Genomic DNA, 41,300 nt, shown 5'->3' with positions numbered 1-41,300 from the left:
GGCGGCCCCCCCGCCCGCGGCCCCGCCCCCCCCCACCCCCCCCCGCCCCCCCGCCCGGGGCCCCCCCCCCCCCCGCCGGGGGGGGGGGCCCGCCCGGTCCGTGTGGACGAAGCTCTCGTGCCGGTGCTCCGTGGAGGACGGTGTGCGGCTTCGGTGGTCCGTGGGTCAGGCCGTCTCGTCACCGAGCGGCTGCGGGTTCGGGCTGATCCGCCTGGGCTTGGGCCGCCCCGGGGGGTGCAGGAACACCGCGACGCAACCGGCGAACAGGGAGATCGAACCCGCCAGGACGAACGCGCCCGCGTAGTCCCAGGTCGCCACCACGACGGCACCCATGCCGGATCCGAGCAGACCGGAGACGAGCTTCGAGGAGTACACCAGGCCGTAGTTCGTGGCGTTGTTGTTCTCACCGAAGTAGTCGGCGGTCATCGCGGCGAACATCGGGAAGATGGCACCGCCGCCGAACCCGGAGATCGACGAGAACAGCAGGAACAGCGGCAGGTTCCCGATGTTCCCGGAGAACAGGATGCCGTACTGGGACAGCCCGAGGATGATGCAGACGAAGATCAGGCACTGCTTGCGGCCGTACCGGTCGGAGAGCCAGCCGATGACACCGCGGCCGGTGCCGTTGACGATCGCCTTCAGGGACATGGCGGTCGCCACGATGCCGCCCGCGAAGCCCGCGTCGTCACCGAAGGGCACCTGGAAGGCGATACCGAAGATGTTCACCCCCGATGTGCACAGCAGGCAGAACCACATCAGGCCCACCCGCCCGGTCCGCCACGCCTCCATGGGGGTGTACTGGTGCACGGCCGGCGGGTTCTTCTCCATCGCGCGCCGGGTGCGCGCGTCGGTCGGCTTCTTCAGCGGATCGATGTCGGCCGGCCACCAGTTCTTCGGCGGGTCCTTGAAGAAGTAGCCGGACACCGCCACCACACCGGCCAGGAACACACCCACCGCGACCAGCACCCAGCGGAAGTTGGTGAGGTCCATGTAGCCGGTGAAGAGGAAGACGAACGGCACCGAACCGTAGGCGAAACCGCCGTTCACGAAGCCGGTCTTGCCGCCCTTGCGCTCCGGATACCACTTGGCGACCATGTTCACGCAGGTCGCGTACACCATGCCGGCACCTATACCGCTGAACATGCCGAAGCCGAGGTACGCGACGATCACATGCGGCGCGAAGGCCAGTGAGACATAGCCCAGCAGGGTCCCCACCGCGCCGCACATCATCGCCCAGCGGGCCGGCAGTTTCCCGCTCTCCCGCAGCTTGCCCGCCGGGAAGGCCACCGCCGCCTGGAAGAACACCCACACGCCCAGCATCCAGAAGATGTGCGCGCTGCTCCATGAATGGGCCGTGTGCAGGGTGTCCTCGGCGGAAGCGAACGCGTACTCCGCCGAGCTGATGCCCATCATGCCGATCCACGGCAGGATGACCATCCACTTGCGCTTGCGGCCCATGATGTCGATGTCGGTCTCACCGAGGCGGTAGACGCGTCCGTTCGCGTCGGCCACCTCCCGGTAGGGAACCGGCTTACGCAGATCGGTCGTTGTCATGTCGTGTCGCACCCCTTGCGTCGAAAGTTCTGGCCAGCGCCCCCTGTCCAATGCCTTTCGTGCGCGTTCGGGTCCCGGGGCCGGCCGACGCGCACCGTCGGCCGGCCCCCCGGTCCGCTCACCTCATGAACCGCCCCCCCAGCAACCCCGCCGCCCGCGCCCAGCGGTACTTCGCGCCGAGGACCGCCACCGGCCGCTCGGTCGTGTACGGGTATGCCACGACGCCCCGCTCGAAGAGGTACTGGCACGCCTCCTCGACCTCCACATCGCCCGCGAGTGACGCCACCACCGGCTTCTCGATGCCGCGTTCACGGAACTCGGCCACCACGCGCGCGGTGAGCTCGGCGAACACCATGGGAGGCGTGACGATGGTGTGCCAGTAGCCGAGGACGAGCGCGTGGACGCGCGGGTCCTCCAGGCCCAGCCGGATCGTCGCCTCGTACGTCGACGGCGGCTCGCCCCCGGTGATGTCCACCGGGTTGCCGGCCGCCCCGAAGGGCGGAATGAACGCGCGGAACGCCGCGTCCAGATCCGGCGGGATCTCCATCAGCGACAGCCCGTTGTCCGTCACCGCGTCCGACAGCAGTACCCCGCTGCCGCCCGCCCCCGTGATGATCACGACGTTGTCGCCCTTCGGGGCGGGCAGCACCGGCAACGCGCGCGCGTACTCGAGCATGTCGCTGAGACCCGGCGCGCGGATCACCCCGGCCTGCCGCAGGATGTCGTCGTACACGGCGTCGTCGCCCGCCAGCGCGCCGGTGTGCGAACCCGCGGCCTTCGCGCCCGCCGCCGTACGCCCCGCCTTCAGCACCACGACCGGCTTCTTCGGCACCGTCTCGCGCGCGGCCCGCACGAACGCCCGCCCGTCCTTGAGATCCTCCAGGTGCATGGCGATGCAGTCGGTGCGCGGGTCCTGCCCGAACCAGGTCAGCAGGTCGTCCTCGTCCAGGTCCGACTTGTTGCCCAGCCCGACGATCGCCGACACACCCGTCCGCGTGGTGCGTGCGAACCCCAGGATGGCCATCCCGATACCGCCCGACTGCGACGTCAGCGCGACCCCGCCCTTGACGTCGTACGGCGTGCAGAACGTGGCGCACAGGTCGTGCCACGTCGAGTAGTAGCCGTAGATGTTGGGTCCGAGGAGCCGGACGCCGTGCCGCTCGGCGATCGCCACGATCTCGTCCTGGAGCTCCTGCTCCCCGGTCTCCGCGAACCCGGAGGGGATGAGGACGGCGTTCGGGATCCCCTTGCGTCCCACCTCCTCCAGCGCCGCGGCCACGAACCTGGCGGGAATCGCGAAGACCGCGACATCCACCTCACCGGGGACGTCCGCGACACTCTTGTACGCCTTGCGGCCCAGAATGTCGTCGGACCTGGGGTTCACCGGATGGATCTCCCCGGCGAAGCCGCCGTCCACCAGGTTGCGCATCACCGAGTTACCGATCTTGCCCGGCTCGGCGGAGGCGCCGATCACGGCGACCGAACGCGGCTGCATCAGCCGCCGCATGGAGACGAGGATCTCCTCACGCGAGTATTGGCGGCGCTCCTTGGGCATCTCGGTCGCCAGGATCACCCGGATGTCGGCGGCGACCGCCCCGCCCGGTGTGGCGATCACCGGGTTGAGGTCCACCTCGGCGATCTCCGGGAAGTCCGCGACGAGTTGCGACACCCGGCGGATCTGCTCCGCGACCGCCCACCGGTCCACACCCGGCCGGCCCCGCACCCCGCGAAGGACCTCCGCCGCCCGGATCGAGTCCAGCATCGACAGCGCCTCGTCGGGGTCCACCGGCGCGAGCCGGAAGGTGATGTCCTTGAGCACCTCGACGAGCACCCCGCCGAGCCCGAACGCCACCACCTTCCCGAACGTCGGGTCCGTGACCGCCCCGACGATGACCTCCTGCCCCTGCGGCAGCAGCTCCTGCACCTGCACGCCGTCGATCCGGGCGGCCGGGTCGTACGTGCGCGCGTTCTCCACGATCCGGCAGAACGCCGCCCGCACATCGGCCGCCCCCTCCACCCCGACGATCACACCGCCGGCGTCGGTCTTGTGCAGGATGTCCGGTGAGACGATCTTCATCACGACGGGCCCGCCGAACCGCGCCGCGTATGCCACGGCCTCGTCGACGTCCGTCGCCAGCTCCTCACCCGGTACGGCGATCCCGTACGCGTCCGCCAGCACCTTGCCCTCGGGGGCGGTGAGCGCGGTGCGCCCCTCGGCGCGCACCGCGTCGAGCAGCGCGCGCACCCGGAGCGTGCGGTCCTCGGCCATCACGTCAGATCACCCCGTTCGACTTGAGCAGGCGCAGTTCCTCGTCACCGAGGCCGAGTTCGCCGACGAACACCTCTTCGTTGTGCTCGCCGAGCAGCGGGGAGGCGACCACGTCGACGGGGGAGTCGGAGAGCTTCAGCGGGCTGCCGACGGTGACGAACTCACCGCGCTCGGGGTGCGGGACGGTGACGACCATCCCGTTCGCCGCCAGCGAGGCGTCCTCGATGATCTCCTTGGTGGACAGGATCGGCCCGCACGGAATGTTGTGCGCGTTCAGCCGCTCCAGCACCTCCCACTTGGGCAGCGTCGAGGACCACTCCTCGATCAGCTGGAACAGCTTGCCGAGCTTGGGCAGCCGGGCCTGCGGCGTCGCCCAGTCGGGGTCCTCGGCCAGCTCCGGCCGGCCGATCAGCTCACTGAGCGGCTTCCAGCCGACGGGCTGCACGATCACGTACACGTAGTCGTTCGGACCGCCCGGCGCGCACTTGACCGCCCAGCCGGGCTGCCCGCCGCCGGACGCGTTCCCGGACCGGGGAACCTCGTCGCCGAAGTCCTCGTTGGGATATTCGGCGAGCGGACCGTGGGCCAGGCGCTGCTGGTCGCGCAGCTTCACCCGGCAGAGGTTGAGCACCGCGTGCTGCATGGCCACGTTCACCCGCTGCCCGCGCCCGGTGGACTCCCGCTGGAACAGTGCGGCGAGGATGCCCGCCACCACGTGGATGCCCGTGCCCGAGTCCCCGATCTGGGCGCCCGTCGCCAGCGGCGGTCCGTCCTCGAAACCGGTGGTCGACATCGACCCGCCCATGGCCTGCGCGACGACCTCGTACGCCTTGAAGGCGGTGTACGGACCGTCGCCGAACCCCTTGATGGAGGCATAGACGATCCGTGGATTGATCTCCTTGATGCGGTCCCAGGTGAAGCCCATCCGGTCGACGGCGCCCGGCCCGAAGTTCTCGACCATGACGTCCGAGCGCCGGATCAGCTCGGTGAGGATCTCCTTGCCGCGCTCGGTTTTGGTGTTGAGGGTGATGCTCCGCTTGTTGCAGTTGAGCATCGTGAAGTAGAGGGAGTCGACGTCGGGGAGGTCGCGCAGCTGTTTGCGCGTGATGTCCCCGGTCGGGGCCTCCAGTTTGACGACGTCCGCGCCGAGCCAGGCGAGCAGCTGGGTCGCGGAGGGTCCGGACTGGACATGCGTCATGTCCAGGACGCGGACCCCGTCGAGGGCCTTGGCGGGGAGTGCGCCCGTGGCGGCGGACGTGCCGGCGGACGTGGCGGTGGGCGTGCTCGTGGCGGTCTCGGTGGTCACCGGGGTCACCTCACTTGTACATCGTCTGGTTCATGGTTCCGGGGGCGTACGCGTCCGGGTCGACCCAGACGTTGATCAGGGACGGTTTGCCCGACTCGCGGGCCCGGCGCAGCGCGGGGCCGATGTCGGCCGGGTCGCGGACCTCCTCGCCGTGACCGCCCAGCATTTGCGCGAACTTGTCGTACGGGACGTCGCCGAGGGTGTTGCCGACCCGCTCCCGTTCCTTGCCGTACTTGGCGGCCTGGCCGTAACGGATCTGGTTCATCGAGGAGTTGTTGCCGACGATGCCGACGAACGGCAGGTCGTAGCGGACGAGGGTCTCGAAGTCCCAGCCGGTCAGTGAGAAGGCGCCGTCGCCGAAGAGGGCGACGACCTCCTTGTCGGGCCGCGCCTGCTTGGCCGCGAGCACGAAGGGGACCCCGACGCCGAGCGTGCCGAGCGGGCCCGGGTCCATCCAGTGGCCGGGCGACTTGGGCTGCACGACCTGACCGGAGAAGGTGACGATGTCGCCGCCGTCGCCGATGTAGATCGAGTCCTCGGTGAGGAAGTCGTTGATCTCGCCGACCAGCCGGTACGGGTGAATGGGCGACGCGTCCGACTTCAACTGCGGCAGCCGCTTCTCCAGGGCGACCTGCTCGGCGGCACGCAGTTCGTCCAGCCACTCCTTGCGCCGCGAGGCACCACCGTTGACCCGGCCGGAGGCCGCCTCGGTCACCGACTTCAGCACCAGTCCCGCGTCGCCGACGATGCCGAGGTCGATGTCGCGGTTCTTGCCGACGGTGCGGTAGTCGAGGTCGATCTGCACGACCGTCGCGGTGGGGGAGAGCCGCTTGCCGTAGCCCATGCGGAAGTCGAAGGGCGTGCCGACGATCACGATGACGTCGGCGTTGGTGAAGGCGTACCGGCGCGACAGCTGGAAGTGGTGCGGGTCCCCGGGCGGCAGGGTGCCGCGTCCCGCGCCGTTCATGTACGCGGGGATGTTGAGGGTGCGGACGAGTTCGATGGCCGCCTCGGTGCCCCGGGTGGTCCACACCTGGCTGCCGAGCAGGATCGCCGGCTTCTCGGCGTGCACCAGCAGATCGGCGAGTTTCTCGACGGCCTCGGGGTCGCCGGGCGAGCGCGTCGAGGCGCGGTAGGCGCCCTGCCGCGGCACGCGCGCCGTGGACGCCGGGACCTTGGCGTCCAGGACGTCGCGCGGGATCTCCAGGAAGGAGGGGCCGGGAGCGCCGTGGTAGCACTCGCGGAAGGCCATCGACACCATGTCCGCGGCCCGCGCCGTGTGCGGCACGGTCGCCGCGAACTTGGTGATGGGACTCATCATGTCGACGTGCGGCAGGTCCTGCAGTGACCCCATCTTGTGCTGGGTCAGAGCCCCCTGACCACCTATCAGCAGCATGGGGGACTCGGCCCGGAAGGCGTTGGCCACCCCGGTGACGGCGTCGGTGGTGCCCGGGCCCGCGGTGACGACCGCGCAGCCCGGCTTGCCGGTGATGCGCGCGTAGCCGTCGGCCGCGTGCGCGGCGACCTGTTCGTGACGTACGTCGACGACCTCGATGCCCTCGTCGACGCAGCCGTCGTAGATGTCGATGATGTGGCCGCCGCACAGCGTGTAGATGCGGTCGACGCCCTCGGCCTTGAGGGCCTTGGCGACGAGATGACCGCCGGAGACCAGGTCCTGTGTGTCGTCGGGCATGGCGAAGTCCTGTCCCTTCCTAGGGGGTGGGAACGCTCTCGTGTACTGCTCTCGTGCACCGCTCTCGCAGTACATTGCATACAGTCGACGAATACTGTATGAAGCTTGTTATCCCTCATCCCATGGGAGGTGTCCAGGGGGTGCGCGGCACTTTTCCACCGCCGGACCCCGGGCCGTCTCCCTCCCCTAGGTGCGCTTCCCCGCGGCCTTCCGGCAACTTCGCAGACAGGAGCCGAGATGGACCTGTACGAACATCAGGCACGTGAACTCTTCGAGGAACGCGGCATCGTGGTGCCGGCGGCCGAGGTCACCGACTCGCCCAAACAGGCCCGTGAGATCGCCCGTCGGCTCGGCGGTCGTGCCGTCGTCAAGGCGCAGGTCAAGACCGGCGGGCGCGGCAAGGCGGGCGGTGTGAAGCTCGCCGCCGACCCCGCCGCCGCCGAGCTGACGGCACGTCAGATGCTCGGTATGGACATCAAGGGCCACACCGTCGGCAAGGTCATGCTCGCCCGCCCCGTCGACATCCAGGACGAGTTCTACGTCTCCTACGTCCTCGACCGTGCGGCGGGCCGCTTCCTCGCGATCGCCTCCGCCGAGGGCGGCATGGACATCGAGGAGGTCGCCGCCACCCGCCCCGAGGCCGTCGCCCGCATCCCCGTCGACCCCGCCGAGGGCGTCACCTCGGCGACCGCGGCCCGTATCGCCGACGCGGCCGGTCTGCCGCCGCAGTCCGTCGACGTCCTGGTCCGGCTGTGGGAGGTCCTCGTCCGCGAGGACGCCCTGCTGGTCGAGGTCAACCCGCTCGTCCGCACCGGCGACGGACGGATCATGGCCCTCGACGGCAAGGTCACCCTCGACGACAACGCGCGCTTCCGGCAGGCACGTCGGGGTACCGAGGACACCGGTCACGAGGACCCGCTGGAGGCGGCCGCGGCGGCGAAGGGCCTCAACTACGTCAAGCTGGACGGCGAGGTCGGCATCATCGGCAACGGCGCCGGCCTGGTCATGTCGACCCTCGACGTCGTCGCCGGCTGCGGGGCCCGGCCCGCCAACTTCCTCGACATCGGCGGCGGGGCGTCGGCGCAGGTCATGGCGGACGGCCTCTCCGTCATCCTCTCCGACCCGGCCGTGAAGTCCGTCTTCGTCAACGTCTTCGGCGGCATCACCGCCTGCGACGCGGTGGCCGACGGCATCGTCCAGGCCCTCACCACCGTCCGGCTGACCAGACCACTCGTCGTCCGCCTCGACGGCAACAACGCGGCCCAAGGCCGCGCCATTCTCGACGCGCACGCGCACGCGCACCCGCTCCTCGAGCAGGTCACCACCATGGACGGCGCCGCGCACCGCGCGGCCGAACTCGCCACCACAGCCTGAGGAGAGCAGACATGGCGATCCACCTCACCAAGGAGAGCAAGGTCCTCGTCCAGGGCATGACCGGCGGCGAGGGCATGAAGCACACCCGGCGCATGCTCGCGGCCGGCACCGACGTCGTCGGCGGGGTCAACCCGCGCAAGGCCGGCCGGACCGTCGACTTCGACGACCGGGCCGTCCCCGTCTTCGGATCGGTCGCCGACGGTATACAGGCGACCGGAGCCGACGTCACGGTCGTCTTCGTACCGCCGGCCTTCGCCAGGTCGGCCGTCGTCGAAGCGGCCGACGCCGGAATCGGCCTGGCCGTCGTCATCACCGAGGGCATCCCCGTCCACGACTCCGTCGCCTTCACCACCCACGCACGACACAAGGGCACCCGGGTCATCGGCCCCAACTGCCCCGGCTTGATCACCCCCGGACAGTCCAACGCCGGCATCATCCCGGCCGACATCACCAAGCCGGGCCCCGTCGGACTGGTCTCCAAGTCCGGCACCCTCACCTACCAGCTCATGTACGAGCTGCGGGACATCGGCTTCTCGACCTGCGTCGGCATCGGCGGCGACCCCGTCGTCGGCACCACCCACATCGACTGCCTCGCCGCCTTCCAGGACGACCCCGACACCGACCTCGTCGTCCTGATCGGCGAGATCGGCGGCGACGCCGAGGAACGCGCGGCGGCCTACATCCGCGAGCACGTCACCAAGCCGGTCGTCGCCTACATCGCGGGCTTCACCGCACCCGAGGGCCGTACCATGGGACACGCAGGCGCGATCGTCTCCGGCTCCTCGGGCACGGCACGGGCCAAGAAGGAAGCCCTCGAAGCCGTCGGTGTCCGGGTGGGCGACACCCCCACGGAGACGGCTCGGCACGTGCTCGCCGTCCTGGAAGCGGGGCGGTGACCCCGGCCGTCCCTTCGACCGCCACCACCCCAGCCAAGGGCGGGCCCAAGGGCCCCTTCTCTCGACTGTGCACCGAGAGCGGAGTGAACCGTATGGCATCCACCCCGACCACCTTCACCACCCTCACCCTCAAAGCCGGCACCTCCTGGACCGACGCCTGGCAGCGTTGCCTCGCCGTCGCCCCCGAGGCTTTCCGGGACGACCGGGTTCTCAACCTCTGGAACGCCGCCTGGCAGGCCGACGGCCGGGCGCTGCCCGCCGCCAGCCCCGTCGACGGCGGCCCCGTCGCGGGCCCGCCGCGCCTGGACCTGGTCACCGCCCGGCACGCCGTACGCGCCGCGCTCGACCAGCACCGCGCCTGGCGGCACATCCCGCTGCCGGAACGCCGGGCCCGCGTCAGCGCCACCCTCGACGCCCTCACCGAGCACCGCGAGCTGCTCGCCCTCCTCCTCGTCTGGGAGATCGGCAAACCCTGGCGGCTCGCCCAGGCGGACGTCGACCGGGCCATCGACGGCGTGCGCTGGTACGTCGACGGCATCGACGAGATGCTCGCCGGCCGGACCCCGCTGGACGGACCCGTCTCCAACATCGCGAGCTGGAACTACCCGATGAGCGTGCTCGTCCACGCCCTGCTGGTCCAGGCACTGGCGGGCAACGCGGTCATCGCCAAGACCCCGACCGACGGCGGTGTCGCCTGCCTGACCCTGGCCTCGGCGCTCGCCGCCCGCGAGGGAATCCCGGTGACCCTCGTCAGCGGCGGTGGGGGCGAGCTGTCGGAGGCGCTGCTGCGGGCGCCCGAGATCGGCTGCGTCTCCTTCGTCGGCGGCCGCGACACCGGCTCCGCCGTGGCCACGGCCGTCGCCGACCTCGGCAAGCGGCACATCCTCGAACAGGAGGGACTCAACACCTGGGGCATCTGGAACCACTCGGACTGGGACACGTTCGCGGCGGTCGTGCCCAAGCTCTTCGACTACGGCAAGCAGCGCTGCACGGCATACCCGCGCTTCGTCGTCCAGCGGCACCTGTTCGACGACTTCCTGGCCGCGTACCTGCCCGCGGTGCGCACCCTCAGGGTCGGCCACCCGCTCGCCGTGGAGCACCCCGACGACCCCTTCCCGCGCCTGGACTTCGGACCGGTGATCAACGCGGCCAAGGCGAAGGAACTGCACGACCAGGTCGCCGAGGCCGTCGAGCGCGGCGCCGTGCCCCTGCACCGGGGCCGGGCGGAGGACGCCCGCTTCCTGCCCGGCCAGGACACCTCGGCGTACGTCCAGCCCGTCACGCTGCTCGCGCCGCCCCGCTCGTCCCCGCTGCACCACGCGGAGCCGTTCGGACCGGTCGACACGATCGTCCTCGTCGACACGGAGGCGGAGTTGCTGGCCGCCATGAACGCCTCCAACGGCGCCCTGGTGGCCACCCTGTCCACGGACGACCGGGCCACCTACGACCGGCTCGCCCCGCAGATCCGAGCCTTCAAAGTCGGCCACGGCACACCGCGCTCCCGAGGCGACCGCGACGAGCTGTTCGGCGGGTTCGGCGCGTCCTGGCGCGGCGCGTTCGTCGGCGGCGGGCTTCTGGTGCGGGCCGTGACACAGGGCCCGGCGGGGGAGCGGCTGCCGGGCAACTTCCCGGAGTACCAACTGATGCCGTGACGGGGAGCTGGGCCCCCGACAGCCGTTGCGCCACCCGGTCCCGGCCCTCCGTCCAGGGACACGGAAACGCAGGTGAAAGGCACTGCGAAACCTTGATATGGTTGTCCACGTCGCCGCAAGGGATCACTCCTGACAAGGCGGCAGACACCTGGTCCGGGTGGCGGAATGGCAGACGCGCTAGCTTGAGGTGCTAGTGCCCTTTATCGGGCGTGGGGGTTCAAGTCCCCCCTCGGACACTCGCGGTATTTCACGTAAATGCCCTGGTTGGCTTTACGGAACTCCCAGTTCGGATTCGTCCGGGCCGGGAGTTCTCTTTGTGTTCGGGATCTGGTTCGGCGAGGGCGGCCGACGAGCCCCGACGGCCGCCTTCTGCCTGTTGAACCCACTGGTGTTCGTGGGACGGTCGGTTTCCCCCGGGCCGCTGGTACCCGGTCATGCGTATGCGAAGGCATGGCGGGGCCGGCTTGGGGGGCGAAGGTACTGGTGAGGTGAGCTCGGGGGTGTGTCAGCCGGGTGGGGTGCCGTCGATGAGTGCGGTGAGGCTGGTTTCGCGGCGCCGGGCGCGTTTACGCGGTTCGGGTAGGGCTTGTTCCGTCGTTGGTCCGCCGTCGCGGCCGCAGAACTTGTCCAGCATGTGCAGGGGGTGGCGCGGGGGTGGCCGACGCCCTCGATCCGCGGTGGATGCGACTGGCGGGGGCACCCGGACAGGTATCCCCGCCAGTGAACAGGTGTTCAGGTGATCAGGTCTGGCACTGTTTCGTGGATGCCGGGGACCAGCTGCTCCAGGCACTGCCGTTGGCCTGAGCGCGCACTCTGATCTCGACCTTGCTGGAGTCGCAGTAGTAGGTAATGGCTCCCACTTCGACAGGGCCAACGGTCTGGCCTGCCCCGACAGTGGTACGGCTGTTGCCCATCTTCTTCCAGTCACCGCCCGCGAAACGCGCGTACGCCTCGTACGAGACGTTCAGGGCGCGTGTTCCTGTGTTGCGCAGCTTGACGTACGACGTCACCTCCCGGAAGGGGACTCTCTCAACCCATTCCTTCTGGGCGCTGATGCAGCCGTTGACGGCAATACGGCCGGTCGACGTGCCCCCGCCGCAGGCGATTGACGCGGCGTGAGCGGTGGTCGGGATTGTCAGCATGGTGAGTAGGGCTGCGCCCAGGATCGTTCCAGTACGCCTCAAATGCATGTCTCATTCCCTTCGTTGAGTCGATTTCTCCCGAAAGGCACCTTCGCTCACCTCGGGGCACGGTGTGCACGTTCATCAAATTTTTCACCCAGATACGCACAGTCATCCTATATAGGGGAAGAGTTGACCCATGAGAGGAATATCGACTGAAGCGTTTGTGTGCGGGGCCCCAACCCGCCCAAGGAGAGCGGGCGCAGCGCCGTTCCCGGTCTCAGTGGTCGCCTCGACCGAAGCCGCATCGCCGCGGCGGGAAAGGGCGGAGCCGACCTGACACCGTTCGCGGCCGAACACTTCCCGTTCATGAACCCGGACTTCGCCGACATGACCACACCGGCCCTCGTGGTGGCCGGGGACAAGGACGACTCGCCGCTGGCTGTCCGGGGAACGGAATGGCTTGCCGACCCGTACCTCCTGAGCCCGGGTGACAAGAGCCTGTTCACTCTGTTCGGGGCGGAACACTCGCTCGGCGGGATCGCCGGCTACGAGGTCCAGGAGACGACGGACGAGAACCCCGAGCGCGTCGCCCTGATCCAGCGGGTCACATGGGCCTGCCTTCGCCACGCACTCGGCATCGAGGATGCCGGCCGGACGGCATCCCGGAAGGCTTTGTCGGAGAGCGCCACCCCCATGGGGCGGATCGGATCCAAGTGAAGCTCCGATCCAAGTGAAGCTCCGAGAAGAGGACCACATCCGAGGCGGTCGCAGCCCTTGGTGAGGCGTCAGCCGTCCAACCACGGCGTCCCGGACGTGGGTGCGCGAACTCGGTGGTCCTCGTAAGGGCCCTCGGAAACACCGCCGTGGGCAGCGGCTCCGTGAGGGAGTCCACGCCTTCGGTGTTCACGGGGCCGTGGAGGCGAGGGAGGTTGCCCTCATGGTCGTGAGCGCCTGTGCGGTGACGCACCACAACACCGCGGCCCCCTTCATCCCGGGTGAGGGGGAAGGGGGCCGCGGTGAGGCGCCGGATCGTTCAGATCACGGGTCACGTGGCTGCGGGGGACCCGTCCCGGTCGGCGGTGGCGTCGACGCCGGCGGGGGTCTCGCCCTCGTCGAGGGCGATGTCCTTGGTCTCCTTGCCGATGAGCAGCGCGACCAGGGTCAGCAGCGCCATCGAGGAGAGGTAGACGCCGACCATCCACGGCGAGCCGTCACCGGCCTCCCACAGCGCCACCGCTATGAACGGGGCGACGGCCGCGCCGAGGATCGAGCTGACGTTGTACGAGATGCCGGAGCCGGTGTAACGCACGCTCGTCGGGAACAGCTCCGGCAGGAGCGCGCCCATCGGGCCGAAGGTCATGCCCATCAGGGTGAAGCCGAGCACCAGCCATAGCACCACGCCGAGCGTGCCCATACCGATCAGCGGCACCCACACCAGCCCGAAGACCGTGATCGCGACGGTGACCCAGATCAGGGTGGAGCGGCGGCCGTACTTGTCGGCGAGCGGGCCGGAGATCAGGGTGAACGCGGCGAAGAACAGCACCCCGAAGATCATCATCAGGACGAAGGTGGTGTAGCTGTACCCCAGTCCCGGCACGGCGGCGTCCTTGGCGGTACGGCCGTAACTGAGCGAGAACGTGGTCATCAGGTAGAAGAGCACGTACGTCGCCAGCATGAAGAAGGTGCCGAGGATCAGTTCCTTCCAGTGACTGCGGAAGACGGTGGCCATCGGCAGCTTCCGCACCAGCCCGGCCTCACGGGTCTTGGCGAAGACCGGCGCCTCGACCAGGCGCATCCGCACCCACAGGCCGATCACGACCATCACGGCCGAGAACAGGAACGGAATGCGCCAGCCCCAGCTCAGGAAGGCCTCGGAGGGCTGCGAGGGATCGGCGCCCGCGCTGGACGGCAGCAGCGCGCCGATGAGAAGGAAGAGGCCGTTGCCGATGATGAAGCCGAGCGGGGCGCCCAGCTGCGGGAACGTGCCGTAGAGGGCGCGCTTGTTCTTCGGGGCGTTCTCCGTGGCGACCAGCGCGGCGCCGCTCCACTCGCCGCCCAGCGCGAAGCCCTGCGCGAGCCGCATCAGCACCAGCAGTGCGGTGGCGATCCAGCCGGCCTGCTCGTAGGTGGGCAGCACGCCGATGAGGAAGGTGGCGATGCCCATGGTGAGAAGCGACGCCACCAGCGTGCCCTTGCGGCCGAGCCGGTCGCCGAGGTGCCCGAAGACGACGGCGCCGATCGGGCGCGCGACCATCGCGGCACCGAACACGGCGAACGACGACAGCAGCGCCGTGGTCGGGTCGCTGTTCGGGAAGAAGAGCGAGGGGAAGACCAGGACCGCGGCGGTCGCGTAGATGTAGAAGTCGTAGAACTCGATCGTCGTGCCGATGAGGCTCGCGACGAGGACGCGGGACCGCGAGTTGGCGGGGGCCTGGGCCGGACTGGTGGCTGATGCGGACATTTCTCGGTCTTTCGCACGAGGGCGGAGAACAGGCGCCGGCGGTACGCGCCGGCGACCCGTGCGGCATCAGGCCTCTCCGAGGGGAGCCGTGTGTACCGTACAGGCACATCGAGGCTCTCAGACATCTCACTTGTCAGTCGCCACGTACCAGAATGTGGGACGGAGTGGGGCGGGTGCCGGGCGCCCCGAGCGCGTGCCGGCGGGTGACGGAAAGCGGTCCCTCCCTTCATTGGACGGCGAACGGCGAACGGCCTGCGGCACGGGCTCGGGAGGAGTCCCGAGGCCCGTGCCGCAGGCCGTCGTCATGCCGCCGTACCGGAGTACCGCCGGAGTACCGCCGGAGTACCGCCGGAGTACCGCCGGAGTGCCGCCGGATCGCGGCGGTGCCGGAGGCGCCGGAAGGACCGGATCAGTCGCCGGTCTCGGCCTCCACCGGCTTCGGGATCATGAAGGACGTCACGAAGGCGGCGGCCAGGATGACGACTCCGGCGATCATGCCGGCGGTGTAGTCGGAGGGCGACGTGGGATCGTCGGGCAGGGCCGCCGTCTTGACCGCGTACAGCAGCGCGAAGCTGAGACCGGCACCGAGGTTGAACGCCCCCGCGTTCAGGCCGGGCAGGAATCCCGGGTTCTCCTTGGGGGACAGGACGATGCCGAGCCCGTTGAGCACGATGTTCGCCACGCCCGCGTAGGCGACACCGACCAGGACCGAGGCCAGCAGCAGCATGACGCGGGACTGGGAGTCGATCGTCAGGATCATCAGGGTGACCGCTGCCACGGCTCCGATCAGCCCGAACCGCAGGATGCGGCCGTACCCGAAGGTGGCGGCGAGCCGGCCGGCGAGGGGCCCCATGGCCAGGCCGGCCAGGGCGTACGGCGTGAGGGTCCACCACGCGGACTGTTCGGCGCTCATGCCGAGTCCGGCGTTCCCGTCCTGGGCGAGGGCCGGGATCAGCCCGTTCATGACGGCGAACACGCCCGTCATGGTGAGCAGGGTGGTCAGCAGGGTCGCCCAGGTCGAGCGCTGCTTCAGGTGCCGGGTGGCGACCAGCGGATGCCCGCTGCGGTTCTCGGTCCGCCAGAACAGACCGAAGACGACCGCTGCGACGACGACGAGGGCCGCGACGAGGAGCCAGTCGGCGTCGGCGAGCTTGCCGGCCTCGTTCAGCGCGACGAGCAGCGAGCCGACCGACACGACGAGGAGTGCGACGCCGGGCCAGTCCATCCGGGTCGCGGCGGGCGCCTTGGTCTCGGGAGTCAGGGTGGAGACCAGGACGCAGGCGAGGACCGCCACGACGGCCATCGTCCAGAAGACCGACCGGAAGCCGTAGTTGTCGGCCAGGAAGCCTCCGGCGAGGGCGTCGACACCGGCGATGCCGCCGTTGACGGCGGTGATCACACCGAGCAGGGTGCCGTACCTCTTCGGTTCGGTCACCTCCTGCCGCAGCATGATCAGGCAGAGGGGAACGACCGGGCCGGACACGCCCTGGATGATGCGGCCGACGAACAGCACCGGCACGCTCGGCGCCAGTGCGGCGACGACGCAGCCGACGGCCATCAGGGCCAGCATCCCGGCCAGGACCTTGCGCCGGCCGATGACGTCGCCCAGCCTCGGCAGGAAGAGCGAGAACAGTGCCGCCGAGGTGAAGAACGCGGTCTGGGTGAGCCCGATCTCGGCCGAGCTGGCCCCGAAGCTCTCCTCGATGTTCTTCAGCGCGGGGCTGAGCATGCTGGCGTTGAGCTGGAAGGCGAAGCAGGCCGAGAGGAGTGCGACGAGCAGCACACCCACGCGGGTGGTACGGCGGCCCGGCGTCTCGCTGGGCCGGCTCGTGGTGGCGGGTGCGCTCATGCCTCGACGTCACCGATCCGCTCGAGGGCGTCCACCACGAGGTCCCAGAACCGCTCGCGGTCGAGCTCGACCGCGACCTGGGTGTGGCAGTCGGCCGGCGCCGGGGCCCGGAAGTCCGTCACGGTCATGCCCAGGGTCAGGCCGCCGGTGAGTTCGACGTCCACGGGAGCCTTGCGCACCGTCATGACGCTCGGGTCGATCACGTACGCGACCGCGCACGGGTCGTGCACGGGCGGGTGCTCGAAGCCCTGCGCCTCCTTGTAGGTGGCGCCGAAGAAGTCCAGCAGTTCGCCGACGAACTCGGCGGGCTTGGTGCCGACCGCCGCGATCCTCTTGGCGACCTCGGGCGTCGCCAGCGCCTGGTGGGTCAGGTCGAGACCGACCATCGTGACCGGCCAGCTCTCGTTGAAGACGATGTGGGCGGCCTCGGGGTCGATGATGATGTTGAACTCGGCGACCGCGCTCCAGTTGCCCTCGTGGTAGCCGCCGCCCATCAGGACGACCTCGCGGACCCGCTCGACGATGCGGGGCTCCTTGCGCGCGGCGAGGGCGATGTTCGTCAGCCCGGCCGTCGGGACGATGGTGATCTCGCCGGGCTCGTGCGACATCACCGTGTCGATGATGAGGTCGACGGCGTGCCGGCGGTCCAGCTCGAGGGTCGGCTCGGGCAGCACGGGTCCGTCCAGACCGGTCTCGCCGTGGATGTCCGGTGCCGTCTCGATGGCCCGCACCAGGGGCCGCGGGCAGCCGGCGGCGAAGGGCACGCCGGTGATCCCGGCGATGCGCGCCACGGACAGGGCGTTGCGGGTCACCTTCTCCAGCGTCTGGTTCCCGACCACGGTCGTGACGGCGACCAGGTCGATGTCGGGGTTGCCGTGCGCCAGCAACAGTGCGATGGCGTCGTCGTGCCCGGGGTCGCAGTCGAGGATGATTTTCCTGGTCATCGGAAGAGCCCCTTCGCTCTAGCGGGTCTGTGAGGAGGTGGATCTCCACAGCGGCGGCCGCGGGCGGGCCACTACGGAGGGTGCGTCGGCTCACGTGTCCGGCGCCGGAGGTGGCAGCGGTCTCCGCCGCGCTGCCGGGGCATCGACACGTACGGAATCGCTGTCGCCGGCCACAGAAGCCGGCATCGCTGCCCGCGTCCCTGGCCATAGCGTGGGAAAACGTTCTCCAGAAATTTCACCCAAGCGTTCGCTGTTGTCAATGTCGGACATCACATACTTCGATGTGCGCGAGCCGGAATTCGGTGATTTCCCGGTGGTAACGTTTGCCGAAATTGTTTCCGGGAGGCCGCTTCCAGCCCGGTGGAGCCCAGCCGAGCCCAGCGCAGCCGAACCGAACGAAGGGGGCCGCATCGTGACCGACGTCACCCTGAGAGAGGTGGCCCGCGCATCGGGCTGTTCCGTCGCCACGGTGTCCCGGGTCCTGGCCGGCACCCGTCCGGTCGGGGCCGAGACGGCCCGCAGGGTACGGGAGGCGGCCGAGGAACTCGGCTACCGGCCCAACCAGGTCGCCCGCGCCCTGCGCAGCCGCTCCACCGGCACCGTCGGTCTCGTCCTGCCGCAGATCACCAATCCCTTCTTCCCCTCCCTCGTGCGGGAGGTGGAGCACGCCCTGCACGCCGAGGGACGTGCCGTGCTGCTGGCCGACTGCGACGACGACCCGGAGGTCGAGGCCGCCCGGATCACCGACCTCCTGGACCGGCAGGTCGACGCCCTGCTGATCATCGCCGTCGACGAGAAGCAGAGCCGGGACGCGGTGGCGAAGGCCGCGGCCCACGTGCCGCTGGTGCTGCTGGACCGCGGCTGCGGCCCCGGCATCGCCGACTCGGTCGCGACCGACAACGCCACCGGTATGGCGCTGGTCCTGGACCACCTGGTCGCCACCGGCCGCCGCCGGGTCTGCTTCGTGGGGGCCGCCGGAACCGGCTCGGCGGCGGTCGAGCGGCTCGCGGCGTACGAAGCCGAGGCCGGCGCCCTGCTCCCGCACGGCTCCGGACGGGTCGAACTCGGCGACTTCTCGCTGGAGTGGGGGCGGGCCGCGGTGGACCGGATCCTGCCGTCCCGTCCGGACGCCATCGTCTGCGCCAACGACCTCGTCGCGCTCGGCGCGCTGCAACGCCTGCGACAACTCGGCGTGGACGTCCCGGGCGACATCGCCGTCACCGGCTTCGACGACATCCCCATGGCGGACCTCGCCGACCCGGCCCTGACCACCGTCCGCCAACCCGTGCGCGCACTGGCCGCCGAAGCCGTGCACCTGCTCGGCCATCGGCTGACCGGACGGAACGACGGGCCGCGACGGTCGGTCCGTCTCGCCCCCGAACTCGTCGTACGCGCCTCCAGCGCACCCCGCGCGTCCTCCACCGAGGACACCGGCAGTACCCGCACTCCAGAGGTGGAACAGTGATCGCAGTCGTCGGAAGCCTCAACCTGGATCTCGTCGCACCGGTTCCCCAGCACCCCGTGCCGGGCGAGACGGTCCTCGGCGGTGACATCGCCCAGCACCCCGGCGGCAAGGGCGCCAACCAGGCCGTCGCCGCCGCCCGGCTCGGCGGGAACGTCGCCTTCATCGGCCGGGTCGGCGAGGACGACGCTGCCGACGTGATGCTCGACGCCGTCCGGAACGAGGGCGTGGACGCCACGCACATCACCCGCACCCAGGGCGTGGCGACCGGCCGCGCCCTGATCGCCGTCGACCCGGCGGGCGAGAACACCATCATCGTCAGCCCCGGTGCCAACGCCCGCGTGGGCGCCGCCGACTGCGAGACCGCTTCGGACCTGCTGCGCAAGGCGACCGTGACCGTTCTCCAGCAGGAGGTACCGGACGAGGCCAACCACGCCGCCGCGCGACTGTCCGGCGGCATCGTGCTCCACAACCCGGCCCCCGCCGTCGCCGGCGCCGTCCCCCCGCCCCACGTCGACGTGCTGGTCCCCAATCGCACGGAACTGGCGGCCCTCACCGGCACGCCCGTGCCGGAGACGATCGACGAGGTCGTCGCCGCCGCCCGCAAGCTGACCGGGGCCGGCGCGGCGATCGTCACGCTCGGCGGCGACGGGGTCCTCCTCCTCGAAGGCACCGCGCACCTGCACATCCCGGCGTTCCGTGTCCGGCCCGTGGACACCACCGCCGCCGGTGACTCCTTCTGCGGCGCGCTCGCCGTCGCCCTCGCCGAGGGCCGCACCCTCGAACAGGCGGCCCGCTGGGCCTGCGCCGCCGCCGCGATCAGCACCACACGAGCGGGCGCCCAGCCCTCGCTCGCCCGCCGCGACGAGGTGGAGGCCTTCCTCGCCGGGAACGGCTGAAGCGCCGTTCCGGCGGAAGGCACCGGGTCCTGCCACGGCTGAGGGGGCGGGGCGCGCGGCGGCGAGCCGGCGGACCGTCGAAGTCGCGGCCCCCAGCCACACCGCCGGTCCCGGCCCACGCCGAAGATCTCAACTTGAGAAAGAATCCGGCCAAGATCGTCTTGATGTGCCCTACACCTGTTGAATGGCGGTCTCCTGAAGCCGTATGTGCGGCTGTCATGCCCCCTCACCGGGAGATCTGATGGTCCTCCGCTCGCTCTTCCGCAACGCACGGTCTGCCGACACCAAGCCGACACCGTCACCAGCTCCGCAGACCGGCGCAGGCGCCCGGACGTTCATTGCCGACCCCTCCCTGGCCCAGATCTCCGGGGAATGGCTGTTCGACCAGGCGCACAGCACCATCGGGTTCGCCGCCCGGCACGCCATGGTCACCCGGGTCCGAGGGAGCTTCACCGGCTTCGACGGCTGGCTTCTCCTGGACGGTGAACGACCGGAATGCTCCGGAGCCGGGGTGGTCGTTCGGGCGGCCACCGTCGACACCCGCGTCGCGCAGCGCGACCGTCACCTCTGCAGCACCGACTTCCTCGACGTCGAGCGCTACCCGACCATCGACTTCCGCAGCACCTACACCGAGCAGATCGGTGCGGACCGCTTCCGGATGACGGGCGCCCTCACCGTCAAGGGCCGCACGCATCCGATCACCATTGACCTCCTCTACACGGGCTTGGTGGTCGACGCCTTCGGCGTCGAGCGGATCGGCTTCGACGGCACAGCCCTCGTCAACCGCACCCAGTGGGACCTCACCTGGAACGCGATGCTGGAGACCGGTGGCCTGATGGTCAGCGAGGAGATCGAGCTCGAGTTCGACATCTCGGCGATCCGCGTGCCCTGACCGCGCCCGGCGGATCACAGCACGCCGACCAGCGCCGGGACACCGCCCCGGGCGCCGGGTGCGGGTCAGCCTCCTCGGCTGACCGTCACCGGTCCCGTGGTCCTCCACCAGGTTGCCGATGAGCGAGAGCAGGGCATCAGCGCGGTGCCGGTCCTCGCGCTGGGCGCGCAGGGCCCGGTGGATCTCCAGGAGCCGGGCCAGGGCGGCCGGCTCGCGGTCCTGCACCTCTTCGAGCAGCGGATCAGTGATCAGGTCCAGGCAGGCACTGAGCAGCCAGCGGGTTGTCGGGGACTGCGGGGCGGGGCGGGATCGGGGGAGGCACAGGTGGTCGTCAGATGGCGCGCGGGATCGGTGAGGCTCCAGCCGACGACGGTGCCGTGATGGGCGAGGGGCGCCACGCCGGGGGTGATGCCGATGCGGACCTCCAGCGATTCGTCGAGGACGTCGAGGTCGCGCAGACAGGTCAGAGGCCCGATACCCGATAAACGGCTGTACGACTCTTGAACCGACAAGAGCTGCACACCGGGCCGTCTGCCCAAGTCGCCCTCATTCCTTTACCTGTTCAGCGGCTCCACGCGTGCGGTGACGCCGAGGTCACGGCGCATCTCATCCCGTAGACCGGTCAGCCGGTTCCAGAGGCTGTCCACCTGTCGGCTCAATTCTTCGACGCTCTCCTCCGGCCTCGGCTGCCCCGCGTCCAGACGCTTGACCAGCCCGTAGATCTTCCGCAGCGAACCGTTGGCAGCCCCCAGGACGGGCAGTACGGCATCGGACACGATCATGTGGGACTCCGCGTGCTGGACGACGTAGGTGCCCCAACGCTCCTCCAGTTCCGCTCTCCTCACCTCGTCCAGGGTGCCGACCCGGCGCAGATCATGCATGCACCCCGCCAGGGCATCCCGGGCTGCTCGCGCTGTAGCGTTCAACCGCGTGTATGCGGCGCGCCGTTCCTCGAGCAATCGGCTGTCCCACTGACGGACCTGGTCCTCCCGGCGATGCCGTTCGATCCGCTGATGTTCACGGACCCAACCACGTTCTGTACCGCGCTGCGTAAGGAACACCGACGCCAGGGAAACCCCGCCCCCGATCACTGCAGCCGCAAGCGCCACCAACGCCGCACTCATCACTCATCCCCCTTGCTCACCGCTCTCACGACATTCTGCCGGGTATTTCCCACCACCACACCGGGATTGCTGCCATCCGGCAGACGTCCGACCGCACTGGCGGCACCAAGCGGTGGGGCCTTCGCCGGCATGAGGAAGGGACATCAGAAGGTTTCTGCCGACCGGGTACTTCCCGCTTTGTACAGCGCGGGGAGTAGCCGGCCCGGGTGAACGTCCCATCATGGGACTGTCGGCCGATGGAAGGCCCACCCGGGAGTCCGGGCGCGCCGCGTGGCGTACTGATGGCGGGCCGGGCCGGGCCGGGCCGGCGAACGGCGCCTGCGTCTACTCGACGGACCCGGAGACGAGGGGCAAGCTGCGGGAACTGGCGGGAGGGGTGGAACGGGAACTCACCACGGCTTGACACCGGCCTCGGCCACGGCAATGGAGAAGCGCACAGCGCGCAGAGCCGAGCGGCCCGGGCAGGACAGCAGCGACGTCGTGGACAGTCAGTGGCCCGTTCAAGCAGCCTGAGCCACTGACACGAAGCCCGGCTGCCTCTTCACCCCACGCACTCGGCCCAAACCGTCTTGCCGGCGGGCGGATACGGTTCCGTGCCCCAGCGGTCGGCGAGGGCGATGACGATGAGCAGGCCGCGGCCCGACTCGCTGTGCGGCGGCATGGCGAGGTCCGTCGTGGGGGAGGGGAGCCGGTCCCCGCGGGTGTCCGTGACCGCGATGCGGAGGATGCCGGCGGCCGGGTCGTGGGTGAGGGTGAGGCGGAAGTCTCGTCCCTGGACGCGGCCGTGCAGTACCGCGTTGCTGGCGAGTTCCGCGACGATCTGTTCGGCACGATCGGTGACACCGGGTGACGTCTGCCAGGCGCGCAACTGCTCGTAGGTGAGAAGCCGGGCGAGACGGGTACCCCGACGCGTGGACGACAACTGCTGTGCGAAGGTCTGTACAGCTGTGGGGAGCTGGGTCGTTGCTGCGTTCATGGGAGCACGGTGATGGGCATGAGGCGCCGGGTGCCAGCAGCTCGCCTCCGTACGGGGAGTCACCGTACGGAGGCGCCTGGTGGAGAGTGCGGTGGCCGGTAGAACTACCGAGCCACCGCGATCTTCGGTGGCGCAGGACGGCGTCAGACTCGGCCGCAGCGGTCCCGAAGCTCGGAGATGACGGCTTTCTCGCGCGCGTTGACGTCACCGTCCACGGCGGCCACCCGCTCGGCCGCGTCGAGGATGTCGCTCAGATTCCCCGGCTCGGCGTCTATGCGCCGCCACACCTCGGCGGGGTCGATGTCGACAACCTGAGCGAGCTGTTCGTCGACCACCTGATGCTGCTCCCGGACCACCCTCACCAGGTGCCGCATCAACAGCGTCTCATCGTCGGCCATCTTGTGGTTCGCCCTGATGACGAGCCATGCGACCCACAGCATCAACTGCGGGTGCCGGCTGCTCTTGCTCAGATTCTCGGCGAGTTCGATCACCCGCGCCTCGTTACGGAAGACGGCCTGCGCGTGCCGGCCCGCGAGAAGTGTCGTATAGCGGTTCAACACCACCGCGAGGGGAACGCCGACCACGGGGATACCGATCTTGATGACGTTGCGCTGCAGGAGGAACTTCCCGACGAAGGGTAGTCCCTTCGCGGCGCTCAGTACCGCTTTGGAATAGAAGCGCTTGATCATCGGCCGGACCATGACCGGGACCGCCTCAGCGTGTAGCCAGGTTGCCTGGTTCGGCCAACCCCGCTGACGTCTCAGTAACCGGCACATCTGTCAATGGATGTCCCGTGAGCTGCAAACCTTAGCGCGTCATCATGCGATTGGTGCCGTTGTGTGGACCTCCGTGACCGTGTCCGTGTGCCCGTCCAGCCGGGTCTGCAGGTGACTCGCGGCCAGCGCCGTCATCAGTCCCCGCCGTGCGGCCGGTGTCGGCGCGCACTCACCGAGCGCGGCCAGGGAGAGCAGCAGAGCCCGCTCCGGCTCGGTTTCCGCACTCGCGAGCATCTGCCGGCCGATGCTGTCGGAGACACGGCCGAGGAAGGCCAGGTCCCGGCGCTGCGAGGCGTCGACGAGCGCACGGGCGGGCGCCGACGCCTGCCCGGCCTCCTCCAACGCGGCCAGCCACCGCTGGGCGACGGTGAGGCGCTCACCAGTGAGTAGGTAGTCCGCGCTGCGCCCGGACCGTTCCCAGTCGGCGGCCCACCGCTCCAGCTCGGCCCGCTCCCGCAGCCGTTCCGCCCGTGCTTCCGCCTCCTGGCGCAGGGGCGCCCACTGCCGGAACAGCGCCTCGTGCGTCACCTCCGCGTACGCGTCCCGGTGGCCGTTCGTGTTTCCAGCGGTTCCTTCCGCGGCGTAGGAACGGATCAGGCGCGCCTCGATGAACGCGTCCACCACGTACTGCTCCTGATCGGTCAGCTCGGACAACCGCACCGGGCGGCGGGCGAGATCCCGTTCCTCGACGGTGACGAACTTCAGCAGCACCCGCAGCGCGAACTCGATGCCGCCCGGAGTGCCGAGGGCGGCCACCGTGTTGTCCGCCTGCAGGGCCAGCGCCCCCACCACGCCACCGAGTTGCCGATACATCTCCTCGGTGACCGTGCCACCAGGGCCGCAGGCGAAGTACAGCTCCTGGAGGAGGTAGGCGAGCAGGGGCAGCGCGTCGTCCGTACCGGTGTCGTCCACGATGACTTCGACGAGGCTGGGCTCGAACGAGATGCCCACCAGCGCACCCGGCCGCTCCACCACCTGGACGAGCTGCGCACGGCTCAACGTGCCGATGGCGACCGGATGTTGCAGGAACGGTGCGTGGCCGGTCCCGAGCAGCCGTCCCAGCAGGTCCACTCTGCACGTAGCCAGGACCCGGACGGAGGGCTCCTGTCGCAGACACGCGTGCAGCGCTTCCAGGAACTGGGCCTGTTCCCGCTCGCCCGCGAGGGTGACAAGCTCCTCGAACTGGTCGATGACGAGCAGCACCCGCCGGAACTGCCCGCTGCGCAACCGCGACACTTCGGCCGCCAGGCTCTCCGGCCCCTGCCGCAACCGCCGCAGCACCGTGTCGGCCGATTCCCCGCCGCCACCGGCCGCCGCGAGGGACGCGGCCAGGGCATGGAGCGGGTTCGAACCCGGCGAGAACGTCGGCACGATCGTCCACCGGCGTCGGCGCAGCCGGGGCATCACCCCGGCCCGGACGAGCGACGACTTGCCGCTGCCGGACGCTCCCGTCAGCATCAGGAACCGGTCGGCGGGGCGGGGCGCGGAGGCGTGCAGCCGGCGCGTCAGCTCGGCGGCCTGCGCCTCCCGGCCGAAGTAGACGGCCGTCTCGTCCTCGCCGAACGCGTCCAGCCCCGGGTACGGAATCCGGTCACGAGGCCACTCCGACGGCGCGGGCGCCGGGTTCTCCAGCCGGTACACGACGACCTGGCCGACCACCATTGCCACGATGAGCAGCCCGATGGCGGGCACGGCAGCCTGCCGGATGGCCTCCAGGAGCCAGGGCGCCTCGTCGGTGCTCGTGGCGTAGTTGGTGGCGATACCGAGAAGACAGGCCACCAGCGCCAGCAGAACCTGGAGTACGACCTGGAGACGATTCCTCATGAGGAGCAGGCCTCCCGCCGACCGGTTCGGTACCCGCGCAGCACTGTGACGTCCCCGTTCTGTCCATCGCCCGGTGCCCCTACTCGCAGCGGGACCAACACCCTGCCGGACGGGTGGCTGCGCGAGGAACTGTGAACATCATCTGTGGACGACAGGGGCAGCTTCAAGAACGCCTGCTGGATCCGGCCACGATCTGTCCGTTGCGGCCGCCAGGACGGAACGGGAGCGTGGGCGGCCGCTGTGGCTTTGCCACGGATCAGGAACCCGGAGCGTCGGACGACGGCTGCTGCGGGGCCGGCGGGGAGTAGGAGATCACCTTCGGCCGCTTCTTCGCGCTGCGCTGACGGACGCGTGTGGCCCGGGCACGGGGCGTCTCCTCGCTCGTTTCGAAACCCAGCACGACGCTGTACCCCTCGCGGGCACGCTGCAGCCCGAAGTCCCGCAACTGTTCGATGCTGGTTCCCACGGTTCCGACTCGGCCGAGTTTCACCAGCTCCGCGAACTCCGCGCCGACGAGGTAGCCGGCCGCCCTCTCGTAGCTGAAAATGCGCCCACCCTTCGGTCCGAGGGTGCAGTCGTCCTCCAGGAGAACGCGGGCGTAGGAGAGGGGGATGTACATGCCGTGGGCCAGCTCTGTGCTGGAAGCCGCCCCGTTCCGCCAGTGTGCGAACTTCAGGAAACACGCATCCTGGGAAAGCCGCCACTCGTGGGAGCGGACGGGTTCTGAACTCAGCCGTGAAACCTGCTCCAAGCGGTCCATCTGGTCCAGGAGTTGCTTGTTCACCCGGTACTCCTTGCTCCGGGAATGCAGGCGCTTGTACTGGACGAGGACGAAACTGTGGGTGGGGTGGTGGTAGTAGATCATGTCCGTGCCCAACCGGCGCTCGACCGGGGTGGCATTCACGTTGACGACCTCGAGACGGCGTCCCGTGGAGTCCTCCAGCACGTGGATGTCGCACCGCACGTCATTGCGTTGTCGCCAGTCGTCGAAGAGGGAACCCTCGCCGCCCAGCCCGACTCGTACGTCGTGGTCGATCAGGCTGTTCTCCACAGGGTCCGGGATGAGCCCCGCGAGGTACGGTTCGTCCCGTGAGGCGGGGCGTCCCCAGGCCGACAGTGCGGAGTTCGGGAAGTCGGTCACCCGAGTGAGGGACTGGGCCGCGTCCTTCTGTTCCTGCCACGCGCGGTCCGCCGCGTCCTCGACGTTGAAGACGAGCGGGTCGAGATGGGCGAGCAGCCAGTCGATGTACCGGGCCAATTCGGGATGACGTCTCAGGAGTGCTTCCTGCAGAGCTTGCCAGGTCGTCATACCGCAGTGGCCCGCGCTTTCGGAGAGGGCCCGCTCCATGTGAGCCCGGTGTGTTGAGGGCAGGGAGGCGAGGATTCCGTCGGGACCGTCCAGAGGCACCGGCTTCGGACATCTGCGCATGGGCTGGATGGTGATGCTTCTGTCGACCGGCCCCACGGTGTTGAACTGCTGGACCGACCCCATCCAGGTGATGAAGCGGCCATGTTCGGCGAACCCATTGCGGCGCTTTTTCGCGGGACGCGCGCGGTTGTCGCAGACCAGGAGCGCTAACCGGGTACCGGTGTCGGATGTGTCGAGTCCTGTGGGCAGTCCTTTAGTGAAACGCTCCGAGACGAGCCAGTCGTCTTCGTTGTCGTCCAGCTGGTCCGGGCTGAGGGTCACTATGTATGTCATGGTCGGACCCTACCGACGCCGCCAGCGCTGGACGCGAAAGGTCACCTCTTCCGTACGCTGAGTCAGCGTACGGATGCGTTCGGTGGACAGTACGAATTCAAGTCGGCCACTCTGGATTCCCTTGATCGCGGGGACTTGGCGCGGGTGCACGCATCTGGAGGTGGCCTCATGACGACGACTGATCATGCCGGACCGGCGGTGCCGGGCGGGGAGTGTGAGCGGGAACCGGACCCGTCGGACAGTCTGCGGACGTTCGGGGCCGTCGTCCAGGCGTTGCGTGAGCACGCGGGGCTGAGCCGGGCGCAGTTCGGGGAGATCGTGCGGTTCTCCAAGCACACTGTGGAGTCGGTGGAGTTGGGGCGGCGGATGCCGGACCTGTCGTTCGTGGAGCGCGCGGAGGAGGCCCTGGGCGACACGGGGGCGCTGCGAAACTCGGCACGGTTCCTGACGCGGGGGGAGGCGGGGCTGGCGGCTTGGTTCCGGCAGTGGGCGAGGCTGGAGCGGCGGGCGGTGAGCTTGTGGACGTACGAGTGCCGGCTGGTGCCTGGGCTGTTGCAGTCAGTTGGGTACATGCGGGCCTTGTGCGACAACGACATCCCGCCCATGTCGGACGAGGACTTGGAAGCCACGGTGCAGGCGCGTTTGGAACGGCAGCACCTTCTGGTGGAGTACCCCAATACGACCTTCGACTTCATCGTTGAGGAGTCGATGTTCGTGCGACGTCTCGGGGGTGCCGAGGTGACCAGCGACCTGATTGACCACGTCCTGCGGACGGTTGCGCCGAGGAACGTAACTCTGCAGATCATGCCTGCGGACGCCGAGTTCCATGCGTGCATGGCGGGGTCGATCCAACTGCTGGAAACGCCCGATGGCACTTGGCGCGGATACTCGGAAGGCCAGGAGAACGGTCGGCTGATCACTGACTCGAAACAGGTCAGCCGACTGCATGCGCGCTATGCAAGACTGCGTTCGCAGGCCCTCTCCCCGAACGACTCCGTGGGCCTGCTGAAACGGATTCGAGGAGCGCTATGAGCACGTCCGAACTCCGCTGGTTCAAGTCCAGCTACAGCAGCGCACAGGGTGACAGTTGTGTGGAGGTCGCCGCCAGCGAGCAGGCCATCCATGTACGGGACTCCAAGGACCTCACGCGTCCGTGCTTCGCCGTGGGCCGGGACGGCTGGGCCCAGTTCGTGACGTTCGCGGCCGAGGTCTGACCGTACGAGTGCAGGCGGCGGTGCCGTTGCGTCCGTTGCCGGGCGTAGGGTGTCCGCTCCAACACGTTTTGTGCAACGGGAGGGGGACCCGTGAAGCTCACCTATTTCTGCTTCGAGGGCACGCCGCAGGAGTTTGACGCGTCCGAGGTGGTCCGCGAGCTTGTCCAGCAGTGGCCCGGCACGGTCGACACCGCGCGCCGGGTGCCTCGGGTGGTCGCCGACCCCGACAGCGATGACGACGTCGACTTCGGATGGCTCATCGACGGCGACGTGCCGGGAGTCGCTGCGGAGGGCCAGGAGACGGTGAAGGAGCAGCTCGCCTTGAATCCGGCTGCTCAGCAGTTCATCGACTTCATGGCGGAAGCCGGGGCTTGGGAGAGCGTCGGAGTCCACGGCATCAAGCGTAAGACGTGGCAGGAGGGTGATCCGCTCGACTACACGGGCTATCTCAGGCTTCGCCGCAAGGGCAGCCAGTACGGTGGCTTCGCCTATGTCTTCGCGTCGACGGGCGTGGTCAACTTTCGTCTGCAGCACAGTGACGAGATCGCGGAGCTGGCACCGGACGCCTATCCGCTCACCAAGGGAAATTATCGCTACAGGGTGAACATTCAGATTCGTGACGAAGTGACCCTGAAGCAGGCGCTCGCCTTGGCGGAACTGGCTTACGACGCCACGTGACGGGCGGTTTGCCCGACTGTGTCACCAGCCGGGCGGCTCTTATCGCCTGTGTCGGTGTGATGCAGAACTCGCCGTTGCTCTCGCGCGGGCCGAAGAAGAGGCAGCCCGAGCTGCCGGAGAACCACGAGACGCTCTTCCCGGTAACCGGCACGGCGGGCGGCGACGACACGCTCGTCACTCCCACCCTGGTCTCCCCGGACGAGACTCTGGTCAACGGGATCCTCGCCTCGGAGACCTACCAGGCCCAACTCCCAACTCGGGCTCCTGGCCCACAAGGCGCCACAGGAACAGATCAGGAAGGCGCTCGCGACACTCGTCGACGCGGGCGCCCTCCCGGTCGCCGCCCTCGCCCAGCGCGTAGGGCTGCCGCCGACGCGGGGCGACGGTTTCGCGGCCGTCCTGCGGCAGCTCCTCAACCACGACGGAGTCCAGGTCCTGGAAACCCTCCTGGACGGCCGCACACTCCGGCTCCATGTAGCTCTGCTGCGTGACCAGTTCGACCTGCGACAGTCGCCGTCGGACGGACGCCTTGCCAATGTGGGCCGCGGGGCGTCCGTCCGACGGTATGGGTCGAGGTCGCGTGCCGGCGACGAGCAGGATGACTCCGGGGAATCGGCGCAAGTCGCGAGTGTCTTCGGTGACTCCTCCTGGTGTCGGGGCCTGGAGCGGTAGCCGTTAACATCTCCATATGTCGGTAACTGTCGCGCAGTGCCTCCCGCACGGCGTCCGGCGGCGCGGGACGTGTCTCTGTGAGGGGGCGGCGTACCGGCCTCCGGGGCTCACAGCTCGACACGTCCAAAGAACTCGTCGAAAGGGCTGGAGAACCGTTGTCCGATCTGCTGGCCATGGACCGGCGCACCGCCAGAGCCGCCGCTGGTGAGAGCATCTCCCTGTCCGACGAACAGGCGAAGGTGCTGCTGGGAGAACTGGGACCACAGGAAGACGTCCTGGCCATCTACCGCAACGGTTGGGGTTGTGTCGTGCTCGCGAGGGACGGCCTCATCCTTCTGCGGAACATCCTGAAGCCCATAGCGATCCGCGTCCCCGCGCCCCTGCGGATCCTCCGCCGCACCTACGGCATGTCCGACTCCGTCGATGTCCTCGTCCTCGGGCATCCGTACAAGCTGTGGGGCTCGAAACTCGACCCGAGGGGCGAGCTCCTCATGGCCATGGGCGAAATCCTGCCCCTCGGCTCCCCCTTGCGCCCCGGCCGCGGAATGCGGCTCTCCACCTGGATAAGCCGACACCCTGTGTTCATGATCGCAGCCGTGTTCGGAGCCCTCTTCGCCGTTCTGGGCCCGGGCTCCAGCGAGAAGGAGACCGTGGCCCAGAAGCCTGAAACCGCTCTGGCTGTTCCCGACTTCAAGGGGACCTCTCTCGCCACAGCGGCTGCGTCGGTCGGCCGGCATCCGTGGCAGGCGATGTCGGCAGCCGATGCCTCCTCTGACCAACGGCCTGTGAAGACCACTACAACCGGCTGGCAGGTCTGCTTCCAGAGCCCGTCCCATGATGAGACGGTCCGTCCATCAGCCAGGACGCTGACCCTGTACGCAGTTCCGGAGCAGGAGGAGTGTCCGACCCGGCTGCACGGCCCCCGCCGGATCGTCATGCCGGACCTCGTCGGCGAGCAGGTCGACGATGCTTCCCGCGCTCTCGGCGACCTCGGCCTCGAGCACGTGATCTACTTCCATGCCCACACCGGCAAGCGTCTGTACGACGGGCTGCAGGACCTGACCGACTGGCAGGTGTGCCGGCAACAGCCGGAGCCCGACACCGAGGTCTCGACCGGGACACAGATCGACCTGTGGCTGATCGGCCCCAGCGACCCCTGCACCGAACCCAGCCCGAAGCCGAAGCCGAAGCCGAAGCCCAATCCCGAGCCCGAGCCGCGACCCCAGCCTTCGTACGGCACCAGCTCGGGCGGCGGCACCACAGGCGGCAGCAACAGTGGCGGCTCGTCCGGCGGCGGTTCCTCCAGCGGGGGTTCCTCCGGCACCTCGGGCGGTAGCACCGGCGGCACCGGGAGCCGGCCCGGCGTCCAGTTCGGTCAGTACTGTTCCCCCGTCGGTGCCTTCGCGACGACCACCGACGGGCGGCCCGCGAAGTGCTTCATGGGCAAGGACGGCAACGCCCGGTGGGGATACAACTCCGGGTGACCGCGGAACAACTCCCGGCCCCGTACTGCGGCACTGCGAGAGAGGGGAAAATGCTCTCGTGAGCACCACCGGATCCAAGCGCCCCGCCCGGGTGAGCGCCGCCCGCCGCCGTACCGCCATCGACGTCCGCCCATACCGTTCGTGCCGTGCCGATCGCGATGCGGAACTCGGCGAGCGGCTCGCCGTTGACCAGGGCGCCCCGCTCCAGGAGGCGGGCGGCCGTCGCCGCGTCGATGCCGGGGAGGGCGTTGCGGGCCGTGCCGCCCGGATGGGCGGGGGAGGCGCAGGCGGTGGCCTCGTCCCGGCAGTACGCGCCATCTCGCAGAAGGACAGGCAGCCGGGCGTGTAAGCAACGTCCAACGCGCCCCGACCGATGCGTCCAGCCCGTCCTCGCCGCGAGTGGTGTCGAGGGTCGCTGACGGGGCAGGCCGAGCGCCAGGTCGGCGGCACCGCGCAGCCGGTCATGAGTGAGGGCCGCTCAGATGTAGTATGGGCGGGCGTACCCGTCCGACGCCGCCGGCGAACGCCCCGCCGGGGATGCCTTGTTGGTACCGCCTTGAAGGAACTGAACCGTTCCGGGTTCGGTAGAGAGCTGGGCCGGCCCCGAGTCGCGTGGAGTCGTGAGCCGTCAATTCTGCCGCACAGCGCTCGACGGCGTCCCCCGGTGAGGCCCGAACCTGCTGACACGTCCTCCCGCCGGAACCGGCGGAAGGGGCGTGGCCGTGATGGCGTGGCAGTGGCGGTCAGTCCAGGTCGGCCTGCCACAGGTCGGGGCCGAAGACCTCGTACTGGATGTCGCGCGGGGCGACCCCCTGCTCGATCAGCCGGCTTCGTACGGCCTGCATGAAGGGCAGCGGCCCGCACAGGTAGTAGAGGGCGTCGTCGGGGACGTCGACGGCGGTCAGGTCCATCTGTCCCTCGAAGACGCCGGCCACCGGTTCGAGGCTGTGCGCGTCCTTCTCGTACCAGAGGTACATCCGCGCGTCCCGCAGCGCCAGTACGTCGTTGACCACTTGCCGCCGCAGCGGGAGGGACGCCTCGTCGAGGTCGGCGTGGAGAACGGTGAGCGACAGTCCGGAGTCGGCCGCGACCAGGTGCGACAGCATGCCCGCCATGGGGGAGATCCCGATGCCCGCGCTGGCGAACACCACCGGCCGTCCCGAGTCGTCGAGCACCACGTCGCCGTACGGCAGCGACAGCGTCAGGAGGTCGCCCACCTCGACGGAGTCGTGCAGCAGCGCCGACATCTCGCCGTCGGGGTCGCCGTCCTCGCCGCGCACCCGCTTCACCGAGAACTGGCGGTGCTCGCCGTCGTCGGCGCGGGTCAGGCTGTACTGGCGCGGCTGGAGCTTCCCGTCGGGCATCCGCATCCGGACGGTGACGTACTGGCCCGGCAGTGAGGTCTTCACCAGGCGGTCGTCGTTCCGCTTGACCACGAAGGTGACCACCTCGTCGGTCTCCTTGATCTTCCGTTCCACCCGCCAGTCCCGCCAGACCGTCTCCGGCCGGACCCCGCGGGCGCTGTAGAGGCCGCGCTCCTGGTTGATCAGGGCGTTGGCCATCAGCCAGTACACCTCGTCCCAGGCCGCGGCCACCTCCTCCGTGACCGCATCGCCCAGGACGTCGCCGATCGCCCACATCAGGTGGTCGTGGACGATCTGGTACTGGTCCGGGCGGATACCGAGCGAGGCGTGCTTGTGGGCGATCCGGCTCAGCAGCTGCTCCGGCACCCGCTCCGGTGTCTCCGCCAGAGTCGTCGCGAACGCCGCCACCGAGCCGGCCAGGGCCCGCTGCTGATGGCCGTGCGCCTGGTTGCCGCGGTTGAAGACGCCGTCGAGGAGTTCGGGATGCGCGGAGAACATGTGCCGGTAGAAACGCTGGGCGATCTCACCGATGTGGTCGGCGACCACAGGGAGCGTGGCGGTGATGACGGGACGGGACGTGTCGGAGAGCATGCGGTTTCCCTCCGGGGGGCGGGGACTCCTGGCCCGCTCCAGGTACCCGTCACCTCCGGAGCGACACAGCCTGTGGACTCGGCTGGAACGGGTTGCCGTGAGTCTGCCCGTGATGACGATGTGATCGCGCGAGCCTCAGAGGCCGGCGAGGGCAGTGACGACGAGCAGGCCGCGGCCCCGCCCCTGTCGCGGGGCCGCCGCTGCCCGTGCAGGTGGGGCTCGAGGCACAGAACGGAAGTGTCGGGACCTGAGGGGGCACTCCAGACTGTCTTGGGCCCGACCCCGTACACGGCGCGGAGCGGAGCGGTGGGAGCCTTGCTTCAGTCAGTCCCTGAGTCCATCGCAGATCTCCACCCCCTTTGATCTACAGACCCATGACGACCACGCGGTCCCCGCACAGTTTGCGCAGGTCGTCCTCGTCGGAGGTGAAGACGGTGACCGGCCCCGGCTGGCGCAGGGCGACGGCGGCCAGGGCCGCGTCGATGGCGTACTTGTGACCGTGCAGACCGGCCTCCTTGAGCAGGCCGATCGCCTCCTGGGCGATGTCCTCGGTCACCGGCTCGACGTGGACCCGGGAGAGCGCCCAGTGCCACGCCGGGAGATAGGTTCGCACGTCGTACGCCTCGATCAAGGTCATCGACGTGGTCATCACGCGGACGCCGGCGAGCTGGGCCGCCTTGAGGCGGCCTTTCATGGCGGTGGCCCCACGCACGGTCTGGGACAGGCCCTCGGAGTCGAGTAGATGGACGGCGTTCTTCATGCGACGTCCCGCTCCTGATGGGCCTTGGCCTGTCCGGTCTCCTGCTGCTCGGTGACACGCTCCGCGCGGACCCGCTCCGCATGGGCGTGCTCGATCTGCCGGCGTTCGGCCTCGGCGGTGGCCAGTTCCTCCTCGGTGACGGGGCCGTATTCCGTCTCCAACCAGTCAACGAGCTCGCCGAGCCGTTCCTGCTCCCGTCGGCGCTCTATGGCCTGCGTGACATAGCGGCTGAACCCGCCGTGACCCACCTCGGCCCGGACGGCCTCGGCCAGCTCCTCGGGAAGCGTGACGGTGTACTTCTTGGTTGCCATACCGTCGACCATACTGCTCCAGTTCCTGGTGGGAGACCCGAGCGACGACGACCTCACCCCATCGAGTACGTCGGTGGACATGATCAGCCGTTCAGGAAACGCACTCGGCCCAGACGGTCTTGCCGCTGGGCGGATACGGCTCCGTGCCCCAGCGGTCGGCGAGGGCGATGACGATGAGCAGGCCACGGCCCGACTCGTCATGCAGCGGCGTGGCGGTGTCCGTCGCGGGGGAGGGGAGCCGGCCCCCGCGGGCGTCCGTGACCGCGACGCGGAGGACGCCGGCGACCGGGTCGTGGGTGAGGGCGAGACGGAAGTCGCGGCCCTGGACCCGGCCGTGCACCACTACCTCGACGCGTTCGGCCTGGTCTACGGCGCCTTCGACTTCGGGCTCGACGCCGCCGGACGGTGGCACTGGTACGAGTGCAATCCGAACGGCCAGTTCGCATGGTTCCCCGATCCCGTCACCGACCGGATCACCGCAGCCCTCGCCGACCAGCTCCAGCACCCCGACAGGGACCGCCGATGACCAGCAGCACCTTCCTCCGGGTGATCGCGACGTGCGTCGTACGCACCATCCCCCCGTTGTGGCTGTGGCAGCTCCGCGAGGGCGGCAGCATCGTCACGACGCTCAGCGGCTGGATGCTGGGATCCGGCCTGATCCGGCTCGTCCTCGATGACAAAGGAACCGCGCACGGCCGGTTCGTGACCGACCAGGCGTCGTACATGCTCGCCCGGCCGCACGAGCGGCCGCCTCGCCCCACGTTCTACGCCCATCCGGGCAGCACGCGAGACTCATGGGTGAGCCCGGACCTGCTGGACGACTTGACCGGGCTCTTCGTCGCGCAGCTCGGGGCGCCGTCAGCCGAGTTGGTTCGTACGGGGGGAAGCCTCGCCCTGGTCGACGCGGCAACCGGCTCGCAGGCATGGACCGAGCCCGACGGCATTGGCTGGACGGTCCACCAGGACGGGCCCTTGCGCTTGTGGGACCAGCTCGAGGACGCGCTCGACGCGTGGCAGAAGGCGGGCTCGCCCGACCGGACCGCGTTCGGCATGACCGTCACCGAGTGGGACCAGACCGTCTGGTGGGGAGACCCGGCCGGGCCTTGCCGGCGGCTGCCGACCTGAGAACTGTCGCAGGCGGCGCTCACGTCACGGAAATACGTGCGGCGGGTGCGCTGCATGATGTTGCCACCGATGGTGGCCATGTTCCGCAGCTGCGGGGAGGCACTCGGCTCCAGTGCCCGCGAGATGTGACCTCAGGCGATCGGTAGGCGATGCAGAACTACGTGCCCGACGCCGTGTCGGTGCTGGTCGTGCTGCTGCCGTCGGGTGCCTGGGAGCGGTGGGCGGCTGAGCCGTCGCCGCTGGGCAGGTGCTCGACTGCGGCGAGGAAGTCGAGGAAGTCGCGGAAGGCCCGGTCGGTGCGGGTGGTGTCGGCGGTGGCGTCGAGGTCCATGAGGAGACCACGGATGACGGCGAGGACGAGCGTCGCCAGCTCCGGCCGGCCGATGCTGCGCAGGCCGTCCTCGAGCGGCCCGAGCCAGTCGGTCGTGGCGGTGCGCCGAAAGTCGGGCCACAACTGTTGCGCTGCGCTCTCGCGCAGCTGACCGAACATCTGCAGGTACGGCCGCCCGTCCGAGCCGGTGATCGAGGTCCAGGCGCGATCCAGGGTGGCGGTGTAGGGCTCATCGGGTCGCACCCGCAGGAGGTCGCCGAATGTGTCGAGCTGGCGTTGGCGCGCGTGCCCGAGAACGGCCCGCAACAGGGCGTCGCGGGTGCCGAAGTGATAGATCAGCATGCGTGCCGAGGTACCGGTGGCGGTGGCCAGCGGCTCGAGCCGGTCCGGGAGGCCGTGCGCGAGGGCGTAATCGGCGCAGGCGTCGAGCAGCCTGTCCTTGATGTGCGGCTGCGGTCGTCTGCCCATGTCGACATCTTTTCCCGTAACGGCGGCTACGTCTACCGTTGGCCGAAAGGCAGTCAAGGCAGACGTGGAGGTAGCGATGAGGGTCGTGTTCGTGCATGGGGCGTGCGTGCGGGACGGGTCGTGGTGGTGGCACCGCACCGCCGAGCTGCTGCAGGAGCGAGGGGTGCCGAGCGTGGCCCCGGCGCTGCCGAGCTGCGGCGAGGCGGGCCTGCCCGGAGGCGCCGGCGGTCCGGGGCTGTCCGAGGACGTCGCGGCGGTGCGGCAGGTGCTGCTGGACGGCGACGAGCCGACCGTTGTGGTCGCCCACAGCTACGGCGGCATCGTCACCGCGGAAGCCGCCGCGGGCGTCGGGTCGGTACGCCACCTGGTGATGGTCTCCAGCTACCTGCCCGAGGTCGGGCAGAGCCTGTCGGAGTTCGGGGACGGCAGCCCCGCCCCGTTCCTCGACGTCGACCCCGACGCCGGCACCTTCGGGGTTCGCCCCGAGCTGCTCGTGGACACGTTCCTGCAGGACTGCGACCCCGAGGTCCAGGCGCAGGCGGCGGATCACCTCGCCCGGCAGAGCGTGCAGGTGACCGGGCAGCCGGTCGGGGCGGCCGCATGGCAGCAGGTGCCCTCGACGTACCTCGTCTGCGCCCAGGACCGGGGCACCCCGCCGCGGCTGCAGCGCGAGTTCGCCCGCCGGGCCGGCAGCGTCGTCGAGCTCGACGCCGGCCACCACCCGTTCCTGTCCCAGCCCGTCACGGTCCGGGACCTGCTGCTGAGCCTGTGACGGCAGTCGCGGAGAGGGCGAAGTGGTCATGGTCGTACGGCAGGAACACGGGCCGGTCCGAGTCGGCCCGGCCGATGACCGCGGTCTGCACCTTGCGGGTGTCGTCCGCCGTGTGCGGAATGAGGGCCCCGTGTGCGGTCGGGGCGAGCAGCGCCCGGCCGGGGCTGCGGGCCGGCCGGGCGCTCGGGTGCGTACGGGGGGTCAGGAGTGCCAGCGGTCGCGGCCGTCCGAGCCGGGGCCGCAGACCATCGGGGTTCCCTTCTTGGTGACACCGGTCGCTCCGGGCGGGGAGCAGTACGAGCCCGGGTGGACGACGCCGGCACTGCCGCTGCCGCCGGTGGAGCCGCCGGACGACGAGGAGTTGTCGTCGGCCGAGCCGCCGACCCCGGTGGTGCTGTTGTCGTCACTGTCACTGTCACTGTTGTTGTAGTCGGGGTCGTTGGCGGGAATCTTGTACGTCGTGTCCTTCGCCGACGGACAGTCCTGTACGGGGTCGGCGTCGGTCCACTTGCCGAGGTCGAGGCGGACCGTGGTCGAGGAGGTGACCTTGGTGTCCTCGTCAGGGGCCTGGAAGCACACCCGCCACTCATCGCCTTCCTCGGCGGCCTCTTCGGCCGTGGGCGCGTCGATGTCGAGGTAGACGTCGTCGAGCGTGACGCGGTCGAGGTCGATGCCGGCCTGGGCCAGCTCCTCGACGGCTGTGGTGTAGGTGTCGCCGACGAGGTCCGGCATCGCCGGCCACGGGAGCGGGCCGCCGTCCTTCTCGGGGCAGGGCTCGCCGGTCTTGACGGCGGCGAAATCGATGGACTTCGCCGTGGTGTCGGCCTTCTGGAAGCACACCGTCCATCCGGACCGCATGATGATCGCGCGGTCCTCATCGGCGGCGTCGTGACGACCAGGGGTGAGTCCTGCCGCACGTGCCCGCTTCTCGGCCTCGTCCAGTGGCTTGCCGGTGTAGTCGGCGACCTCAGGAGTGTTGGACGCGTCCGGGGACGGCGTGCCTCCGGCGTTCGCGACGTCCGCGGGCTTCGCGTCCTGCTCCCTGGCCTCGGACTTGCCGGTCCCACTGTTGTCGAGCTGCCCGCTCACGCCTGCGCTGATCAGCAGCAGGAAGAACGCGCCGACCGTGGCCCCGAGCCGGGCGTACCAGCGCCATGCGGGCAGGACCCACACCGCCACCATGGCGGCGATCATCACGAGAAGGCCGAGCCCGATGCTCAGTGCCCCGATCAGAGCTACCAGGGCCAGGAGGCCGAGCAGGGCGGGGGTGGTCTTCCACCAGGGCCGGGGCGGGGGTGAGGTGGTGCTGTACGGGTTCACGGGGCGCTCTCGTTCTCCGGTGTGGATTGTTGGGTCGGGCCCGGATCTCATGTCCGTGCGCAGGACGTTCAACAGCCGCTGCTTCGCTGCCGTTACGCGAATGACTCGACGCGTTGCCGGTGCGCTGGGGAAGGCGCGATCCGGGAGGCACCGCGACGGCGTGTCGAGGGTGCGGCTCATCGGTGCATCACCCCCGTACGGTGCGTCACCGTACGGGCTTGTTGGGTGGGTTGTACGAGTGTCTTTTTAGCCGTTCTGGGTGTTTTCCCCGACGGCACAACTGTCCGCGATTCCCCAGCCCTCGCCCGCCTCGTTGCCGGAGTCGGCCGGCTGGTACGCGTACCCGCCCCGACCCCGAAGCCCGTGCCGATCCGATCGGCCTCTCGGCTGACCTCTGTGGCGGCCTCGTGCGTTGCTGGAAAAGCCGTGGCCTAGTTCTCCGACCCTCTTTACACTCGACAATCAGCAAGCGCGGCGCCTCGTACGGAGGCCGCGTATCCGTGACCAGTGAGGGGAGTCCGGCCGTGCGTGTCCGCGCCGCTGTTGTCGCTCCCCGTTCCCGGTCCTCCCGGTCCTCCCGGTCCTCCCGGTCCTCCCGGTCCTCCCGGTTCTGCGGGGCCTCCTGGTCCTCCTCGCGGTCCATGGTGATCCTGGTGTCTTCGGCTGTCCGGTGCCCGCTGCGCGGCCGGCGCCGGATGTCGTGACAAGACGACACAGCTGACGGTTCGGGTCTTGGACGCGTTTGCGTCCCGGGCGTTCGCCTGCCCGCACTCCGTTCGTCTCGTCCGGGAATCGCGCTGCCCTGTCACAGAGCACCGAGAGGCCACAGGCCATGCGCAACCCGATGCACACCAACCCCCTCGCCGCCGTCCGCAACCTCGGCATTCTCGCCCACGTCGACGCCGGCAAGACCACCGTCACCGAGCGGATCCTGTATGCGACCGGCACCACGCACAAGCGCGGCGAGGTCCATGACGGCACCACCGTCACCGACTTCGATCCGCAGGAGCGCGACCGGGGCATCACGATCTTCGCCGCTGCCGTCAGCTGCGCCTGGGACGGTCATCGGATCAACCTGATCGACACCCCCGGGCACGTCGACTTCGCCGACGAGGTCGAGCGCTCGCTGCGGGTCCTCGACGGCGCGGTCGCGGTGTTCGACGCGGTCGCAGGCGTGGAACCGCAGAGCGAGTCGGTGTGGCGGCAGGCCGACCGGCACGGTGTGCCGCGTATCGCGTTCGTCAACAAGATGGACCGTGCCGGTGCCGAGCTGGACGCCGCCGTCGCCTCGATCCGCGAGCGGCTGCACCCGGTGCCGCTGGTCGTGCAGCTGCCCATCGGTGTCGAGGACGCCTTCATCGGCGTCGTCGACCTGGTGCGCCTGCGCGCCCTGACCTGGACCGGCGACGGCGTTGCCGCTGCCGCGGCCGCCCACGAAGGCCCCGTGCCGGACGACCTGCGAGAGGAGGCGAACCGTCGGCGCCGGCTCCTGGAAGAAGCCGTCGCCGAGCTGCACCCGGGAGCACTGGAGGAGTTCTGCGCCACGGGATCGCTCGGCATCGGCACCCTCGCCGCCGCCCTGCGCGACCTGACCCGCAGCGGTGAGGGAGTTGTCGTGCTGTGCGGCTCGGCCTACCGCAACCGCGGGGTCGAACCGCTGCTGGACGCCGTCATCGCCTACCTGCCGTCGCCGCTCGATGTGCCGCCCGTCCGCGGGACGCACGATGGCGACGACGGCGACGACGACGGCGACGGCGATGAGCGGGAACGGGTCGCCGACCCGGCGGTACCCCTCGCCGCCCTCGCGTTCAAGGTGAACGCCACGGCCACCGGGCGGCTGACCTACCTGCGCCTGTACTCGGGAACGATCGAGAAGGGAGACACCGTGTGGGACGCGACCGCAGGCCGCACCGAGCGCATCGGCCGCATCCTGCGGGTCCAGGCAGACCGGCACGCCCCGCTGGACCGCGCGGTCGCCGGGGACATCGTCGCCGTCGTCGGACTGAAGTCGGCCCGCGCCGGCTCCACCCTGTGCGCGCCGTCCGCCCCGCTGGTCCTGGAACCTCCTGGGGTCGCCGAGCCCGTCGTCTCCGTCGCGCTCGAGGCGCTCCGGGGTACGGACACCGGACGCCTGGCGTCGGCACTTGCGCGGCTCGTCGAAGAGGACCCCTCGCTGGTGGCGCGGACCGATGCGGAGACCGGGCAGACGGTGCTGTCCGGCATGGGTGAGCTGCACCTGGAGGTCGCGGTGGAGAAGATCCGGCTCGATCACGGGCTGGGCGTCAACGTCGGGCGTCCCCGGGTCAGTTACCGGGAGACCGTCGGACGTGGGGTGTCCGGGTTCGTGTACCGGCACGTCAAACAGGACGGCGGGGCGGGGCAGTTCGCCCATGTCGTGCTCGACGTCGAGCCGCTGGGCACACCGGACTCCGGGTCCGGGTCCGGGTTCGGGTTCGAGTTCCGCTCGGCCGTCGTCGGCGGGCGCGTGCCGCGGGAGTACGTCCGTGCGGTCGAGGCCGGCTGCCGGGACGCCCTGGCCGAGGGGCCGTTGGGCGGTCATCCGGTGACCGGTCTGCGTGTCACGCTCACCGACGGGGCGACCCATGTGAAGGACTCGTCGGACACGGCGTTCCGCACGGCGGGCCGGTTCGGTCTGCGGGACGCCCTGCGGGCCTGCGCGATGGTGGTGCTGGAACCGGTGGTCGAGGTCACCGTCACCGTGCCCGAGGACGCGGTGGGCGGGGTGCTCGGAGATCTGGCCGCGCGCCGCGGCCGGGTGACCGGCTCGGCCACCCGGCCGGGCGGGACCGTTGTCACCGCGACGGTCCCGCTGGCCGAACTGTTCGGCTACGCGACCCGCCTGCGCAGCCGCACCCAGGGCCGCGGCACCTTCACCACCCGGCCCACCGGCTACGCACCGGCACCCGTCCGGGCACAGTAGTCGCAACGTCGGCCCGTGTTCGCGGACAGGGCGGTGGCCCCTCCCGTACCCACACGCGGAAGGGGCCACCGTCGGCGGCGCACCAAGGCATGGAAGGAATCCCCCGACCCCGAACGCGAGGCCAAGCCCGACCGCATCGAGCAGGTGCCGGACCGCTTCCCGAACCGTGTCGGGGGGAGCCCCCATGAACGTGGACTTCACCGCGCTGCGCGAGCAGGACTTGACCTGGGCGGGCTTCGGGCAAGCCACCTGATCCGGCCCCGGTCGAGTCGGCCTCATGACGGCTACGCAGCAGACGGAGTTCACTTACGGAGGAGCGGAAGCCCGGGGAACACCCCCACCGCAGCCACGACCGAGACCGGGGGTTCCCCCCGAGAAGTGGACACCAGTTCGTGTCGTTATGCGGCGAGTGTCATGTTAGCCGACTGCTTCTCGTAGGCGACGGGGCTGAGCTGTCCGTTCCTGGAGTGCCTGCGCCTGGTGTTGTACCTC

General features: G+C 69.7%; 38 protein-coding genes, 1 tRNA gene and 2 pseudogenes. 19 read left to right on the top strand and 22 right to left on the bottom strand.

Annotated features, from left to right (window positions below):
* Positions 1 to 165: 165 nt before the first annotated feature.
* The 4 genes from ACFYQA_RS27690 to ACFYQA_RS27675 form a co-directional block, all read right to left on the bottom strand.
* On the bottom strand, positions 166 to 1,554 hold the full coding sequence (locus ACFYQA_RS27690; RefSeq protein WP_388923245.1) for an OFA family MFS transporter: 1,389 nt from the start codon (positions 1,552 to 1,554) through the stop codon (positions 166 to 168).
* 118 nt (positions 1,555 to 1,672) lie between these two features.
* Positions 1,673 to 3,823: an acetate--CoA ligase family protein gene (locus ACFYQA_RS27685; RefSeq protein WP_388923242.1), complete on the bottom strand. Its 2,151-nt coding sequence runs from the start codon at positions 3,821 to 3,823 to the stop codon at positions 1,673 to 1,675.
* Between the two features lie 4 nt (positions 3,824 to 3,827).
* Entirely contained in the window at positions 3,828 to 5,129 is a 1,302-nt protein-coding gene (gene frc, locus ACFYQA_RS27680; protein ID WP_388923239.1) for a formyl-CoA transferase, read from the bottom strand.
* Between the two features lie 10 nt (positions 5,130 to 5,139).
* The gene (locus tag ACFYQA_RS27675) at positions 5,140 to 6,822 is read right to left on the bottom strand and encodes a thiamine pyrophosphate-binding protein (RefSeq protein WP_388923238.1); all 1,683 of its coding nucleotides are present in this window, start codon (positions 6,820 to 6,822) and stop codon (positions 5,140 to 5,142) included.
* 237 nt (positions 6,823 to 7,059) lie between these two features.
* Here ACFYQA_RS27675 and sucC point away from each other — a divergent pair, with 237 nt between their 5' ends.
* From sucC to ACFYQA_RS27655, 4 genes are all read left to right on the top strand, one after another.
* Positions 7,060 to 8,196 carry an ADP-forming succinate--CoA ligase subunit beta gene (sucC, locus tag ACFYQA_RS27670; protein WP_388923236.1) on the top strand — a complete coding sequence of 379 codons (1,137 nt, stop codon included), beginning with the start codon at positions 7,060 to 7,062 and terminating at the stop codon, positions 8,194 to 8,196.
* An 11-nt stretch (positions 8,197 to 8,207) separates the two neighbouring features.
* Positions 8,208 to 9,092, top strand: a complete 885-nt coding sequence (gene sucD, locus ACFYQA_RS27665; protein WP_388923233.1) for a succinate--CoA ligase subunit alpha — start codon at positions 8,208 to 8,210, stop codon at positions 9,090 to 9,092.
* Positions 9,093 to 9,184: 92 nt separating this feature from the next.
* Positions 9,185 to 10,744 (top strand): aldehyde dehydrogenase family protein, encoded by a 1,560-nt coding sequence (locus tag ACFYQA_RS27660; protein ID WP_388923230.1) that lies wholly within the window; start codon positions 9,185 to 9,187, stop codon positions 10,742 to 10,744.
* Positions 10,745 to 10,895: 151 nt separating this feature from the next.
* Positions 10,896 to 10,980 (top strand) — tRNA-Leu (locus tag ACFYQA_RS27655).
* 269 nt (positions 10,981 to 11,249) lie between these two features.
* Here ACFYQA_RS27655 and ACFYQA_RS27650 read toward each other — a convergent pair.
* A complete protein-coding gene (locus tag ACFYQA_RS27650) occupies positions 11,250 to 11,378 on the bottom strand; it encodes a hypothetical protein (RefSeq protein ID WP_388923228.1) in 129 nt (42 codons plus the stop codon).
* 106 nt (positions 11,379 to 11,484) lie between these two features.
* Complete coding sequence (locus ACFYQA_RS27645; RefSeq protein ID WP_388923225.1) at positions 11,485 to 11,886, bottom strand: hypothetical protein; 402 nt, start codon at positions 11,884 to 11,886, stop codon at positions 11,485 to 11,487.
* Between the two features lie 249 nt (positions 11,887 to 12,135).
* Between ACFYQA_RS27645 and ACFYQA_RS27640 the strand changes: the two are divergent.
* Positions 12,136 to 12,585, top strand: a pseudogene (locus ACFYQA_RS27640) (chlorophyllase); the annotation flags it as partial.
* Between the two features lie 328 nt (positions 12,586 to 12,913).
* Here ACFYQA_RS27640 and ACFYQA_RS27635 read toward each other — a convergent pair.
* From ACFYQA_RS27635 to ACFYQA_RS27625, 3 genes are all read right to left on the bottom strand, one after another.
* The gene (locus ACFYQA_RS27635) at positions 12,914 to 14,329 is read right to left on the bottom strand and encodes an MFS transporter (RefSeq protein ID WP_388923222.1); all 1,416 of its coding nucleotides are present in this window, start codon (positions 14,327 to 14,329) and stop codon (positions 12,914 to 12,916) included.
* 409 nt (positions 14,330 to 14,738) lie between these two features.
* Complete coding sequence (locus tag ACFYQA_RS27630) at positions 14,739 to 16,178, bottom strand: MFS transporter (RefSeq protein ID WP_388923219.1); 1,440 nt, start codon at positions 16,176 to 16,178, stop codon at positions 14,739 to 14,741.
* A complete protein-coding gene (locus ACFYQA_RS27625; RefSeq protein WP_065000735.1) occupies positions 16,175 to 17,122 on the bottom strand; it encodes a nucleoside hydrolase in 948 nt (315 codons plus the stop codon). Before ACFYQA_RS27625 ends, ACFYQA_RS27630 begins: the two co-directional genes overlap by 4 nt.
* Positions 17,123 to 17,534: 412 nt before the next feature.
* Between ACFYQA_RS27625 and ACFYQA_RS27620 the strand changes: the two genes are divergently transcribed.
* The 4 genes from ACFYQA_RS27620 (at position 17,535) to ACFYQA_RS27605 (ending at position 20,756) form a co-directional block, all read left to right on the top strand.
* Positions 17,535 to 18,587, top strand: coding sequence for a LacI family DNA-binding transcriptional regulator (locus tag ACFYQA_RS27620; protein ID WP_388923216.1), 1,053 nt, complete (start codon positions 17,535 to 17,537; stop codon positions 18,585 to 18,587).
* A complete protein-coding gene (rbsK, locus tag ACFYQA_RS27615; RefSeq protein ID WP_388923213.1) occupies positions 18,584 to 19,483 on the top strand; it encodes a ribokinase in 900 nt (299 codons plus the stop codon). Before ACFYQA_RS27620 ends, rbsK begins: the two co-directional genes overlap by 4 nt.
* A gap of 241 nt (positions 19,484 to 19,724) precedes the next feature.
* Positions 19,725 to 20,375, top strand: a complete 651-nt coding sequence (locus ACFYQA_RS27610) for a YceI family protein (RefSeq protein WP_388923210.1) — start codon at positions 19,725 to 19,727, stop codon at positions 20,373 to 20,375.
* Between the two features lie 96 nt (positions 20,376 to 20,471).
* Positions 20,472 to 20,756, top strand: a complete 285-nt coding sequence (locus ACFYQA_RS27605) for a hypothetical protein (protein WP_388923207.1) — start codon at positions 20,472 to 20,474, stop codon at positions 20,754 to 20,756.
* 173 nt (positions 20,757 to 20,929) lie between these two features.
* On the opposite strand, the gene ACFYQA_RS27600 is transcribed toward ACFYQA_RS27605, so the two are convergent.
* Entirely contained in the window at positions 20,930 to 21,256 is a 327-nt protein-coding gene (locus ACFYQA_RS27600; RefSeq protein ID WP_388923204.1) for a hypothetical protein, read from the bottom strand.
* 463 nt (positions 21,257 to 21,719) lie between these two features.
* On the opposite strand from ACFYQA_RS27600, the gene ACFYQA_RS27595 reads away from it, so the two are divergent.
* The gene (locus tag ACFYQA_RS27595; RefSeq protein ID WP_388923201.1) at positions 21,720 to 21,902 is read left to right on the top strand and encodes a hypothetical protein; all 183 of its coding nucleotides are present in this window, start codon (positions 21,720 to 21,722) and stop codon (positions 21,900 to 21,902) included.
* Positions 21,903 to 22,040: 138 nt separating this feature from the next.
* On the opposite strand, the gene ACFYQA_RS27590 is transcribed toward ACFYQA_RS27595, so the two are convergent.
* The 4 genes from ACFYQA_RS27590 to ACFYQA_RS27575 all read right to left on the bottom strand — a co-directional run bounded on the left by ACFYQA_RS27590 (position 22,041) and on the right by ACFYQA_RS27575 (position 26,777).
* A complete protein-coding gene (locus tag ACFYQA_RS27590) occupies positions 22,041 to 22,475 on the bottom strand; it encodes an ATP-binding protein (RefSeq protein ID WP_388923199.1) in 435 nt (144 codons plus the stop codon).
* Positions 22,476 to 22,618: 143 nt separating this feature from the next.
* The gene (locus tag ACFYQA_RS27585; RefSeq protein WP_388923196.1) at positions 22,619 to 23,164 is read right to left on the bottom strand and encodes a hypothetical protein; all 546 of its coding nucleotides are present in this window, start codon (positions 23,162 to 23,164) and stop codon (positions 22,619 to 22,621) included.
* Positions 23,165 to 23,293: 129 nt separating this feature from the next.
* Positions 23,294 to 25,075 (bottom strand): AAA family ATPase, encoded by a 1,782-nt coding sequence (locus tag ACFYQA_RS27580; protein WP_388923193.1) that lies wholly within the window; start codon positions 25,073 to 25,075, stop codon positions 23,294 to 23,296.
* Between the two features lie 256 nt (positions 25,076 to 25,331).
* Complete coding sequence (locus ACFYQA_RS27575) at positions 25,332 to 26,777, bottom strand: hypothetical protein (RefSeq protein WP_388923190.1); 1,446 nt, start codon at positions 26,775 to 26,777, stop codon at positions 25,332 to 25,334.
* A 168-nt stretch (positions 26,778 to 26,945) separates the two neighbouring features.
* Between ACFYQA_RS27575 and ACFYQA_RS27570 the strand changes: the two genes are divergently transcribed.
* From ACFYQA_RS27570 to ACFYQA_RS27560, 3 genes are all read left to right on the top strand, one after another.
* Entirely contained in the window at positions 26,946 to 27,809 is an 864-nt protein-coding gene (locus ACFYQA_RS27570) for a Scr1 family TA system antitoxin-like transcriptional regulator (protein WP_388923187.1), read from the top strand.
* Positions 27,806 to 27,991 (top strand): DUF397 domain-containing protein, encoded by a 186-nt coding sequence (locus ACFYQA_RS27565; protein WP_388923184.1) that lies wholly within the window; start codon positions 27,806 to 27,808, stop codon positions 27,989 to 27,991. Before ACFYQA_RS27570 ends, ACFYQA_RS27565 begins: the two co-directional genes overlap by 4 nt.
* A 90-nt stretch (positions 27,992 to 28,081) precedes the next feature.
* Entirely contained in the window at positions 28,082 to 28,669 is a 588-nt protein-coding gene (locus tag ACFYQA_RS27560; RefSeq protein WP_388923182.1) for a hypothetical protein, read from the top strand.
* Between the two features lie 210 nt (positions 28,670 to 28,879).
* Here the strand turns inward: ACFYQA_RS27560 and ACFYQA_RS27555 are convergent, their stop codons facing one another.
* Positions 28,880 to 29,290, bottom strand: coding sequence for a hypothetical protein (locus tag ACFYQA_RS27555; protein ID WP_388923179.1), 411 nt, complete (start codon positions 29,288 to 29,290; stop codon positions 28,880 to 28,882).
* 206 nt (positions 29,291 to 29,496) lie between these two features.
* On the opposite strand from ACFYQA_RS27555, the gene ACFYQA_RS27550 reads away from it, so the two are divergent.
* Together ACFYQA_RS27550 and ACFYQA_RS27545 are read left to right on the top strand one after the other, a co-directional pair.
* Entirely contained in the window at positions 29,497 to 30,825 is a 1,329-nt protein-coding gene (locus ACFYQA_RS27550) for a PASTA domain-containing protein (protein WP_388923176.1), read from the top strand.
* Between the two features lie 58 nt (positions 30,826 to 30,883).
* Positions 30,884 to 31,174, top strand: coding sequence for a hypothetical protein (locus tag ACFYQA_RS27545; protein WP_388923173.1), 291 nt, complete (start codon positions 30,884 to 30,886; stop codon positions 31,172 to 31,174).
* 394 nt (positions 31,175 to 31,568) lie between these two features.
* Here the strand turns inward: ACFYQA_RS27545 and ACFYQA_RS27540 are convergent, their stop codons facing one another.
* The 4 genes from ACFYQA_RS27540 to ACFYQA_RS27525 all read right to left on the bottom strand — a co-directional run bounded on the left by ACFYQA_RS27540 (position 31,569) and on the right by ACFYQA_RS27525 (position 34,191).
* Positions 31,569 to 32,780: a globin domain-containing protein gene (locus ACFYQA_RS27540; RefSeq protein ID WP_388923170.1), complete on the bottom strand. Its 1,212-nt coding sequence runs from the start codon at positions 32,778 to 32,780 to the stop codon at positions 31,569 to 31,571.
* 364 nt (positions 32,781 to 33,144) lie between these two features.
* Positions 33,145 to 33,540, bottom strand: coding sequence for a hypothetical protein (locus ACFYQA_RS27535; protein ID WP_388923167.1), 396 nt, complete (start codon positions 33,538 to 33,540; stop codon positions 33,145 to 33,147).
* Positions 33,537 to 33,851, bottom strand: coding sequence for a hypothetical protein (locus tag ACFYQA_RS27530; RefSeq protein WP_388923164.1), 315 nt, complete (start codon positions 33,849 to 33,851; stop codon positions 33,537 to 33,539). The genes ACFYQA_RS27535 and ACFYQA_RS27530 overlap by 4 nt, the downstream gene beginning before the upstream one ends.
* 91 nt (positions 33,852 to 33,942) lie before the next feature.
* Positions 33,943 to 34,191 carry an ATP-binding protein gene (locus ACFYQA_RS27525; protein ID WP_388923161.1) on the bottom strand — a complete coding sequence of 83 codons (249 nt, stop codon included), beginning with the start codon at positions 34,189 to 34,191 and terminating at the stop codon, positions 33,943 to 33,945.
* Here ACFYQA_RS27525 and ACFYQA_RS27520 point away from each other — a divergent pair.
* Together ACFYQA_RS27520 and ACFYQA_RS27515 are read left to right on the top strand one after the other, a co-directional pair.
* Positions 34,186 to 34,377 carry a hypothetical protein gene (locus tag ACFYQA_RS27520; protein ID WP_388923159.1) on the top strand — a complete coding sequence of 64 codons (192 nt, stop codon included), beginning with the start codon at positions 34,186 to 34,188 and terminating at the stop codon, positions 34,375 to 34,377. The two genes, ACFYQA_RS27525 and ACFYQA_RS27520, sit on opposite strands and share 6 nt — an antisense overlap.
* Positions 34,374 to 34,976 carry a hypothetical protein gene (locus ACFYQA_RS27515; protein ID WP_388923156.1) on the top strand — a complete coding sequence of 201 codons (603 nt, stop codon included), beginning with the start codon at positions 34,374 to 34,376 and terminating at the stop codon, positions 34,974 to 34,976. The genes ACFYQA_RS27520 and ACFYQA_RS27515 overlap by 4 nt, the downstream gene beginning before the upstream one ends.
* Here the strand turns inward: ACFYQA_RS27515 and ACFYQA_RS27510 are convergent.
* Positions 34,964 to 35,101, bottom strand: a pseudogene (locus ACFYQA_RS27510) (FAD binding domain-containing protein); the annotation flags it as partial. The gene ACFYQA_RS27515 and the pseudogene ACFYQA_RS27510 overlap by 13 nt on opposite strands.
* Positions 35,102 to 35,133: 32 nt before the next feature.
* Positions 35,134 to 35,775, bottom strand: coding sequence for a TetR/AcrR family transcriptional regulator (locus tag ACFYQA_RS27505; RefSeq protein ID WP_388923153.1), 642 nt, complete (start codon positions 35,773 to 35,775; stop codon positions 35,134 to 35,136).
* A 76-nt stretch (positions 35,776 to 35,851) separates the two neighbouring features.
* On the opposite strand from ACFYQA_RS27505, the gene ACFYQA_RS27500 reads away from it, so the two are divergent.
* The gene (locus ACFYQA_RS27500; protein WP_386399640.1) at positions 35,852 to 36,547 is read left to right on the top strand and encodes an alpha/beta fold hydrolase; all 696 of its coding nucleotides are present in this window, start codon (positions 35,852 to 35,854) and stop codon (positions 36,545 to 36,547) included.
* Between the two features lie 201 nt (positions 36,548 to 36,748).
* Here ACFYQA_RS27500 and ACFYQA_RS27495 read toward each other — a convergent pair whose 3' ends face one another.
* Entirely contained in the window at positions 36,749 to 37,867 is a 1,119-nt protein-coding gene (locus tag ACFYQA_RS27495; protein WP_388923150.1) for a PASTA domain-containing protein, read from the bottom strand.
* Between the two features lie 844 nt (positions 37,868 to 38,711).
* On the opposite strand from ACFYQA_RS27495, the gene fusA reads away from it, so the two are divergent.
* Positions 38,712 to 40,808 (top strand): elongation factor G, encoded by a 2,097-nt coding sequence (gene fusA / locus ACFYQA_RS27490; protein WP_388923308.1) that lies wholly within the window; start codon positions 38,712 to 38,714, stop codon positions 40,806 to 40,808.
* The last annotated feature ends 492 nt before the right edge of the window (positions 40,809 to 41,300 follow it).

Origin of the sequence: Streptomyces sp. NPDC005774 (assembly GCF_042871645.1) — a bacterium.
In the GTDB taxonomy this organism is placed as follows: domain Bacteria; phylum Actinomycetota; class Actinomycetes; order Streptomycetales; family Streptomycetaceae; genus Streptomyces; species Streptomyces pratens.
Note: the sequence above shows the minus strand (reverse complement) of the source record. Positions and strands in the feature narration are given on the sequence as shown.

Coding starts and splice junctions, on each gene's coding strand:
- ACFYQA_RS27690 (WP_388923245.1), bottom strand. CDS start 1,554: ATGACAACGACCGATCTGCGTAAGCCGGTTCCCTACCGGGAGGTGGCC.
- ACFYQA_RS27685 (WP_388923242.1), bottom strand. CDS start 3,823: ATGGCCGAGGACCGCACGCTCCGGGTGCGCGCGCTGCTCGACGCGGTG.
- ACFYQA_RS27675 (WP_388923238.1), bottom strand. CDS start 6,822: ATGCCCGACGACACACAGGACCTGGTCTCCGGCGGTCATCTCGTCGCC.
- sucC (WP_388923236.1), top strand. CDS start 7,060: ATGGACCTGTACGAACATCAGGCACGTGAACTCTTCGAGGAACGCGGC.
- sucD (WP_388923233.1), top strand. CDS start 8,208: ATGGCGATCCACCTCACCAAGGAGAGCAAGGTCCTCGTCCAGGGCATG.
- ACFYQA_RS27660 (WP_388923230.1), top strand. CDS start 9,185: ATGGCATCCACCCCGACCACCTTCACCACCCTCACCCTCAAAGCCGGC.
- ACFYQA_RS27650 (WP_388923228.1), bottom strand. CDS start 11,378: ATGCTGGACAAGTTCTGCGGCCGCGACGGCGGACCAACGACGGAACAA.
- ACFYQA_RS27645 (WP_388923225.1), bottom strand. CDS start 11,886: ATGCTGACAATCCCGACCACCGCTCACGCCGCGTCAATCGCCTGCGGC.
- ACFYQA_RS27635 (WP_388923222.1), bottom strand. CDS start 14,329: ATGTCCGCATCAGCCACCAGTCCGGCCCAGGCCCCCGCCAACTCGCGG.
- ACFYQA_RS27630 (WP_388923219.1), bottom strand. CDS start 16,178: ATGAGCGCACCCGCCACCACGAGCCGGCCCAGCGAGACGCCGGGCCGC.
- ACFYQA_RS27625 (WP_065000735.1), bottom strand. CDS start 17,122: ATGACCAGGAAAATCATCCTCGACTGCGACCCCGGGCACGACGACGCC.
- ACFYQA_RS27610 (WP_388923210.1), top strand. CDS start 19,725: ATGGTCCTCCGCTCGCTCTTCCGCAACGCACGGTCTGCCGACACCAAG.
- ACFYQA_RS27600 (WP_388923204.1), bottom strand. CDS start 21,256: ATGCATGATCTGCGCCGGGTCGGCACCCTGGACGAGGTGAGGAGAGCG.
- ACFYQA_RS27595 (WP_388923201.1), top strand. CDS start 21,720: ATGGGACTGTCGGCCGATGGAAGGCCCACCCGGGAGTCCGGGCGCGCC.
- ACFYQA_RS27590 (WP_388923199.1), bottom strand. CDS start 22,475: ATGAACGCAGCAACGACCCAGCTCCCCACAGCTGTACAGACCTTCGCA.
- ACFYQA_RS27585 (WP_388923196.1), bottom strand. CDS start 23,164: ATGATCAAGCGCTTCTATTCCAAAGCGGTACTGAGCGCCGCGAAGGGA.
- ACFYQA_RS27580 (WP_388923193.1), bottom strand. CDS start 25,075: ATGAGGAATCGTCTCCAGGTCGTACTCCAGGTTCTGCTGGCGCTGGTG.
- ACFYQA_RS27575 (WP_388923190.1), bottom strand. CDS start 26,777: ATGACATACATAGTGACCCTCAGCCCGGACCAGCTGGACGACAACGAA.
- ACFYQA_RS27570 (WP_388923187.1), top strand. CDS start 26,946: ATGACGACGACTGATCATGCCGGACCGGCGGTGCCGGGCGGGGAGTGT.
- ACFYQA_RS27565 (WP_388923184.1), top strand. CDS start 27,806: ATGAGCACGTCCGAACTCCGCTGGTTCAAGTCCAGCTACAGCAGCGCA.
- ACFYQA_RS27540 (WP_388923170.1), bottom strand. CDS start 32,780: ATGCTCTCCGACACGTCCCGTCCCGTCATCACCGCCACGCTCCCTGTG.
- ACFYQA_RS27535 (WP_388923167.1), bottom strand. CDS start 33,540: ATGAAGAACGCCGTCCATCTACTCGACTCCGAGGGCCTGTCCCAGACC.
- ACFYQA_RS27530 (WP_388923164.1), bottom strand. CDS start 33,851: ATGGCAACCAAGAAGTACACCGTCACGCTTCCCGAGGAGCTGGCCGAG.
- ACFYQA_RS27515 (WP_388923156.1), top strand. CDS start 34,374: ATGACCAGCAGCACCTTCCTCCGGGTGATCGCGACGTGCGTCGTACGC.
- ACFYQA_RS27505 (WP_388923153.1), bottom strand. CDS start 35,775: ATGGGCAGACGACCGCAGCCGCACATCAAGGACAGGCTGCTCGACGCC.
- ACFYQA_RS27500 (WP_386399640.1), top strand. CDS start 35,852: ATGAGGGTCGTGTTCGTGCATGGGGCGTGCGTGCGGGACGGGTCGTGG.
- fusA (WP_388923308.1), top strand. CDS start 38,712: ATGCACACCAACCCCCTCGCCGCCGTCCGCAACCTCGGCATTCTCGCC.